Raw genomic sequence first — 57,671 nt, forward strand, 5'->3', positions numbered from 1 at the left:
CAATTTTGGCTCCGTAGAAAAAGCTTAAATAGATGTTCTTTAGTACCGGAGTATTTGCTCCCTGAAAGGTTTTGGTCAAACCAGACATGGAAAAAATCACTTTATTATCATCTGCCATAAGAATTGTTTTTATAGTTCATTACTCAAAAATGTCATTCCTGAAGCATTTTTCAGCTTGTTATTAGTAACGGACAAATATCATAAATTTCAAAATATTTGCAGCCTGATGTTTTAAATCTTTATGCTTGATGCAATTCTAAATGCCTTAGCACGATTAAGAGTTGCCCTGTATGATATGCCGTGTGCTCTATGGCCAGCATCATTTCCCTGAAAATAGTATGCTGTGGGTTTGATGGAACAGGTGCAAAAAGAGCATTTTCCGAACTCAGTATAAGATCAATTAACCTCTGCCTGTCCTGTAGGTAATGTTTTTTAAGATTTTCCCATTCCTCCTCATTTTCAGAAGTCCTTTTAACCGGCCAATAATCTGTTGGCCATTCTGGGGCATGGTACTCCCTTTTAGTACAGTAATTCAGGATATCATTTTGCGTAAACCAGATATGATAAAAAAGTTCATAAAATGAATACGGAAGATCCTGAGGTCGTTCCCCCAGCTTCTTATATTCTATTTTTTTAAGGGTTTCCTCTAGCGCCATAAAAGCTTCACCACCATTAAGATGCTTTACCAGCTGTTTCTTTATGTTTGCCGCTTCTTGCACTATACGCGTCCCTTTAAAGCATTAAATGCCCAGGAAATAGCAAAGAAGCCAATTCCCACGGTTGAAAAGCCTATCGCGTAATCTTCATATTTTAAAACTCCCAGCAGCACGAGCGCAGTCCCTATAAGAAACATTACAAAAGAAGCCCATGCACATACCGAATTTTTATTCATTCCCATAATTATCCTTTCCTCGATGCCTGCCTTAAAAAATCTTCGATAACAGCCATAATCAATTGCAAATATGGCATTTTTTAATGGTTTAATAAAGATAATTAATTGTCTGCTTTTTGTATTTTAGCAACTGTTCAAATCGCTGTTTCTGGCGTTTTTCCTCATTAAATGAAGGAATTTTTACCTGTAGATAAATCAAAAGATTAAGAGAACCAATGAATATTGAATTTAATAAGAACGAAGATCACAATAAGTTACTAGTTTCAGATTTAAGAAGCAGACTGAAAGAGATAAAACTGGGCGGTGGTGAGAAGCGTATTGAAAAACATCATCAAAAAGGCAAAATGACTGCCCGGGAAAGAATTGACTACCTATTAGACAATGCCGAAAATGCCATTGAAATAGGCGCTTTTGCCGGGGATGAAATGTATAAGGAACACGGCGGCTGCCCAAGTGGCGGAGTGGTCGTTAAGATTGGAAAAGTTTCGGGTAAGCAGTGTATTGTTGTTGCCAATGACGCCACGGTGAAAGCCGGCGCATGGTTCCCTATAACAGCCAAAAAAAATCTTCGGGCGCAGGAAGTTTCCATTGAAAACCGTTTACCCATCATCTATCTTGTAGATTCTGCAGGGGTTTATCTCCCAATGCAGGATGAAATCTTTCCGGATAAAGAACACTTCGGAAGAATTTTTAGAAATAATGCCGTCATGAGCAGCATGGGAATCACACAAATTTCCGCAGTCATGGGAAGCTGCGTTGCTGGTGGCGCTTACCTGCCAATTATGAGCGATGAAGCGCTTATTGTCGAAAAAACCGGCAGCATTTTCCTCGCCGGAAGTTATCTTGTAAAAGCAGCCATTGGAGAATCTATTGACAATGAAACCTTAGGCGGCGCCACTACACACAGCGAGATAAGCGGCGTGACAGATTATAAATCTAAAGATGATAAAGATGCTCTTGATACCATAAAAGATATTATGGACAAGATTGGCGACTATGATACTGCAGGATACAACCGTAAGCCCGCGGCAAAACCCGCTAAAGATCCTGAAGAAATTTTCGGTCTTCTCCCCAAACAGCGAAACGAGCAGTATGACATGCGGGAGATCATTGATCGTCTTGTAGATAATTCCGAATTTAAGGAGTACAAAGAAGGCTATGGTCAAACCATCATTACCGGTTATGCCCGCATTGACGGTTGGGCCGTTGGAATTGTGGCCAACCAGCGAAAAATTGTAAAGACCAAAAAGAAGGAGATGCAGTTTGGCGGAGTGATTTATTCAGACTCTGCCGATAAGGCCACCAGGTTTATAGCCAACTGTAACCAGAAAAAAATTCCTTTGGTTTTCCTTCAGGATGTTACAGGGTTTATGGTGGGTAGTAAAAGCGAACATGGTGGCATCATAAAAGATGGGGCAAAAATGGTAAATGCAGTGAGCAATTCTGTAGTGCCAAAATTTACCGTGGTAATAGGAAATTCCTACGGCGCCGGAAATTATGCCATGTGTGGAAAAGCCTATGACCCCCGACTCATTTTTGCCTGGCCCAGTGCAGAACTCGCTGTGATGGGAGGTACTCAGGCTGCGAAAGTTTTAGCGCAAATAGAAACTGCTTCCCTGGAGAAGAGAGGTGAAAAAGTGGATGAGAAAAAAGAAAAAGAAGTTTTTGACGGGATCAAAGCTCGCTATGATAAGCAAACTTCCCCTTATTATGCTGCTGCCCGACTTTGGACCGATGCTGTCATTAATCCCTTGGACACGCGGAAGTGGATTTCCACGGGAATTGAAGCGGCAAATCATGCCCCCATTACGAAAGATTTTAATCTTGGAATAATTCAGACGTAAGATCAGAAAACCATCCAAAAATAGCATTTTTCAAACCTTTATTTGAGAGAATATTTTAATCCAACGACCTGTATAGATATGCGCCACATTATTTTCTTCTGTTTGTTAATCACGATAGCTGTTTCTACTCAATCCTGTGCACAGGTTTTGAGTGATAAAACCGATTATACAGCAGCTGATACCCTGCGCGGATCGTTGAGGCCCGAAAGAAATTATGATGTTCTAAAATATCATCTCGACCTAAAAGTTGAACCGGAAAAAAAGTTCATTTCAGGATCAAACACCATTGTTTTTAAAGCCGAAGAAAACCTGCCCGTGATGCAGGTTGACCTTTTTGAAAATATGCAGGTAGATTCTATCATCTACAAAGACAGAAGCCTGGATTATAGGAGAAAATATAATGCGGTATTCATAAATTTTCCAAAAGCAATTGCTGAGAACAAGACAGATTCTATCCAATTCTACTACTCCGGAAATCCTATCATAGCCAAAAATGCGCCCTGGGACGGTGGATTTGTATTTGAAGAGGATAAAGAAGGAAACCCGTGGATTGGGGTTGCGGTACAGGGTACGGGCGCAAGCTTATGGTATCCAAATAAAGACCACCAGAGTGATGAACCTGAAGAGGTACGGCTGGACGTTGCCGTCCCCAACGGTTTAATGAACGTTTCCAACGGTAGATTCTTAGGAGAAAAAGATCTTGGAAACGGTTTCACGCGCTGGAGCTGGAAAGTGACAAGTCCCATCAACAATTACAACGTGATCCTCAACATTGGGAATTATGTGCATTTCAATGATAAGTTCAGGGATCTGGATTTGGATTACTACGTCTTGCCATACAACCTGGAAAAGGCAAAAAAGCAGTTTGAGGAGGTAAAATTAATGATGGACTGCTTCTACGAAAAGTTTGGAGAATATCCCTTTGTAGAGGACGGTTTTAAGCTGGTGGAAACTCCTTACCTCGGGATGGAGGACCAAAGTGCGGTTGCCTATGGGAATGAATATAAGATGGGCTACCTCGGAAACGATCTCAGCGGCACAGGAATAGGTTTAAAATGGGATTATATCATCATTCACGAAACAGGGCACGAATGGTATGGGAACAGCATTACCGCGGCAGATATTGCCGATATGTGGATACACGAAGGTTTTACCAGTTATTCCGAAGCAGTTTACGTGGAATGCCGCTGGGGAAAAGAGGAAGCGCTGGAGTATCTTGCAGGGCTGCGAAGAGGAATAAAGAACCAGTCACCCATTATTGGGGATTATGGTGTTAACAGCGAAGGCTCTGGCGACATGTATTCCAAAGGTGCCAACTTGCTAAATACCATCAGAAGTATTTATGATGACGATGAACTTTGGTGGAAAACATTAAAAGACTACACAGAAACTTATAAGCACCAAATAATTTCGACTCAAACCACAGAGGACTTTTTCAATGCGGCTACAGATGTTGATCTTGCTCCTGTTTTTGAGCAGTACCTGCGTTATGCTGCGATTCCTGAACTTCAGCTTAAAACTGAAGATGGAACGGTTTATTACCGTTGGAAGGCAGATGTAGAAGGTTTCAACATGCCGGTAGACGTGACGGTTAAAGGAGAAGAATTGCGATTGCAACCTACTTCCTCGTGGAAAAAATTTCCGGTAAAAAATGTCACTTCTGAAGATGTAGATCTAAAGACTGAGGAGTTTTATGTAGCCTTTCAGAAATTAAACTAGAAATCCCCTTTTAGGATATCCTGCTTTTTAAAGTATTTCCCCGGTGGATCTTTCCATTGGGGGTTTCTTCAAATTTCTCCACAAAATATATTTTCTTCGGAACTTCAAATTTATTCAGCTTCTTGAAATTCTTCACCTCACGCTCCAGGGAACGCAAGGCCTCTTCCGAAAATTCACTTTCTACCATAAGCACAAGCTTTTCACCCAATGCGTCATCTGGAAGAGAAGTTATGAAAAACCGATGTGCTATAATTTCTTCAAGTTTACATTCTATTTCTTCGGGATAGAGCTTGACGCCACCGGAATTGATCACATTGTCAAAACGCCCTTTCAGGAAAAACTTTTTCCTGGAGATCATTTCCACCACATCATTTGTCACCAAAGTGCCATCAGTAACCCTGGGCGCTTCTATGACCAAACAGTTGCGATCATCTGTCGAGATGCGCACATCTGGTAAAGTTTTAAAAGCGACCGGACTTTCTTTTTCCTTCGTGGAATTAATGCGACGTGCTGCAATATGAGTGACGGTTTCGGTCATACCGTAAGTTTCATAGATCTTGGTGTCAATTCCCTGAACGAGTCTCTTCAGGTTTGCCGACACTGCACCTCCACCTACGATCAACTTCCGAAGCAAATGAAGACGGCTAAGGGAATTATCCAGCTGAAAAGGAGTCATTGCAGCAAAATCATATATCTTAAAAACCTGGTCTAGCGCATTTGCTTTTGGCGCAACCATATCCAGGTCCCAACCAAGGATCATGGCCCTCACGAGCATCATTTTTCCAGCAATATAATCTGCAGGTAAGCAGTGCAGGGCGGTACTTTTTTCAGGAAGGTCAAAAAACTCTCCTGTTGCCAGCGCACTGTTGATCATAAATTCCTTCCTGATCCTGATTTTTTTCGGCTTCCCGGTAGAACCTGAAGTTTTCACTGCAATATATTCTTTATCGTTGAGCCAGTCCAAAAGAAAACTTCCAATTTGTCCCTGGTAGGCTTCCCCTTCTTTTATAAGATAATAAGCTGCGGCAGCAAGTTCTTTATTGTCGTAATGAACTTTATTTAACCTGAAACAGGAATGAGTTTGGGGTAAAGTAACTGATGTTTGCATGTGTACTTCCTCTATTATTTTGAAAATTCAGGAATAAAATAGGTAAAAATGCTATAATATCATATCTCTTCAGAATAATTAATTGTTTCGGGACGTTTAACTTTTCCGAAGAGCTTTTCTCCCCAGTTGGACCAGTTGTATTTTTTGGCCATGATAAAGAGAAAAAGTGGATAAATGATCAAGATAGGAAGTACCACATCCCAACCTGCAGAAGGGTCAGAAACATCTTTTAAAATAGAGTTCGTCTGGAAAGCAGTCCAATCTGCGGTTACGAGCATTGCTCCAATGAGATTGTTGCCAGCATGAAGACCCAAGGCAAGCTCCATTCCTTCGTCCATTAAAGTGATAATCCCAAACAGGAAACCAGTTCCAATATAATAGACCATGATTATATATCCCAGTTTTTCCACTTCGGGGTTAAGAATATGCATTCCTCCAAATACTACAGAAGTAATTATTAATGGAAACCAGCGGTTATGAGCCAGCGCACCAAGACCCTGCATGAGATAACCTCTAAAAAGATACTCCTCAAAGCTCGTTTGCAGTGGCACCATTACTACTGCTATTAGCACAAGAATAGTAAAAGGTACGGGATCAAAATTCCATAAATAATCATCAGGATTCATATTATAATCAATCAGGACGCCTACAATCGTAAATGTGGAAATGAGGCCGAATCCAAAGAAGAACCTTCCCCAATCAATTTTTTTCCTGCTGGTAGTGGCTTCCTTTATGCTTTGTTGATGTATAATTTTTATTACAAATAATAAAGCTCCCAGGCCCGCGACAAAAGATAAGAGCATTAGGAAGAAAGTTAGATTAGAATCGAGCACCTGCATCATTTCTGCCATAGTGAGCGATAGAAAATCTGGACCTGTCTCCAGGAAAATCGCTCCTAAAAGCGGAATTCCGCCAATCACCTGCCAAAACAGGAAAATTATGAAAATCCCTATCATATACCGCCACCAGTCGGTCTTTGCTTTATATATTTGTTTTATATACATTGGTTCCTATATATTAAAATTCCATTTTACTTGAGGCTCATAAAATAACTGCCCTTCTTCAACTTTTAGAGGGGATTCAAAATTGTTGGTGTATAAACCACCTGTACCAAGCCCCTGCAGCATGTCATTTTCCAGGGTATAGGTAAATTGTGAAATGGCATTTAATCCTACATTACTTTCCAGGGCACTGGTAACCCACCAGCCAATATTCTTCTTTTCTGCCAGTGTTCTCCATTCGAGTGTACCATTAAATCCTCCAATAAGGCTGGGCTTAAAAATGACATATTGCGGCTGGATTATTTGTAGCATTTCTGCCTTTTTTGTTACACTGGTTACGCCAATAAGATCCTCATCAAGCGCGATTGGTAAGGGAGTTTTTTCACAAAGCGCAGCCATTTCCTCATACTGGCCCGGTTTTATAGGTTGTTCAATGCTGTGAAGTGTAAAATCACTCAATCTTTTCAACTTTTCCAATGCTTCGGAAGGTGAGAAAGCGCCATTCGCGTCCACCCGAATTTCCATTTCTACTGAAGAAAATTCACTTCTTATAAACTTTAAAAGATCAAGTTCGGTTTCAAAATCTATTGCGCCTATTTTAAGTTTTATGCAGCTGAAGCCATCTTTTATCTTCTGAAGGATTTGATCTTTCATAAAAGCTTTTTCGCCCATCCAAACCAATCCGTTGATGGGAATGGCATCATTTCCGCGGGTAAATTCCGAAGGAAATAGCAGAAAAGGATCTTGTGCCGCCAGCGACTGGAAAGCCATCTCCACGCCAAACTGAATGCTGGGAAATTCTGATAATCGTTTCCACAATTCCTCTTTCCCCAGGTGAATGTTTTCGCAGGTCCATTTTAATTGCTGTTCATAATCTGGGCGATCGTCAATGCTAAGACCGCGAAGTAAGCCGCATTCGCCAATGCCGCGCTTGCCATCCTTTTCTATTAAGATAAACCAGGACTCTTTTTCAGTAAGAACGCCCCGGGAAGTTCCGCTGGGGCGTTTAAATTTTAAGATGTACTTTTGATAAGTTGCTTTCAATAGCTATATATTTTCGTGGTTAAAGTTCCAGACTTTCTCCATACTCCAGCAGCATAAGATCTTTGCCTTTTTCATAGAACTTCTTCTTTGCTTCTTCGTGGTCAATTTCAATATATCCAAAAGTGTCGTAGTGGCACCCTAATATTTTATCGCATTCCACAAAATCACTTGCTATAATTGCATCTTCTACACCCATAGTGAAGTTATCTCCAATAGGAAGGATCGCCAGATCTAAATTGGTGTGCAGCGGAATTAACTTCATATCCATAGTGAGTGCAGTATCTCCCGCTATGTAAATGTTTTTATGCTCTCCTTCAATTACAAAACCGCCCGGTTGTCCGCCATAACTTCCATCGGGAAATGAGCTGGTGTGTATAGCGTTTACATATTTTACATTTCCAAATTCAAAACTCCAGTTTCCGCCGTGGTTCATAGGATGCACTTCCAGACCTTTGTTCTCATAGTAAGTCGCAATCTCAAAATTACTTACAATCACTGCACCGGTATTCTTTGCAATCGCTTCAACATCAAGCGTGTGATCCTGGTGAGCATGCGTCACCAAGATATAATCTGCTTTAATATCCTGAATGTCTATCTTGTTTTCGATCTTTTCATTTCCGGTAATAAAAGGATCCACTAGAACGTAGATACCATTGATTTCAATACTGAAAGTGCTGTGTGCGTAATGAGTAATTTTCATAGTTGTTAGTTTTGACACAAAATACAAAAAAGATGGTAAAAGTAATTCTGAAGCAGCGAACGAATAACCCCCAGTAAATCCCTATATAATTTGCCCCAAACTAAAGAATACAGCCAGCGCAAACGTACTTAAAGCAAGTTTTTTTAATTCCGGGTCAAGAAGCTCGGGATTCCTGTTTTCCATCACTCTCTTTAAATGCATAAAAAGCGGAATAAACGCGATGACATATAAAAGGTCATCTATACCTTCAAAAGACAAAGCTGTATAAAGCAACAGGAAAAATACTGCGGAAATCAACAAAAAATAATGATAATTTTTAGCCTTTTTGGCACCTATCTTCACCACGAGTGTATTTTTCCCTGCCCGTTCATCTGCGGTGCGATCGCGCATATTATTCAAGTTTAGAACCCCCGCACTTAAAGCACCAATTGTAAAAGAAGGAAACAGCACTTTCCAGTCCCATTCTACGGTGTATAAAAAGTAGCAACCGTAGACGCCCACAATTCCGAAGAAGATAAAAACGAAAATATCTCCCAGGCCTCTGTAGCCGTATGCACTTTCTCCCACAGTATATTTTACCGCAGCAGATATTGCTGCAATGCCCAGCAGCAAAAATAACAGTGCATAAGAGAAGTTTTGCGTTCCAAAAGAGACATAAATTAGGGCGATGGCAAACAAAAATGTGAGGATTGCTGTAATTACCATTCCGTAAAACATCTCTTTTTGAGAGATGATTCCGCTTTGAAGCGCCCGTTGCGGTCCTACCCGTTCTTCATTATCGGTTCCTTTTACAAAATCTCCGTAATCATTAGCGAAGTTAGAGAGAATTTGCAGACCCAAAGTAGTGGCAAGCGCCAGACTTAAAATGACATAACTAAACTCATTTTCAGCTGCTGCAATCGCTGAACCCACCAAAATTCCGGAAACAGAAAGCGGAAGCGTTCTCAATCGCGCAGCACTCACCCATGTTTTTAATTTTGCCATTTATCGCATCACTTTTACCAGAAGTTCCTTAAGCAAATCGCCCTGTTGAATATTTGTCGCGCCCACACCTTTGCTTTTAACATCGGCTTCACGAAGTAAAGAAACCACCTGACTCACTTTTTTCATAGGGTAATTCCCTGCAGCACTGGAATAATCACTCACAAAATAGGGATTCACCTTAAGCACTTTTGCAACATTTCCTTTAGATTTATCTGCCAGAGAATGGTACTGCAGCAGCTGGGAAAAAAAACTAAACAAAAGAGAAACCGTCACCACCATTGGGTTATCTTTGGGGTTTTGTGCAAAATAATTGATGATACGGTGGGCTTTTAAAGAATCTTTCATCCCCACTGCTTTTCGCAATTCAAAATTATTGAAGTCCTTGCTTATCCCAATATTATCTTCAATTATTTCAGGTGAAATAGTAGTTCCCTGCGGACATATAAGCTGAAGTTTCTGAAGTTCATTATCTACTTTGCTTAGATCTGTTCCTAGAAATTCAACCAGCATTTGTGCCGCTTTTGGAGAAATTTGATAACCTCTTCCCTGCATTTCTGTACGAATCCAATCTCCTACCTGGTTGTCATAAAGCTTTTTACTGTCGAAGATCACTCCGTTTTTGGAAACCGCTTTATATAGTTTCTTACGCTTATCGATCTTTTTGTATTTATAGCAAACCACAAGAACTGTGGTAGGCTGCGGATTTTCAACATAATCAACCAGCTTTTCAATAGTTCTGGAAAGATCCTGTGCTTCCTTTACAATGATAACCTGGCGCTCGGCCATCATGGGGTACCTTTTGGCATTGCTTACAATATCTTCTACCGTAACGTCGCGGCCGTAAAGCACCATCTGGTTAAAGCCTTTTTCCTCCTCCTGCAGCACATTATCTTCAATAAAATCACCCAGTTTATCTATATAATAGGATTCTTCCCCCATTAAAAAATAGACGGGTTTAATATCCCCTTTCTTAATATTTGCTACGATCTTTTTAGCTTCGTCCATTCAAACATTTTTGTATTCGGCGCAGAAAATTCTTGAAAGTCATTTCCTGTTAATTTCTGAAAAAGCCGTTATTTTGAACATGCTTTCACTCAATTTTCCAAAATATTCCTTCCGGTTCAAAAATAGCGAAAATAAAGTAGCTGTTTTTGATGTGCTTCGGAAAAAATTTGTGCTTCTCACGCCCGAAGAATGGGTAAGGCAGCATGTGGTGCATTTTCTTCTGAAAGAAAAGAGCATTCCGCAAAGCCTTTTGAATGTTGAAAAACAACTAAAGGTGCACCAAATGGTAAAACGCTATGATGTGGTGGTTTTTAATACCGATGGAAGTATTTGGATGATCGTGGAATGTAAAGCTGCCTCGGTACCTATCACCCAGAGCACTTTTGACCAAATTGCCCGTTATAATCTCGCTTTAAAAGCCGAATATCTTATGGTCACCAATGGTCTGGAACATTATTTTTGTCAGTTGGATTACGAAAAGGAGAAATATCATTTCTTACAAGATATCCCGGCATGGTCCTGAAAATCTTTCTCTTGAATACCTTTCAAAAATGCCATTTTTGAAAGGTATTCTCAGTTCTCTCACTTAGTCATGAACATTCCTCAATTATTGTTTTAATTTGCAGCCGTGAAAATCGCAGTCGTCATATTAAATTGGAATGGAAAAGCCCTTTTGGAGCAATTTCTTCCTTCCGTAACAAAATTTTCTTCGGAAGCCACTGTATATGTTGCAGATAACGCTTCCACAGATGATTCTGTAGCTTTTGTGAAAAAAAACTATCCTGAAGTAAAAATTATCCAGAATAAAATAAACGGCGGATTTGCAAAAGGCTATAATGATGCGCTGGAGCACGTTTCTGAAGATATTTTCGTCCTCCTCAATAGTGATGTGGAAGTCACAGCCGGCTGGCTGATTCCATTTAAAGATGAGTTTCTTTCAAACCCTGAAACAGCTGCTCTACAGCCAAAAATCCTCGATTTCAGGAAAAAAGAGTATTTCGAGTATGCCGGTGCTGCCGGTGGATACGTAGATCTCTTTGGTTATCCCTACTGCAGGGGGCGCATTTTTGAGACCCTGGAAAAAGATGAGGGACAATATGATGAGCAATGTGAAATTTTTTGGGCCAGTGGTGCCTGCCTTGCGATTAGAAAAGAAGTCTTTTTTAAAGCCGGGAAGTTTGATGAAGACTTCTTTGCCCACCAGGAAGAAATAGATCTATGCTGGCGAATTTTTAATCTTGACCTCAAAGTGAAAATTGCTCCAGGTTCAACGGTCTACCATTTAGGCGGAGCCACTTTAGACAAAATGCACCCGCGAAAGACCTTTTTTAACTTCAGGAACAGCTTGTTCTGTTTATTGAAGAATGCCCCGGGGAATAAAGCCGGAGTGATTATTTTTTCTCGTTTGCTCCTGGATGCTGTGGCGGGTTTTAAGTTTTTGATCGAAGGAAAATGGAGACATTTTGCAGCAATTTTAAAAGCACATTTCAGCTTCTATGCTCACTTCAAAAAGATGCTCAAAAAGCGAAAAAGCTTTAAGAAGAAAATAAAATATTATGGAAAAACCTCCGTTGTTGCTTCATATTATATCTCAGGAAAAAGACGTTTTTCAGAATTTTAAAAAAAACCTGATTAATACTAGGAAAATAATTTCACCAAGACCGAACTTTTTGTACTTTTGAGACGTTTAACATAAAATAAAAAAATTAACAATTAAGATTATGAAGAAAATCATGCTTTTATCGGCTACAGCTGCCCTACTCCTTTCTTCTTGTGTTTCACAAAAGAAATATGCTGAGCTGGAAGCTCAACAAAGGGAAACTCAGGACCAGCTGAACACCGCTACCGTTAAACTTAATTCTTGTCTTGACGAAAAAGCAAGACTAAATCAGCAAATCAGCACCCTAAGTAACCAGAATACAGCCCTTTTAAATAATGTTGGTGATTTAGCGACCCTTTCAAAGAAAGAAGCCGAAAACCTTGAGCGTTCCCTTGAAAGCATTAAAGAAAAGGATATGAAAATCCAGCGTATGCAGGATGCCATTACCAAGAAAGATTCTGTAACCTTAGCTTTAGTGACCAGCCTGAAAGGAGTGCTTGGTAACATGAACGATGAGGATATCCAGATCAATGTTGAAAAAGGAGTTGTATATGTTTCAATTTCTGATAAATTACTGTTCCAAAGCGGAAAATACAATATTACTGAAAGAGCAAGAGAAGTACTTGGAAAAGTTGCTACTGTTGTGAAAAACAGACCAGATATTGAATTTATGGTAGAAGGTCATACAGATGATCAACCAATTAGAAACGCAGTATTGCAGGACAACTGGGATCTTTCTGTTAAAAGAGCTACTTCTGTAGTACGTGTATTACAAGAGGAATTTGGAGTTCAGCCACAAAGAATGACTGCTGCCGGAAGAAGTTACTACGTTCCTGTAGCATCAAACGAAACTGCTGAAGGAAGAGCTAAAAACAGAAGAACAAGAATCGTTATCCTTCCTAAATTAGATCAATTCTATAACCTGATCGAAGAAGGAATGGAAGACGCAAAATAATTTTCTCTTCATACCTCACATAAAACCCGGCAAATTGCCGGGTTTTTTATTTTAACATTTTAATTGTGAGCAAGTTCATTCTTCTTTAGATTATTTTATTAGTTTAGGCGCTGTTAATCAACAACTTATTTAAAAAACTTATTATGATTAAAAGAACTAGTAAAATTGCCCTTTTCTGTCTTGGTCTGGGCGTAATGACAGCATCCTGTGAGAAAGACACAGAAGTGGAAGAATTAATGGTAACAGACCAATCTACTCTGGAGACAAAACAACTTACAAAATCAGCTGAAATTAATGCTGATTTAGAATTAAACCCTGTGGATTATTCTGGACACAATTTAAGAAATGATCTTCTTAAAAAAGATGCTGTAGCGCCTACGGAATGTTCACCCACGGCATTCAACGAAGAAATAAACAAGGTGCTTCAACCATTCTTCTCCGATCCTTTAGCATTAAACTATTACTCCCTTTACCTGGATCTTAATTTTTACATGTCTTATTTTGATACATCTGAACAATATTTTGGTGCAGAAGGTGAATACACGAACTTCATGAAGAAAAGAGTGCGTGAACTTGAAAAATTTTGGGGAATGCCAAATGAAATTCGGGTAAATGCACAACACACTGCAAGTTTAAACGATCGTGAAAAACTAGCAGATCTTTATATGATTGTAGGTGCAAATGTGGAAACCCGGGAAGATGCATACGCAATTGCAGATCAACTTCTGGCAATCAATGAAGCTTCTCCCGTTCTTCCGGAGAATCCATATTTTGCTATGGACGGTTTCGCCACTGCCGGAAATCTTATAGTTATAGGTGACGGAATAACTTCTGTTCTTTCTAACACTGGAATCGATGAAGGAATTGTTTGGACCGGAATTCTTGCTCATGAGTGGGCGCACCAAATTCAATTCGACAATACTACCAACTGGTATCCAAATGGTGCTGCTCAAGATCCCGCAGCTTCAACCCGACACACTGAGTTGGAGGCAGATTATTTAGCTGCTTATTACATGACGCACAAAAGAGGGGCTACTTACAACTGGAAGAGAGTTGAGCAATTTTTTGAGCTATTTTTCAATATTGGAGATTGTAGTTTTGCCAGCAGTGGTCACCATGGAACTCCACAGCAGAGACTGCAAGCAGCCCGTTTAGGCTATGAACTTGCACAAAGTGCACAAAAGAAAGGACATATTCTTTCTCCGCAGGAAGTACACGAAGCTTTTATGACAGAAATGGAATCTATTTTTGAATAAACTGAAATCTTTTTCAATAAAAAACCCGGCCTTCGCCGGGTTTTTTATTATCAACAATATTATAATGTTATAGAATTTCAACACTCCCCTTTCCTTCCCTAATTACTTCTGGCTGTGGCGTCGTAAGGTCAATCACTGTAGACGGTACATTATTACCATAACCACCATCAATTACAATATCCACTATATTATCCCACTTTTCCAAAATAAGTTCAGGATCTGTAGTATATTCTATAACTTCATCATCATCTTTAATAGAAGTCGAAACTATGGGGTTGCCTAAACCTGCCACCAGAGCGCGACAAATGTTATTATCGGGTACCCTTATTCCTACTGTTTTCTTCTTTTTGAATACACTGGGAAGATTGCTATTTCCCGGCAGTACAAAAGTATACGGCCCGGGAAGACATCTTTTCAATATCTTGAAAGTCTGGTTATCAATTTGCCTCACATAGTCGGAGAGGTTACTCAGGTTCTCACAAATGAAGGAAAAATTGGCTTTCTCAAGTTTTACACCCCTTGCGTGTGCAATTTTCTCTAAAGCTGCAGTGTTTGTAATATCACATCCCAGGCCGTAGACCGTATCTGTGGGATATATTACCAGCCCTCCATCTTTGAGCGCTTCCACTACTCTTTTTACATCTTTTGGATTTGGATTTTCCTCGTAAATTCTAATTAGTTCTGCCATACTTTTATGATATTAAAAAAGAATCCAGAATTTACGAATTTTACACTGGTTCTAATAAAAATACGCGAAAAAATTAATCGATCCGTTCCACTTCACTTTCAAGTTTTAGAACCTCATTACCGTTTTCCTGTTGTATAAAAAGGGCTTTATTACTGGCATTTCCCTTTCTGGTCACCTTAGTACCTTTAATCGTAGTGGTCACCTCATGATCAAAAGTATCCTTTACTTTACCTTCTGCGACACCTTTTCCCCATTTCCATTTTACTTTGGTTCCTTCTCTTATCATTTTTGTTTAAAAAATACAACAACAGGAAGTTACCTTCCAAAAGAATAACAGAATCTTAGTAAAAGATCTTCAGGAAAAATTATGACAGTACCTTTAATTTGGCAAACTTCAGCAGCAATTTTTTGATGCCCCCATTCTCAAAATTGATCTCCGCTTTTTTATCCTGTCCAATTCCATCAATCTTTAGAACCTTGCCTTTTCCAAAACGCATATGCTCTACCTCATTGCCTTCCACCAATTTCACTACCTCTGCAGTGTCACTGTTATTCGAAGAAGAGTCGGCGGCAGGTCTGAGTTTCCTCAGCTTCCTTAACTGCTCATCTGTGGGTTTATGAGAAGGCGGCGGAGTGCCATTTTTAGGTTTCGTTTGCCGGAATTTGCTCTTATCTACTTCCCCAAAAATATCTGTGTCTACCAGCGGCTTGTATTTATAGTCATCTTGCGGAATCATATAATCTTTGAACTTGTCGTCAATCTCTTCTATGAACCGGCTGGGTTCTGCATCTACAAGTTTTCCCCAGCGGTAACGCGACTGGGTGTAAGTGAGATAGGCTTTTTTCTCGGCACGGGTAAGAGCCACGTAAAACAGGCGACGTTCTTCTTCAAGTTCAGAGCGGGTATTCATACTCATTGCTGAAGGAAAAAGGTCTTCCTCCATTCCAACAATGTAAACAAATGGAAATTCCAATCCTTTTGCCAGGTGAATGGTCATCAAGGCAACACGATCTTCGTCGCCGCTATCTTTGTCCATATCTGTTGCCAGGGCCACATCTTCAAGAAATTCGGTAAGTGAACCTGTTGCATCTGCAAGTTCTTTCTGCCCTTCCACAAAATCCCTGATCCCGTTCAACAGCTCTTCAATATTTTCAATCTTAGCAATACCTTCGGGAGTACCATCTTTTTTAAGCTCCTGAAGCAGACCTGTTTTTTTCGCAATGCTTTCTGCAACCATAAAAGCATCGGCAGATTCATTCATGATCTGGAAATGCTTGATCATGTTTGCAAAATTGGTAAGCTTGTTCTTGGTGCCGGAATTGATCTTCAGGTCAATGCGGTCAATATTTTCTATGACCTCAAAAATGGATCTTCCGTAGTGATTTGCAGCAATAGTTAATTTATCAATAGTAGTTGAGCCAATACCACGTGCAGGATAGTTGATCACCCTCTTAAGGGCTTCCTCATCCTTTGGATTGATCACCAAACGTAAATAAGCCAACACATCCTTAATTTCCTTTCGTTGATAAAATGAAAGTCCGCCAAAAATACGATATGGAATGTCCTTTTTCCGAAGTGCATCTTCCATCGCCCTACTTTGAGCGTTGGTACGGTACAAAATGGCGAAATCTCCATTCTTCATTTGATGCTCCATGCGGTTCTCAAAAATAGAACCTGCCACAAAACGTCCTTCTTCCCCATCGGTAAGCAGCCTGTTCACCACGATCTTAGGGCCTTCGTCATTTGCCGTCCATACTACTTTTTCGAGTTTGGTTTTGTTCTTATCAATAATGGAATTAGCGGCTTCCACGATGTTTTTGGTAGAACGGTAATTCTGTTCCAGTCGGTACATCTGGACATTGTCATAATCTTTCTGGAAATTCAGAATGTTATTGATGTTTGCACCCCTAAAAGCATAAATACTTTGTGCATCATCTCCAACCACACATATATTCTGAAACTTATCTGATAATGCCTTTACTATCAAGTACTGGGAATGGTTGGTATCCTGGTACTCATCTACCAGAATATACCTGAAGCGATTTTGGTACTTCTGAAGCACTTCGGGAAACCTGTTAAGAAGTTCGTTGGTCTTCAGCAGTAAATCATCAAAATCCATGGCTCCTGCCTTGAAACAACGATCTACATAATTTTTATAAATTTCTCCTAAACGGGGTTTTTTAGACATGGCATCGGCTTCCATCAACTCCGGATTCTGAAAATAGGCTTTTACCGTGATCAGGCTGTTTTTATAGGACGAGATCCTTGAATAGACCTGCTTGTATTTATAAACATCTTTGTCCAGACCCATTTCCTTAATTATTGCAGAAATAAGCCTTTGGGAATCCTGCGTATCATAAATGGTAAAGTTGGAAGGATAGCCAAGTTTATCGGCTTCAAACCGCAGCATTTTTGCAAAAATAGAATGAAAAGTTCCCATCCACAGGTTTTTCGCCTCACTGTTCCCCACAATCTGCGCGATCCTCTTTTTCATCTCACGCGCCGCTTTATTGGTAAAAGTAAGGGAGAGAATGTTAAAAGCATCTACTCCCTGGCTCATAAGATACGCGATCCTGTAGGTGAGTACGCGCGTTTTTCCAGATCCTGCACCTGCAATTACAATCATAGCACCGTCTTTTTGCAGTACCGGCGCCCTTTGAGCATCATTTAATTCAGCTAAATAAGATTCCAAATTTCTCCTTCTTTTAAAGCCGTGAAATTAACCAAAAACAGCTTAATATAAAATCGTGAAGCCGCTTACTTTTTGAAACATTTAGGAGGTGAGATTATGAGAAGCCTTAATTTTTAAATACCTTGGGATAATAAATCCTTTGGCAGTACTGCCTTCCTACAAAAACAGCTAATGAAAAACCTTTTTTTAAGTATTTTCTGTTTATTTGGCTTCCTGCTGAATGCACAGGAAGCCGACCCCGAAATAGCTTCTGCAGCACAAGAAATCGAAGAACAGGTAATCACCTGGCGCAGGGATTTTCATCAACATCCCGAACTCTCTAACCGCGAATTTGAGACTGCCGAGAAAATTGCCAACCATCTTAAAAGCCTTGGAATGGAAGTTCAAACCGGAGTGGCCAAAACTGGGGTGGTGGGAATTTTAAGAGGAAATAATTCTGATAAAGTGGTTGCTTTAAGAGCAGATATTGATGCACTACCGGTTACTGAACGTAATGATCTTCCATTCAAGTCTGAAGTAACTTCTGAATTTCTCGGTTCTAAAACCGGAGTCATGCATGCCTGCGGTCATGATACTCATATCGCAATCCTTATGGGAGTGGCGGAAATTCTTTCGGAACATAAAGACAAATTGAATGGGACGGTAAAGTTCATCTTTCAGCCAGCTGAAGAAGGTCCGCCGCCGGGAGAAGAAGGTGGCGCTGCCTTGATGATCAAAGAAGGAGTTCTCAAAAATCCTGATGTAGATGCCATTTTTGGATTGCATATTAACTCAGCAACTCCCGTGGGAACTATTCGCTATAAACCTGAAGGAACCATGGCAGCGGTAGAGCGATTTGTTATTAATGTTCAGGGAAAACAAACGCATGGTTCTGCACCCTGGAGCGGTGTGGACCCTATCCTTATTTCAGCAAAAATTATTGATGGTTTACAGACGATCATTAGCAGGGAATCCAGACTGGTTGATGCAGCAGCGGTTATTTCCGTCGGAAAAATCACCAGCGGAGTACGCTTCAATATTATTCCGGAAAGTGCCGAAATGATAGGCACCATTAGGACACTCGATCCCGCTATGAAAGAATTGATCTTAAAAAGAATGCACGAAATGGTTCCTGCAATTGCCGAAGCCTACGGCGGCACCGCTACGGTAGAAATTCAGAATAATACTGCTATCACTTATAATGACCCGGAATTAACCGCCAGGATGTTGCCAACACTTCAAAAAGTAGCCGGCACAGAAAAGGTGGAACTTGTAAAAGCCACGACCGGCGGGGAAGATTTTTCCTTTTTTCAGGAGGAAGTGCCCGGCTTTTATTTCTTTCTGGGTGGCCAACCGCTGGGAATGACAGAACCGGCACCTCATCACACTCCAGATTTTTTCATTGATGACAGTGGATTGATCCTGGGTGTGGAAGTAATGTCACAATTAGCAATAGATTATTTAAACCAATAAAATGGAACAAATACTCGATTTTCTAGGGGAAATATCATGGTGGATGTGGATCTTGATCATACTTGCCCTCATCGCATTAAGAGATATCTTCTTCAACAAAAAACACATCATTTTACACAATTTCCCGGTTGTAGGCCATCTGCGCTATCTTTTGGAAAGCATTGGCCCCGAATTAAGACAATACATCGTCGCCGGAAACAGGGAAGAACTTCCCTTTAACCGTACAGAGCGAAGCTGGGTGTATGCATCCTCCAAAAATGTCAATAATTATGAAGGTTTTGGAACAGATCAAGATATATATGAGGTCAATTATATCTTCATCAACAATGCGGTCATTCCATATAAGGTGCCGGAAAAACATCATTACAACAAAGATCCCTATTTTCTTGCCTGTGCCAAAGTAATGGGCGAATATAATAAAAGGAGAAGGCCCTATAGGCCGGCATCTGTGATAAATGTTTCTGCGATGAGTTTTGGGTCTCTTTCTGCCCGCGCCATTGCCTCGCTTAATGAAGGTTGTAAAAAAGCTTATGCATATCATAATACCGGCGAAGGTGGTCTTTCCCCTTATCATCAAAAAGGTGCCGATGTGGTTTTTCAAATAGGTACGGGTTACTTCGGAATAAGAAATGAAGACGGTTCCTTCTCCATGGAAAAACTGGTAAAACTCACGCAGGGTTTTCCGCAGATAAGAGCGCTGGAAATAAAATTATCCCAGGGAGCAAAACCCGGAAAAGGGGGCGTGCTTCCGGCTTCCAAAATCACCAAAGAAATTTCAGAAATCAGGCATGTGCCAATGGGTAAAGATGTGCTTTCACCTCCAAATCACAGCGCATTTGGCAACATTGAAGAAATGGTGGATTTTATCGAAGCCCTGGCCGAAAAAACCGGATTACCTGTGGGAATAAAAGCCGCGATTGGTAAACTTGATGAATGGCATGAGCTCGCAGATATTATGAAAGAAACCAATAGAGGCCCAGATTTTATTAATATTGATGGTGGAGAAGGTGGAACGGGAGCTGCGCCTCCCAGCTTTGCAGATCATGTCGCCCTACCCTGGATCTATGGTTTCACAGATGTGTATAAGATATTTCAGGAGCGCATGATTACCGACAGAATTGTTTTTATTGGTAGTGGGAAACTCGGATTTCCGGCAAAAGCAGCGATGGCATTTGCCATGGGAGCCGATATTATTAACGTAGCCCGTGAAGCCATGTTGAGCATTGGCTGCATACAGGCACAATCCTGTCATACCAATACCTGCCCTACTGGAGTTGCCACCCAAAACCGTTGGCTACAGGCAGGAATTAATATAAAAGACAAAGCAGACAGAGTAAATTATTATTTCACCAATTTCAGAAAGGAACTTCTGGAAATCACCCATGCCTGTGGGTACGAACATCCTTGCCAGTTCACCATGGATGATGTGGAAATAAATCTTGGGGACCGCTTTATAGCAAAATCTCTGGCAAAAACTTTTGTGTATCACAAAACAAAAGTTCCGTTTGAATCTACCCATACTTTGCTGGGATGTCCTAACTTAGGCGGCTCTTATAGAAAAGGACAGGAAACCGAAGTCAAGGAGGTTGAAACCGAAGACACCTCTGTTGAAGACAATACAAAAGTATGATAGAGAATAACATTTTTGAGTTGTTGTTGTATTTGTTGCCCGCTGTAATTGTAGCGGCAATTGCATATTATTTTTTTAGTATGCATACCAGGAATGAGGAGCAAAGAAGAAGATTCTTACTTCACCAAGAGAACCAGAAACATGCATTTCCCGTGCGGTTACAGGCATATGAGCGTATGGCTTTGTTCCTGGAAAGGATCTCTCCAGGCAATTTGCTCATCAGGACGAAACCGTACAATGAAAATAAGGATGATTATGCTTCCCTTCTTATTAAAACCATAGAGCAGGAATTTGAACATAACCTGGCACAACAAATCTATGTTTCCCAGGAATGCTGGAATGTGATTAAAGCTTCAAAAAATGCTACTATTACAAATCTTCGAAAGACTACAAATCGTGAAGATCTAACGAACGCAGCAGAATTCCGTCAGCATATATTAACAAGTTTAATGGAACAGGAACCGCCAAGCGAAACCGGACTGGCTTTTGTAAAAAAAGAAGTTTCTCAACTTTTGGGGCGGTAAATTATTTTAGCTCCCGTTCCAAAAATGCCGTTTCCTGCGGAGCCAATTCCTCTTTTAAGGAATTAAGGCGCTGCCTGTATTCTTCAGAAGCCAGTAATTGCCTTAGAATTTCCCTGCTTGAATCACGAAATCTTCCTACGCGATGCACACCTGCTTCCAGAAGATCTTTCAGGTTTTCATCTGAAAATGAATTGAGCTGAAAAAGATAATTAAAAGCGTTTTGTCTTACCTGGTATGGAAAGTAAGGCGAAGTATAACCTGAAAGTCTTTTGTAAACCTCCTTTTTCGCACCCTGGCCGTAATTACTTGTCGCGAGGTTAAGCGCCAGCCAGAGCGTTTCAATATTTTTATCATTAAAACCTTCCACTCCTTTCAATTGATCCAGATACATGCTTCTTTCCTCCGGAAAATTGAACCAAAGATTGTACAGCGCCATTTCTTTGGTCAGGTAAGATTCATCGCGAAGTAAACTTTCATATTCAGATTTTACTTGCTGCGGAATTTGTCGCAGCGAACCTGCAATCGCCTGCCTCACGTAAAGATTGTTGGTCTCAAATGCCTTTTTATAAAGATCAATCACGGTAGAAGGATCTTCAAGAGCAAGCTGATGCACCACCTCCTGGCCTATATATTGATTCACCGGAAAATTCAGCGCTGCACTTAACAATTCCCTTTTGCTTTCCAACGAAAGTTCCTTTAATGCTGCAACGTTGAGATAATCTTTAATAAATGCCGATCCTTTCAGTGAGTTAAGCGCGTCAATTGCAGGAAAAGCAGACTGCTGGAGCCACCTGCCTTCAAAAGCAGAAAGATCCTTTCCGCTGGCATTTTCCACTTCTGTTATAAAATCTGAAGTTGTTACATTCTTAAAACTGTGCTTCGTAAGATAATTTTTCACTGCAAGGTCAAAGGCCTCTTCTCCTACTTTCTCTTTGAGAATGTGCAAAGCCCAGGCTCCTTTTTGATAAAAAGTGAGAGAACTGGCTTTTGGATTTAACAAAGATTCGCCTTTACCGGTGTCGCTTAGTTCCTTCAGTTCTTCTGCACTTTCAAATAATTTCCAGTAAAAATAATCTTCTCCAAAAATCTCCTTTTCGGCCAGTAATGCGTAGTAAGTTGCAAAACCTTCCTGAAGCCAGTGATGCTCGCCAGATACCGCTGTAACCAAATCCCCAAACCACTGGTGCGCCATTTCATGCGCATTTACATTCACATAATTTCGGTCTGTAAAAGCAGTGGAATCAATCAAAAAAATATCTGAAAAGATAGTGGTGCCCGTATTTTCCATTCCGGCGTAAAGAAAATTGCGAACCGGGATCTGTTTATAGTTTTGCCAGGGATATTTCACTCTTGTTTTCTTTTCTAAAAATTCCAAAATTTTTACGCTATGCCTATAAGTAGATTCCCACTTTTCAGCATCTTTTGGATAGAAATAAAATTTCAGCGGAGTCCCTCCAGGAGATATAATTTCTTTATACTCATATTTGCCCGCCGCCAAAGCCACGAGATAGCTGCTCATAGGCTTCTTCATATCGTATTCCCAGCGCATTAAAGAATCATTCACTAAAACGGCATTTTTTAGTACCCCGTTTGCCACAACTTCAAAATCTTTCGGAAAGTCAATATTTAGATCAAATTCCAGCTTTTCGTTGGTATCATCAAAACTGGGCAGCCAGTGCGACGTATATCTCCCCTGCCCCTGCGTCCACACCTGCGGTGAATATTCTTCATTAGCAGCTTCCTTTTCTTCTTCTGAAACATTCCAGTTATCAAAATACATCGCTTGTGCAGGATTTGCAGAATAGCTTATTTCCAGCACATTTCCTGAAGATGTTTTGAAGTCAGATATTAGCCACAGCTTGCTCCCGTCGTTATGATATTCAATTTCCTGATCGTTCAAAAAAACCTTCTGAAACTTCATTTTTTGAGCATCTATAAAAATAGAATCGGTTGCCTGAAGCACATCAAATGTAAAAGTTAGTTCACCTGAAACTTTTTCTTCGGAAGGAAGAATAGCTAACCGGGCATTGAGTTTTTTAAAATCAACAATTGAAGTCTGCTGTGCGTAATTTCCGAAGAAGATCAGCAAGAAAAGAGTGCAAAAAATACTATTTTTCATAAACCAAATATAAGTTTCTTCAAACAAACAATTCCTAAAAAGAGCAAAAACGAAGCTTCTTCAGCAGATATATGAAGCGCTTTTGCCATTTTTCCTATCTTCGTTTTATGAATGAGAACAAGCTCCAGACTCCCATTGATTACCTGAAAGGAGTAGGCCCAAACCGTGCTGGTTTGCTGCGCACAGAGCTTAGTATTCACACTTACCAGGACCTTTTAAATTTCTTCCCGAACCGCTACCTCGACAAGACCAGGTTCTATAAGATAAAGGAGTTGCAGCGGAATAATTCTGAAGTGCAGATAGTAGGAAAAATCGTCCACCTGAAAACGGTAGACCAAAAACGTGGAAAACGCCTGGTAGCAGATTTTGTTGATGAAACCGGGAAAATGGAGCTTGTTTGGTTTCGCGGCCACAAATGGATTCGGGAGAATCTAAAATTAAACACGCCTTACGTGATCTTCGGAAAAACCAACTGGTTCAACGGACTTTTCAGCATGCCGCATCCCGAAATGGAAACGACGGAGGATTTCAAAAAGAACCTGAGAACGGCCATGCAGCCCGTCTATCCCTCCACAGAAAAACTTACAAAATCTGGCGTTACTAACCGGGCGGTCAATAAAATGATACAGCAGCTTTTCCTTGAAACCGGTGCAAAATTTTATGATACGCTCCCAGAGATTATAAAAGAAGAGCTTAGTTTACTGCCAAAGTCAGAGGCGATGTTTAATGTACATTTTCCAAAGAGCCAGGAAATTCTCGCGAAGGCGCAGTTTAGATTAAAGTTCGAGGAACTGTTTTACATTCAGCTGCAATTGCTGATGAAGAACATGCTTCGGAAGAAAAAGATCAAGGGTTTTCCTTTTGATCAGGTAGGAGAATATTTTCAGGAATTCTATGAAAATCATTTGCCTTTTGACCTCACAAATGCCCAAAAAAGAGTGATTAAGGAAATCCGGCAGGATTTAGGAAGCAGTGCACAAATGAACAGGTTGTTGCAGGGAGACGTGGGTTCAGGAAAAACCATTGTGGCTTTGATGACTGCCCTGCTGGCCTTTGACAATGAGTTCCAGGCATGTTTAATGGCTCCAACAGAAATACTTGCAATTCAGCACTATAATGGAATCAAGGAATTAACTGCAACTCTTGATATCAACATCCGGCTATTGACGGGTTCTACCAAAACTTCGGAAAGGCGGGAAATTCATGCCGCTTTAGAAAGTGGAGAACTGCACCTTATTATTGGAACCCATGCCTTGCTAGAGGACAAAGTAAAATTTAAAAATTTAGGACTGGCTATTATCGATGAACAACACAGGTTTGGAGTCGCACAACGTGCAAAATTGTGGCGAAAGAATACCATTCCTCCGCATATCCTGGTAATGACCGCTACTCCAATTCCGCGGACACTCGCAATGAGCCTTTACGGTGATTTAGATATATCGGTCATTGATGAACTCCCGCCAGGACGAAAAAGTATTAAAACCGTGCACCGCTATGACAGCAATCGGTTAAAAGTTTTCAAGTTTATAAAAGATGAAGTGAAAAAGGGACGGCAGGTTTATGTGGTTTATCCTTTAATCCAGGAGTCTGAAAAAATGGATTATAAAGACCTGATGGATGGCTACGAAAGCATTGTGCGGGAATTCCCGATGCCCGATTTTCAGATTAGTATTGTTCACGGACAAATGAAACCGGCCGATAAGGATTACGAAATGAACCGTTTTGTACAAGGCGAAACCCAAATCATGGTAGCGACCACGGTAATCGAAGTGGGAGTGAATGTGCCGAACGCCAGCGTCATGATCATTGAAAGCGCCGAAAGATTCGGACTTTCTCAGCTGCACCAGCTTCGCGGCCGGGTGGGACGTGGCGCCGAACAAAGTTATTGCATCCTCATGACCGGACACAAACTTTCTGCAGACAGTAAAACGAGATTGGAAACAATGGTACGCACCAACGACGGATTTGAAATTGCTGAAGTTGACCTCAAATTGCGTGGGCCGGGAGACATAATGGGAACCCAGCAAAGTGGAGTGCTGAACCTAAAAATAGCAGATATTGTCAAAGACAATGATATTCTAAAGCTTGCCCGTTCTTATGCCCTTCGGGTTTTAAAAGAGGATCCCAATCTAGCGCTGGAAAAGAATAAAGTAATTCGCTATACTTATGCACAGCTGGCAAAACATAAAAACATCTGGAATTACATTAGTTAATTATGATGAATTTTGTCCTGATTGCTCTTTGCCTCCTTGCCGGATTTTTCGTCAAAAAATATAAGGGCCTCCCGGAAGACAGCTATAAATCTGTAAATGCATGGGTGATAAATGTTGCACTTCCTGCGGTGGCATTAAAATACATTCCTGAAATACAGTGGAATTTTTCACTCATTTTACCATTTTTGATGCCCCTGCTTGTATGGACCGGAAGTTACCTCTTTTTCAATTTTCTCAACAGGTATATTTCCATGTCCCCGGGCACCCGAGCTGCATTGTTTTTAACGGCAGGTCTTGGAAACACATCTTTCCTCGGGTTTCCTTTAACCGAAGCTTACTATGGAAGTGAAGGGCTTCAAATTGCAATTTTATGCGACCAGGCGACATTTATAGTAATGGCTACACTGGGAATAATTACTGCTACCAAGGCTTCCAATGGCGGTATTTTTCTAATGAAACAAATTCTAAAGAAAATTCTCACTTTCCCGCCTTTTATAGCCTTTGCACTTGCTTTTATACTTCCTCTCTTTATTACATTAGATCCTATTATTCCTTTGCTAAATGGGCTTGCCCTCACTTTAATTCCGCTGGCTTTATTTTCTGTCGGTATGCAACTAAGAATTAGAACCTGGCGAACAGACGCGCGGCTAATAAGCTTCGCGTTACTATATAAATTAATTCTGGCTCCACTCTTTATCCTTCTTCTGGGGATAATTTTTAATCTCTCCGGAATCACGGTAAAAACTACCATTTTTGAAGCTGCTATGGCACCCATGGTCACCGGAGCAATCATTGCTACAGATTACAATCTCAACCCAAAGCTTGCGAATATCATCTTAAGTGTGGGGATTCCGTTATCTTTAGTTACTACATTTTTGTGGTCTGTGATCATAGAACTTTTCGTGATTTAATTAAAGCCATGGTTAAGGAAAATCAGTTGAGACGATTAATAGCAGCAGAACCTGTCTCCTCTATTGCTTGATAGATTTAAAATTAGATTCTGAGATTATGCTAAAATCATTCGTAATGCTATCTTTGCGGCTTATAAATTCAGAGAAAAATGAGGATTTCTTACAATTGGTTACAACAATTCATTCATTTAAAACAGGATGCCGAGAAAACCGGAGAACTGCTAACCGATCTTGGACTTGAAGTAGAAGGAATTGATTCCTTCAGCAGTGTAAAAGGTGGACTTGAAGGAGTGGTTGTGGGCCATGTGCTTTCATGTGTACCACATGAAAATGCCGATAGGCTGAAGCTTACCAAAGTGGATATTGGAAATGGAAATCCTGTTCAGATCGTTTGCGGCGCTCCCAATGTTGCAGAAGGGCAAAAGGTCCCTGTCGCTACAGTGGGCACTACCTTATATGATGACAAAGGTGAGGGCTGGGAAATAAAGAAAAGCAAAATCCGTGGAGAAAGCAGCCATGGAATGATTTGCGCCGAAGATGAATTAGGGTTAGGAAAAAGTCATGATGGTATTATGGTTCTGGATGATGACCTCAAGCCCGGTACCCTGGCTTCGGAAATTTTTGAAGTAGAGAATGACCTGGTTTATGAAATTGGACTCACCCCTAACCGCGCTGATGCAATGAGCCACTGGGGAGTTGCAAGAGATCTCAAAGCAGGATTACAGCAACAAGGAACTTCTCTGGAATTGATAACACCTTCGGTAAGTAGTTTTCATGTAGATAGCAGGAATTTAAGAATTCCTGTAAATATTGAAAATTCTGAACTCGTTCCACGGTATTGTGGAGTCACTATTTCAGATATTTCTATTGGTGAATCTCCAAAGTGGCTTAAAAACAGACTTAAAGCCATTGGTTTAACTCCCAAGAACAACGTGGTAGATGTCACCAACTATGTCATGCATGAATTGGGGCAACCTCTCCATGCTTTTGATGCAGCAAAGATCATTGGAAATGAAATCAATGTCAAAACTCTTGCGGCAGGAACAAAGTTCACCACACTTGACGAAGTGGAGCGTGAGCTTCACGAGGAAGACCTCATGATATGTGATGCTGAAAAACCCCTGGCCATTGCCGGTGTTTTTGGTGGATTGAGCAGCGGAGTCACCAATGAAACCACCTCTATTTTCATAGAAAGTGCCTACTTTAATCCCGTTACTGTTAGAAAAACCGCCAAACGTCACGGTTTGAATACAGACGCCTCTTTTCGTTATGAAAGAGGAATTGATCCTAATATAACCGACTACGCTCTTAAACGTGCAGTCCTTTTAATTCAGGAACTGGCCGGTGGAAGCGTCACCAGCGATATAGATGATTATTACTCAAATAAGATTGAAGATTTCCCGGTTTTTCTAACCTTTGAAAAGATCAACACTTTAATAGGTCAAAATCTATCGCAGGAAACCATTAAATCCATTCTTGCTTCACTTGAAATACGTGTGAATAACGTTACCGAAACAGGAATGGGATTGACTATCCCTCCATATAGGGTTGACGTAAAAAGAGAAGCCGATGTTATTGAAGAAATTTTACGGGTTTACGGGTATAACAACATCGAATTTGGAGAAAAACTGAATGCTTCGGTTTCAAATTCTTCAAAATTTGAAGATTACAAACTACAGAATATTATTGCTACGCAATTGACAGGACAGGGATTTTTTGAAACCATGGCCAATTCTCTTACCACACCTGCGTACACTAAATTAAGTGAGCAAATAAAAGAGGAACATGATGTGGCTATGCTGAATCCGCTGAGCCAGGATCTTTCGGTGCTAAGGCAGTCTTTACTATTTTCGGGGCTGGAATCTGTAAGCTACAATATAAACCGAAAACGCAGCGATCTTAAGCTTTTTGAATTCGGAAAAACTTACCATAACTACGAAAATGGGCGAACAGAGAACAAGCACCTTACTCTTTTTGTTTCAGGGAACCGGGCCGAGGAACATTGGGCGAATCCGCTGCAAAAAGGTGATTTTTTCTTTCTGAAGGGAGTAGTATCTACAGTTCTTGAAAGATTAGGGATATCTAATATAAAATCGGGAACTGTCAAAAATGATGTTTTTTCAGAAGGTTTATCTTTTAGCTTCGGAAAAGCAAAACTGGTAGAATTTGGTGTGGTGAAAAAGAAAATCCTGAAAGAATTTGGGATCAATCAGGAGGTTTTATTTGCTGATTTTAATTGGGACCAGGTACTGGATACAGCAAAAAATCAAAAAATGCGATTTTCTGCAATCTCCAAATTCCAGGCCGTAAGACGTGATTTTGCCCTGCTTTTGGATTCCGCTGTAAAATTTGAAGATATCTATAATATTGCGAGACAGACAGAGAAGAAACTTCTCAAGGAAATCTCACTTTTCGATGTTTATGAAGGTAAAAACCTTCCGGAAGGCAAAAAAAGCTATGCGGTAAGTTTTATCCTTCAGGATGAAAACAAAACTCTTACCGATAAACAAATTGATAAGATCATGAACAAACTTCAGCAGAATTTCGAAAAGCAGCTGGGCGCTCAACTTCGATAAACCTGTTTTAAAATATCTTTGAATAAAAAATAGCCATTCTCAATGAATGGCTATTTTGTTTGCGTTAAGTGCCAACTTCTATCCCGGATATTCTTCAAAAATGGCATTTATGTAGTCTCTTATTTCCTGGTCAAGATTCCCCGCCTGTACCACATCATTAGCACGACCTCTCCAAACAATTTCATTGGTGCGACGGTCAATAAGGTCAACTACAATAGTACCTTCTTTATACGGCACCTGCTCAATGCCCGTCCCCGCAATTCTTGGAATAGTAAAGTAGTTATTGTACAAATAATTCCTGTAGTATGGTCCCACATAATATCCAGGTCGATAATAGCTGTAATTTGTATAAACTGGTGAGGCATTCACCGCCATTTCTTCATCAAACATAATATGATAATAAACCAGAAGATCTGGCTGACTGCGTTCCAATCGCAGATTTTGTTCTTTCATGTTCTGGTTAATGCCATCAATGACAATTTCATTGATATAGTCATTATCATAATTGCTATTTAGGATGGTATCCTGATTGGGCAAGAAAGAGTAGCTGGAATAATTACTTAAATCCCTACTCGTTTTCTTATCGGTATTTACTTTGGGCCCACACCCTACGATAAACAAAGTGAGAATAAAACTGACTCCAAAAAAATAATTCTTAAGCTTCATTGTCTTCTTATTTTAATTATACATTTTTAATTTAATTATTTCATCAGGATTATTCCCAATTGCACTGCCGGGTTTAAACAGACTTTAACCATAATAACTGGAAATTAACCTTTCGTTTCATTTATTACCTTTTGCATCTTAGTGTCCATTTACCTATTTTTAGAAGGTTAAAGTGAAAGAAGATGTTGATAGAAAAAGTAGATTTACGGCAAAAGCTGAAAGCGTTTAGGGAGCGGGAGATTTCTGAAGCAGCAATTCTCGAACAGGTAAAATCTTTGCTCAAGAAGGATTCCGAAGAAAAAAACAGCGAGCTACTGCAAAGAATTAGGAATGAAGCCTCAGCAGATGAAAATCCATTTAATCTTGATCTTTTAACTTCCGGAAGAATTTTTCATATTTCCCATATAAAATACATTTGTATAACTTATAGATTGCGTTTCCTTGAAACCAGGTATTTTAAAGCTCCTATTCCCGAAGAAGCCTGCAATGAAATAAGAGAAATTGAACGCATTCACGATCTCACTTTAAAAGGTTTTAAAATCGTAGCTCCTTCAAAAAGTTTTCAATTGGAAAACGCAGATGACCCGATTCTTTTTGCCCCGATTGGAAACGGCTACTATTACCTTATCCACAAATGGGGAAATGACCTTACTCCTTTCCGGAAATTAATGGTTTGGCCGCTGAAGAACATGGAAAATCTTATGATATTCACTTTAATCTTTAGTCTTGCAACTACCTTCGTATTGAGAGCCCTCTTTTTCTCTCAGTACCAGGAAAGTGCCCAATTTATTATGCTATTTCTTTTTACATTCAAATCAATGGTAGCGTTGCTTGTTTTTTCCGGAGTTGCACTTGGTAAGAATTTCAACACAGGGATTTGGAACAGCAAATACTACAATGCTTAAGAATTTTGTTAAACTCTGTTTAAAGGAAAAGGAAAATTTCGTTGCTATTCTTAACTTCATAAATCAAAATAACAGACATGGACATTGAAGAAGATTTTAAGCACATTTACACAGGATCTGAAGTTAACGTGCAATACCTGCAGGAGTTACTTGAAAAAGACGGAATCGCATCGCGTATGAGAAACGACTTTGATTCTGGATTAAGAGCTGGTTTTGGAGGTGGCCTTCCGGGGCAGGTTCTTTTATTTGCAGAAACCGAGCATCTTGAAAAAGCTCGAAAGATCGTTACAAATACCTTTCCTGAAGAAGAAGCAGAAAATGAAGAAAATTAGTCCGTTGTTTCTTATGAGCGACCAAACTTCCCCCAAGAAACGGAATTATTTACACCTGGTTATAGGGCTGGCTTTTTTAAGCTACGGTTCCTATCGCATGTTTTCATTCTTTAATGGAGAGGAATATTCTAATTTCAGGTTAATTGTTGTCATAGGGTTTATCGTGCTTGGTGTATTTGATTTGTATAAATTCTTCCAACCCGGAAAATAAAAAAAGTTGTCAAAAATGGCATTTTTCATACCTTTTTCGACAACTTTTTATCAAATCTAAAAACCTGAAGACGGGTTACATCACCTTCCCTGCATACATTTTTTCCCGCTGCTCTCTTATCTTCTTATCACTCATATATTCATCAAAGCTCAGGTAGCGGTCAATTGCTCCACCCGGGGTAAGTTCAATGATACGATTTGCAACTGTTTGCGCAAATTCGTGATCATGGGTAGTAAAAAGGATGGTTCCCTTGAAGTTTTTCAGCGAATTATTAAAAGCTGTAATAGATTCGAGGTCCAGGTGGTTGGTTGGTTCATCCAGCATCAAGACATTTGCTCTCATCATCATCATTCTGCTTAACATACAACGCACCTTTTCACCTCCAGAAAGAACATTCGATGTTTTAAGAGCTTCTTCCCCGCTAAAGATCATTTTTCCGAGGAACCCGCGGATGTAAACTTCTTCTCTTTCCTCTTCTGTTTTTGCCCACTGCCTTAACCAATCCACTAACGTAAGGTCATTGTCAAAATATTCTGAATTATCCAGAGGAAGGTAAGATTGGTTAGTGGTGACCCCCCAGCTGTATTTTCCTGAAAGGGCCTTTTGCTTTCCATTGATGATCTCATAAAAGGCTGTAGTGGCCCTGGAATCTTTGGAATAAACCACCACTTTATCACCTTTTGCAAGGTTAATGTTCACATTTTCAAATAAAGTTTCACCTTCAATTGAAGCTGAGAGACCTTCAACATTTAAAATTTGATCACCGGCTTCCCTTTCTCTTTCAAAAATAATTGCAGGATACCTTCGGCTCGATGGCTTGATGTCCTCAATATTTAGTTTATCAATCATTTTCTTACGCGAAGTAGCTTGTTTAGATTTTGCTACGTTGGCGCTAAATCGCATTATGAATTCCTGTAGCTCCTTCTTCTTCTCTTCAGCTTTTTTGTTCTGTTGGGAACGTTGCCTGGCTGCTAATTGGGAGGATTCATACCAGAAGGTATAGTTACCGCTGTAATGGTTAATTTTTCCGAAGTCAATATCAGAAATATGAGTACATACAGAATCCAGGAAGTGACGGTCGTGGGAAACCACGATTACTGTATTTTCATAGTTGGCCAGAAAGTTCTCTAACCACGAGATGGTTTCATAATCCAGGTCGTTTGTAGGCTCATCCATAATTAGCACATCTGGGTTTCCAAACAAAGCCTGGGCGAGTAGAACCCTTACCTTCAATTTATTATCAAGATCTCCCATAAGGGTGTAATGATTGTCTTCTTTTATCCCAAGGTTTGAAAGCATGGCTGCAGCTTCACTGTCGGCATTCCAGCCGTTCATCTCCTCGAATTCCACCTGTAACACTCCTACCCTTTCTCCATCTGCATCATTGAAATCTTCTTTTGCATAGATTTCATCCATTTCCTTTTTAATATTGTAAAGAGGCTTATTTCCCATAATAACGGTTTCCAGTACAGGATATTCATCATAAAGGTTATGATCCTGTTCAAGAACCGACATGCGCTTGCCGGGTTCCAGGTGAACGTGTCCTGAAGTAGGTTCAGATTTCCCACTTAGAATTTTAAGAAAAGTGGATTTTCCAGCGCCATTAGCACCTATGACCCCATAGATATTTCCCTGTGTGAAAGTAGTGTTTACCTCATCAAACAATACTCTTTTTCCAAACTGAACCGAAAGATTTGAAACTGATAGCATATAAAGAATCTAATTTTTTGCAAAAGTAGCCAATTAACCCAAAATCATGAAAGATTAACTTTTATAAATTCCTTTTTAACTCATGGTTAACAATCAACATGATAGTACACGCGTATTTTTGCCCCTGCATTAAAATTTTTGACCTCCCAATTTGATTTTTTGTGTACAAATTTAAATTTTACGCGGCTTTGCTATTCATTGGCACTTGTGCTATGGGTTGTGCTGATTCAGCCGAAAAGCCTTCTAGAGATGCCTACATAGGAGGTCAAATAATCAACCCAACTTCAAAGTATGTTATCTTTTTGAAGGATAACTTAGAAATTGATACAGTTTATCTCGATCAAAAAAACCGTTTTCAGTTAAAGATCAGGGACGTGGAGCAGGGACTTTACAGCTTTAAACATCTGCCCGAAACTCAATTTTTTTACCTGCTGCCTGGGGATAGTTTATTAATGAGGGTGAACTCCATTGAATTTGATGAATCACTGCACTTCAGTGGAACTGGAAGTGAAAGAAATAATTATCTTCTGGAGTCTTTTCTTCTAAATGAAAGCTATACAAACCTCCTGCTCTCCTACCATGAGAGCTCTCCTGAAGCTTTTGCTAAAAAGACAGATTCTTTAGAAAACAAGCAACTAGCGAGGCTGAAAGAATTGGACAAAAAGCATAATTTCTCGAAAGAATTTATGAGTTATGCGCAAAAATCTGCTTCTTACGATGCCATGGATCTACGGGAGCGATATACCTACCTGATCAATAAGTATTACAAAAAGTTTTCAGATCAACTTACCGACGAGTTTTACTGCTACAGAAAAGATATTGATTTCAATGACCCCATATTGCAAACCAGTCCAAGTTATTTAAGGTTTGTTGACAGCTATCTCATTAATAAAGCCATGGATACATGTGCCAAGGCAAACTTAGATCACGACGATTGTTATGATTTATACGATCACGGAAATATTACTACCAGAATAAAGCTCCTCGATTCTCTTACTACACTTCCACTGGTAAAGCAGCATTTTTTTCGAAAATTGGGTGCATTGGGAATCGTTATGGCGAAGAACAGGGAGGAAATTGTTTCGATCCTGGACCTGGTTGAAGAAAAAGGATATCCTGAGAATGAACTTCAAAAGTTATATAGTGTTGGAAATATTCAACTCGCTTACCTTCCAGGGATGAACGTGAGCCAGGTAGAACTCGCAGATATTTCCGGCAATAAAAAACCTTTTAAAGATATTACAGGCAGCAAGCCTGTAGTGGTATTTCTATGGTCAATTTTCTCAACCGATAATCACCGGAAAAACCACAAAATAATAAGAGATCTTCGAAGCAAATATCCCGAAGTACAATTTATTGGGATCAATATTGATGCTCAAAACAACTTTAACTGGAAAAGAACAGTGAGAAAATTTGGTTACGATCAGGAAAACGAATTCCAATTGATTACCACACGAATTGGACCGGATGCTTTCCAATATTACCTCAACAAATCTCTTTTTATAGATCCTAAGGCGGAAGTTGTAATAGGGAATGCCTACATTAATTCACCGCAGTTCGAGAGTGAAATTCTTGAATTTCTGAATCGCTAAAAACAAAAAAACCCGGAACAGTTTCCGGGTTTTCATATTTTATTTTGATCTGCACTACTAGTTACCCTTCTTGTGATCTGCAAGAAATTTTTCCAGACCAATATCTGTCAAAGGATGATTTAACAATCCTGTAATTGAAGAAAGAGGACCGGTCATAACATCTGCACCAATTTTAGCACAATCAATAACGTGCATGGTATGTCTAATAGAAGCGGCAAGAATTTCGGTCTCAAATCCGTAGTTATCATAGATAAGCCTTATATCTGCAATAAGATTTAATCCATCTGTAGAGATATCATCGAGTCTGCCAAGAAATGGAGAGACATAAGTAGCTCCGGCTTTAGCAGCCAGTAACGCCTGCCCTGCAGAAAACACAAGTGTGCAATTGGTTTTTATATCATTATCACTAAAATATTTTATTGCTTTAATTCCTTCTTTAATCATAGGAACCTTCACAATAATTTGATCATGCAGTTCAGCAAGCTCCTCCCCTTCACGAACAATCTCATCAAAAGTAGTAGCAATAACCTCGGCACTTACATCACCTGTCACAATATCACAAATCTTCCTGTAATGTTTAAGGATGTTGTCTTTTCCTGTAATTCCTTCTTTAGCCATTAAAGATGGATTCGTAGTTACCCCATCCAAAACGCCTAAATCCTGTGCTTCTTTAATTTGATCAAGGTTGGCAGTATCAATAAAAAATTTCATGTTTAATTGGTTTTTATGTTTTTAAGAATGACTTGAACATCCTTTTGCAAATTTACAATTTATAATGCTTTAGGAGTAAACTCTCATATAATTTATCGGGTAAGATCCTTTTGAGAACAATAGAGAATTTTTGCATCCTATCACCTACTTTGTAATGTACTTTTGGGTTTTTAGTTTTAATAATTTTGTGTACATATTCAGCCATTATCTTAGGGTTTCCTCCTTCATCCACATGTTGGTTCATTATATTCAGGGTGCTCCCATAGGGCTCTCTGTAAGGACTCTCTTCCAGGACCGGGGAATGATATCTTCCCGCGGCTATATTTGTCGCAAAATCTCCCGGAGCTACATTTGTCATCTGGATATTAAAGTCTTTCAATTCCATTCTAAAAGCTTCGGTTGTAAGCTCCAGGGCACCTTTTGAAGCCGAATAAATGCCACGGTATGGCAATCCCATATAACCCGCGATAGATGTGATGTTAATGATGAGTCCGCCGTTATTTTTCCGCATCTCCGGCAAAACGGCCTTGATGACATTTAAAGGACCAAAATAATTGGTGTCAAATGCCTTTTTGATCTCTTCATCGGGAGTTTCTTCAATGGGACCGGTGATTCCCACACCTGCATTATTAATAAGAATATCAATTTTTCCAGCTTCGGAAATAACTTCGGAAACTGCCGATTTGATCGTTTCTTTTTTGGTAACATCCAGCGTTACCAAAGGAAAATTTAATGAAGTTCCTTTTGACGGATTTCTACTGGTTCCAAAAACCTTATAATTTTTTGAGAGAAGGTGTTCTGCGATTGCTTTTCCAATACCGGAAGAAGCGCCTGTGATAAGTACTACTTTTGAAGCAGTTTGTTTTTCCATATCCTGCAAAGATGCGATAATATTTAGATACCGGAAACAAAAAATGGCAAGCTCCCCACATCACACCGCTACGACCGCTTACCCTTGCTGCGTTCCCGCCCTGGGGGATTCAGCAGGAGCTGGTTGTGTGGGACTTGCCGGTGCAAATATACAACCTTTCATACTTTTTGCAAGCATTTTTTAAACTGAATTAAATAAATTATCTTGCTTATAAATGGAATATTGAAATGAAATTATACAACTACCTGGTGCTGTTAATTTTAGCATCATTCATGATTTCCTGTGGTGAAAAGGCAGGAGAAAAAAATTCTGATTTTAATCTTAATTTTTCCGGTGGAGACGGCGAATTTCAGCTAGGGGAATCTTTGAAAGTAAACCTTCAGAACAAGAAAAATCGGGAAATAGATTCGGTCGTTTATTTTTTTCAGGACGAAAGAATCGGAAAGACATCCAAAAATGACATTTTTGAGTATAATTTCAGAAATATAAAGTTGGGAAAATGGGAGCTTAGCGCCAAAATTTTTTCCGAAGGAGAACAGGAGGAGATCAGCCAACCTGTGACTGTATATAACGATGCACCACCTGTAACCTACACTTATAAGATCATCAATACCTATCCTCACTCCCCCGACGCCTACACGCAGGGGCTTGAATTTCATAATGACACTTTGTTTGAGAGCACCGGACAGTATGGGGAATCTTCTCTTAGAAAGGTGGAACTTGAAACAGGAAATGTATATGAATCTATAGAGCTTGATGACAATTATTTCGCTGAAGGCCTTACCGTTTTAAACAATAAAGTTTACCAGCTCACCTGGAAAGCCGAGGAAGGATTTATCTATGATGCTAGTACTCTTGAAAAAACAGGAAATTTCGCCTACAGCCAAAGTAAAGAAGGCTGGGGATTGGCGAATGACGGGGAACGGCTATACAAAAGCGACGGTACAGAAAAGATCTGGATCCTGCACCCGGAAACTCTGGCCGAAGAAAATTATATCCAAACCGTCACCCACAGAACAATTTCCACACAGCTAAATGAACTGGAATGGGTAAACGGAAGAATTTACGCAAACACGTACCAACGGGATGGCGTCGCAATTATAAATCCGGAGAACGGTGCGATTGAAGGACTTATCAATTTTAAAGGACTTCGTGAGAAATTGGATAATACGGAAGATCTTGATCCATTGAATGATGTTTTAAATGGAATTGCCTATAACCCCACCACCCAAAAATTATACGTTACAGGCAAAAACTGGGATAAGTTATTTGAAGTAGAAATTGTAAAAAAATGAAAAACATACCAGCAGAAACATATTCCCATAAAAGAACAGTCTTAAAGGAAGACCTGGACGAATTGCAACATGTGAACAACGTGCGTTATGTACAGTGGATCCAGGATATTGCAAAAGAACACTGGGATGTACGGGCAACAGAAAAGTTAAAAAGAGACTTCTTTTGGGTGGTAATACGCCATGAAATAGATTATAAAAAGCAGGCTTTCCTGGATGATGAGCTACTCATCGAAACATACGTGGGCGACACCACTTTTGTGACTTCAGAAAGATTTGTAAATATTAAAAAAGCAGATACAGGAGAAATGCTTGTCGCTGCAAAATCGAACTGGTGCCTGCTCGATACCGGCACGAAGAAACCGACAAAAATTACAGACGACCTGCGCTACGTTTTTCACAAGCAGAAATGATCTCAAAAATGTCATTTTTCGAACATTTTCTATAAACAGAAAAAAGCTCCCGAAAAGGGAGCTTTTTGTATGTTATTGCCAAGTTAACCTACACCTGGAACAATGGTTTCCCTTTCATCATGGCAATCACTTCTTTCTTCACTGCTTCCAGTTCTTCCTCATTTTCAAAGTTGGCGATCACACGATCTACAAGGTCCACGACCTTAGCCATATCCGCTTCTTTTAATCCGCGGGTGGTGATGGCCGGCGTACCAATTCTCACTCCGGAAGTTACAAACGGAGATTTGTCATCAAAAGGAACCATATTCTTGTTAACCGTAATGTCGGCCTTCCCTAGTGCTTCTTCAGCTTGTTTTCCGGAGATATTTTTATTTCGAAGATCGATCAACATCATATGATTGTCTGTTCCACCAGAAATAACGTGGTACTCTTTTTCAAGAAATGCTTCTGCCATGGCTTTCGCATTTTTCTTCACCTGTACCGTATAGTGCAGAAATTCTTCTGAAAGTGCTTCCCCAAATGCCACCGCTTTAGCTGCGATGATATGCTCTAAGGGGCCGCCCTGGTTTCCGGGGAAAACTCCGCTATCTAGCAAAGAAGACATTTTTTTCAGATTTCCGTTCTTTAATTTCTGACCGAAAGGATTTTCAAAATCTTTTCCCATTAAAATCAATCCGCCGCGTGGACCACGTAGGGTTTTATGAGTAGTTGTGGTAACCACGTGACAATGCGGAATAGGATCTCCTAATAACCCTTTAGCGATCAAACCTGCAGGATGAGAAATATCTGCCATTAAAATAGCTCCAACTTTATCGGCTATTTCCCGCATCCTTTTATAATCAAATTCTTTTGAATAAGCAGAAGCACCTGCAATGATCATTTTTGGCTTCTCCTCTATGGCTACTTTTTCCATAGCATCATAATCAATAAGACCGGTTTCCTTATCCACGCCGTAAAATACAGGATCGTATAATTTTCCTGAGAAATTCACAGGAGAACCATGTGTTAAATGTCCTCCATGAGAAAGATCAAAACCCAGAATTTTATCACCGGGTTTTAAACAGGCATGATAAACAGCAGTATTTGCCTGTGATCCAGAATGCGGCTGTACGTTTGCATATTCGGCTCCAAAAAGTTCCTTTGCACGATCAATGGCCAGCTGTTCCACTTCATCTACCACACTGCAACCTCCATAATAACGTTTCCCGGGATAACCTTCGGCATACTTATTTGTGAGGACAGAACCTGCTGCTTCCAGTACCTGGTCACTTACAAAATTTTCACTCGCAATGAGCTCTAAACCATTTAGTTGCCTCTCCTTTTCGGCTTCAATTAGATCGAATATTTGCTGGTCTCTTTGCATAAGAATTTTTTACGTTAAATATTCCTCAAAAATAACAAATACATTCGGTTCTTACAGGGAAAATAATATATTTGGTTTGAAATAATTTTAACAAATTACCAACAAATCAATTATGCCCATTACAGCTAATAATCCAGAGAGAAAAACCTGGCTTGAAGTTTCTGAAAATTCAGATTTTCCTATTCAAAATATCCCCTTTGGAGTGTTTCTTACAAGAGATGACATCATTACCATTGGGACACGAATAGGAGATACTGCAATTGACCTTGGAGCTTTGCACCAGCTGGGTTATTTTGAAGGAATTCCGCTAACCGATGATATTTTTTTACAGGATACGCTAAACGATTTTATTTCTGACGGTAAAAAAACCTGGCGTCTTGTAAGAAACAGGATTGCGGATATATTTGACGCTGAAAATTCACAATTAAGAGATAATGACGAGCACCGAAATGTAGTACTTTTTGCACTTGATGAAATTGAGATGCAAATGCCGGTGCAGGTTGGAGATTATACAGATTTTTATTCGAGTAAAGAACACGCTACTAATGTAGGAACCATGTTCCGCGATCCAGACAATGCCTTGTTACCAAACTGGCTTCACATACCTGTGGGTTACCATGGAAGAAGTTCTTCCATTATTCCCAGCGGAATTCCAGTTCACAGGCCGAAAGGGCAAACGAAACCAAAAGATTCAGATGAACCGGTTTTCGGGCCTTCACAGCGGGTTGATTTCGAACTGGAAATGGCTTTTATAACTACAGATGCAAATCATCTGGGAGAACCAATTCCCATAGAAGAAGCTGAAGATTATATTTTTGGACTGGTACTTTTCAATGACTGGAGTGCCCGGGACATTCAAACCTGGGAATATGTGCCACTTGGACCATTTTTAGCGAAGAACTTTGCGTCCTCAATCTCTCCCTGGATCGTGACGCTGGATGCCTTAGATCCATACAGAACAGAGAGCCCTAAACCGGAACAGGAACCTCTTCCCTATTTAAGATCTAAAGGAAAGAAAAGCTTTGATATTAATTTAGAAGTAGCTTTGGAGCCTGAAGGTGCTGAAGAAACTGTTATCTCGCGCTCAAACTTCAAATACATGTACTGGAACATGAGCCAACAGCTGGCGCACCATACAGTGAACGGTTGCCCGGTACTTTCTGGAGATATGATGGGATCTGGAACTATTTCAGGACCCACGCCAGATTCTTACGGAAGTATGCTGGAGCTTTCCTGGAAAGGCGAAAAACCGGTGAAATTAAAAGACGGTAGGGAACGAAAATTTATTGAGGACAATGATACGGTAATTATGCGCGGATATTGTCAAAATAACACTCCTTACCGCATAGGATTTGGAGAAGTAAAAACAAAATTACTTCCTGTTTTCGAACCGAAGAAGAAATAATTCCTTTAAAAGGAGAACCAAAAAAGCCACTGAAAAGTGGCTTTTTTTATACTCGTTTTTTTTAAAAATAGGCCAAAAAAAAAGGACCTGAGTCCTTTTTTATTCATTTTCCTTTTCCAGGCGTTTTTTCTCTTTTCTCTCATCAAGCATTTCCTTGACGCTGCCTCCTATCCAGTAAGGAACGATGGCTGTTAGGAAAAGCATAAGCCAAAATCCAATAAGAACAATGATGGCAAACGCTAGAAAACCCAGATACTGATCAAATTCAAACATGATTTCCTTGGTTTTTGAATCTTCGTCAAAGATAACAACTCTGCACAGGTTATCACAATTATAATTCAAAATATTTCCGCGGATTCTCAAAGAGCATAAATTTTTTCATTCAGAACATAGAAACTCCTAATTTTGGGGAAACTTTAGCGGTCATCGTTAAACGAAATCTTAATTTTACATCTCAATTTATCAGCATTATGGAATACAGAATAGAAAAGGATACCATGGGGGACGTAAAGGTCCCGGCAGAAAAACTTTGGGGCGCACAAACAGAACGTTCCAGAAATAATTTCAAAATAGGTGCTCCTGCCAGCATGCCTCTGGAAATCATCTATGGCTTTGCCTATCTCAAAAAAGCTGCCGCTTACACCAACTGTGAAGCAGGGGTTCTTCCTGTTGACAAAAGAGATTTAATTGCCCAGGTGTGCGATGAAATTCTGCAAGGAAAGCATGACGATCAATTTCCATTGGTGATTTGGCAAACCGGAAGTGGTACCCAAAGTAATATGAACGTAAATGAAGTTATTGCTAACCGGGCTCACCAACTAGCAGGAAAAACCATTGGAGAAGGTGAAAAAACACTAACTCCAAATGATGACGTCAATAAATCTCAAAGCTCCAATGATACGTTCCCTACCGGAATGTACATTGCTACCTATAAAAAACTGATTGAAACCACCATCCCAGGAATAAAGAAACTTCGGAATTCGTTTAAAAAGAAATCTGAAGAATTTAAAGATGTGGTGAAAATAGGTCGTACACATTTTATGGATGCTACTCCCCTTACACTTGGCCAGGAATTTAGCGGGTACGTGTCTCAACTCGACCACGGTCTTACTGCTCTTGAAAATACACTACCCCACCTGTCAGAACTTGCTCTTGGAGGAACCGCTGTGGGAACCGGACTTAATACACCAAAAGGATATTCCAAACGCGTAGCAGAATATATCGCCAAATTCACAGAACTTCCTTTTGTTTCGGCACCAAATAAATTTGAAGCGCTTGCTGCTCATGATGCTTTTGTGGAAACTCATGGAGCATTGAAAACTCTCGCTGTTTCATTGAATAAAATTGCCAATGATGTAAGAATGCTAGCTTCAGGACCACGAAGCGGAATTGGGGAAATCAACATTCCTGCGAACGAACCAGGATCTTCCATTATGCCTGGAAAAGTAAATCCTACTCAGGTGGAAGCCATAACTATGGTTTGTGCACAGGTGATGGGAAATGATGTTGCTATCAATGTCGGTGGAATGCAGGGGCAATTCGAATTAAATGTTTTTAAACCTGTAATGGCCGCTAATATACTTCAAAGCGCACAATTGTTGGGCGATGCCTGTACTTCTTTCGAAGAACATTGCGTGTCGGGAATTGAACCTAATCATCCTCGTATCCAGGAATTATTAAATAATTCCCTCATGCTGGTCACTGCATTAAATACTAAAATAGGTTACTACAAAGCGGCAGAAATTGCTAATACTGCTCACAAAAATGGAACAACCCTTAAAGAAGAAGCTGTAAACCTGGGGTATGTCACCAAAGAAGAATTTGATGAATGGGTAAACCCAAAAGATATGGTGGGTGGTTTAAAATAGATCTTGCCTTAAGTTTCAAATTTTAAAGTGCTTCAAAAATGTCATTTTTGAAGCACTTATTTTATTACAACAGTTGATCAAACTTTCGCTAGAAATCTCAAAATATAATTGTTAAAAATAATTACCGGCTTCGCAGCAATTGTAGTACTTTTATCCCAAATTATTCCCTACACGATAAATGATAAAAATACATGAGCTTGAATTTGGTACTATCAGAATTCAGGATAAGCTATTAATTTCAGAATTAAAGGAAGGAATTCTTTTTGATGTTGAAAGTAATCGCCAGTTACTAAAACTTGGGGAAGAAGAATTCCAGGGCCAGCCATACGGTTATATTTCCAACAGGATCTTTTCCTATGCCGTAGATCCTCTGGTTTATCGGGAATCTGCTGCACATCTTCCATTAAAAGCGATCGCTGTCGTCACTAACACTGAACTTGGTTGGAAAAGCGCAGAATTGGAAAAAAGTTTTTATAGTAACAGCAACAGGTTTGAAATTTTCAGGTCTTGCGAAGAAGCAGTCCGTTGGATGGATGAAATTCTACACGCCACAGCTAATCAAAGACGTACTTTTCCCTAACATCCCAGTTTTCCATGAATTCCTTTGACTTTTGAATTAAAGGAGACATCACCACATCTTCCTTTACCAGCGGCACCTCTTTTCTGTAAGACTTAATCACATTTTCAAGGAATTCTGAAGTTTTATGTGGTTGGCGATAAGATAAAGCCTGGGAGGCATTAAAAAGTTCAATTGCAAGAATGGTTGCTGTATTTTCAACCACTTTTATCATCTTAGTGGCAGCGTTGGCACCCATGCTTACATGGTCTTCCTGCCCATTTGAAGAAACAATCGAATCCACACTGGCAGGTGTACACAATTGTTTGTTCTGACTCACAATGCTGGCGGCAGTGTACTGCGGAATCATAAATCCGCTGTTAAGTCCGGGCGCATCAACTAGAAATGCAGGCCCTCTTAGCCCTGAAACTAATTGATAAATCCTTCTTTCAGAAATATTCCCCAGCTCTGCCATGGCAATTGCAAGGTAATCAAGCGTGAGAGCCAGCGGTTGCCCGTGGAAATTTCCTCCAGAGATGATTTTATCTGCATCCACGAAAATATTTGGGTTATCGGTCACCGAATTTATTTCGGTCTTAAAACATTTGTGAACAAAAGACAAGGTATCTTTTGTGGCTCCATGCACCTGAGGAATACACCTGAAGGAGTATGGATCCTGAACATTCTTCTTGTGTTGTTGTGAAATTTCGCTTCCTTCAAGGAACCTCCTGATTCTTTCGGCTGTTTTGATTTGTCCCCTGTGCGGCCTCACCAAATGCACAAGCTCATCAAAAGGGGAAGTATTACAATCATAGGCATCTACAGAAATTGCCCCAATGAGATCTGCCCAATAAGAGAGTCTGTAGCTTTCCAGCAATGCATAAATGCCGTGAGCACTCATGAACTGGGTACCATTAAGCAAGGCAAGACCTTCTTTGGATTGCAGTCGTACCGGTTCCCACTCAAACTTTTTCAAAATAACTTCTGAAGGAAAGATTTCACCTTCATAATACACTTCTCCTTCCCCAATAAGCGGAAGTGACAAATGTGCCAGAGGTGCAAGATCTCCCGAAGCACCCAAAGAACCTTGGGAATAAATCACCGGAAGAATATCATTGTTATAAAAATCTATCAACCTGTTCACCGTTTCCAGCGAAACTCCCGAATGACCATAGCTGAGCGACTGAATCTTCAGCAGCAACATCAACCTGATGATTGGTTTTGAAATTTTCTCACCCGTACCACAGGCATGAGATTTTACCAAGTTCTCCTGCAGTTGCGTTAGATTTTCTGAAGAGATCCTTACATTGCACAAAGAGCCGAAACCGGTGTTTATTCCATAGACAGGTGTCTTATTCTTTTTAATCTTTTCATCCAGATAATCCCGGGCTTTTTCAATATTTCTACGTGCTTCATCGCTTAAAGCCAGCTGTTTCTCTTGTGAAATGATTTGGTGAATTTCTTCCAGGTCTAAAACAGAAGTGGAAATATAATGGTGGTCACTCATGGTATGCTTGATTCTTAAATTTTTATTGCAGATTGCAGTAGAGCTCATGGCATCTTTTCAAGGTCTAAAAAAGCTGCGCCCAAATACTTCGCAATATCTCCGGCTAAAAGTGATGGTTCACTCATCTCTTTTGCAGCAAGGTCTCCCGAACTGCCGTGCAAATATACTCCAAAAACTGCGGCTGTTAAAGGATCGTAGCCTTGAGAAACTAATCCTGTTATAACTCCGGTTAAAACGTCCCCACTCCCGGCGGTTGCCATACCGGCGTTACCTGTACTGTTAATGTAATAATTATCTTTGGTCACAGTGATAGTACGGGAACCTTTTATGAGGAGCACAACATCATATTCCTTTACAAATTCCCTTGCTTTTTCAAGTTTTTCAAAGTCGTCATCCCAACCTCCCATCAAGCGCTCCAACTCTTTAGGATGAGGCGTCAAAATGCTATTTTTGGGTAGTTTTTTCAGTAGTTCTTTATTGGCAGCTAAAAGGTTCAGCCCGTCCGCATCTATAACCATAGGTTTCTCGGTTCTTTCCAAAAGGGCCCCAAAAGCCTGCAAGGTTTCATCCTTCTTCCCTACTCCTACGCCAAACCCAATGACCGCAGGTTTCAGGTCAAATGCAATTTCTGAAATAAAATCCTCTGCTTTATCTGTTATAACCATGGCTTCGGGAAGTAAGGTTTGAATGATCTCGTATCCGCACTTCGGCACAAAAACAGTAGCCATACCGGCTCCGGATTTCATCGCGGCAGTAGCCGTAAGGCTTATACTTCCCATTTTTCCGTAGCTTCCACCAATTAACAAAGCGTGCCCGTAAGTTCCCTTATGAGTAAAATTCTCCCTGGGCTTGTAAAAAAGTCGGGCTTCATTTTTTCTTATCAAATGAGTTTCAGTTTCGGTATTTTGCAGAAATTCTTTATCCAGCCCGATATCAAGTACTTCAAACTGTCCTGCCATTCTTCCAGTTTCGGGAAGAAAAAATGCCATTTTTGGCGATTGGAAGGTAAATGTAAAATCTGCCGCTATAACAGCATTTTTATCTCTTGTAGGTTCATCGCAAAACATACCTGAGGGTACATCTACCGAAATCACGAAAGATTGAGACTTATTGATATGAAGGACCAGATTTTTCACCCACTCATCAAGTTCACGATTCAACCCCACTCCAAAAAGGGCATCTATTACCACATCTTCTTCAGCAAGTTCAGGAAGGTCATCATCGCTCCTTAGAAGAACAGGCCATTCCTTTGTGACATCTTTTATGCGGTCATAATTCTTCAGAAAATCACTAGACCTGTTATCACTATAATTTACAATGTATACCTTCACATCATATAGATGCTGAATGAGATGTCGCGCAATAACCAGCCCGTCTCCCCCATTATTCCCAATTCCACAGAAAACCTTTACGGGTCTTTTGTTTTTTTCCATTCGGGCATGGATCTCCTCAAAAATAAGCTTACCGGCCCGCTCCATTAATTCCACTGAAGAAATATTCTGTTTCTTCATCGTTTCTTTATCGGCTGCTTTTAATTGTTCTGCTGAAAAAATTTTCATAAAGGCTGCTTTTATGGTGCTTTACAAATATAGAATTTCATAACCTCCTGAAATCAGGTTTTAGATTTTCTTCTGAAATTTTAGTCTTTTTCGGTATCATCCTTGTACAAATTGAATAAATTTGCGCAAAATTCAAGTAAACATGAAAAACACAGCCCTCACTTCTACTCATATCGCACTCAATGCCAAAATGGTTCCTTTTGCCGGTTACAACATGCCGGTTTCATATGAAGGAGTGAATATTGAGCATGAAACGGTACGAAAAGCAGTGGGAGTTTTTGATGTTTCCCACATGGGGGAGTTTCTTATTACTGGAGAAAATGCATTGGAGCTCATTCAAAAGATAAGTTCTAACGATGCTTCCAAACTTGTAGATGGAAAGGCACAGTACAGCTGCATGCCCAATAATTCCGGCGGAATTGTAGATGACCTTATTATTTACAGGTTCAATGAGGAGAAATATTTGCTTGTCGTGAACGCTTCCAATATTGAAAAGGACTGGGACTGGATTTGCCAGCACAACACCATGGATGCTACCATGCGTGATCTTTCAGACGATTATTCATTGCTTGCCATCCAGGGACCAAAAGCTGCGGAAGCAATGCAGTCATTAACTGAAGTTGATCTTAAAAATATTAAATTCTATACTTTTGAAGTAGCAGCATTTGCAGGAGCAGAAAATGTGATCATTTCGGCAACAGGCTATACCGGAAGTGGCGGATTCGAGATTTACGTAAGAAATGAAGATGCAGAAAAAGTATGGGAAAATGTATTCAAAGCAGGAGCCGATTTTGGTATAAAACCTATTGGCCTTGCTGCCCGTGATACGTTACGACTGGAAATGGGCTTCTGCCTATATGGAAATGACATTGATGATACTACTTCCCCAATTGAGGCCAAACTGGGCTGGATCACAAAATTCACCAAGGATTTCATTAATTCCAAAGCGCTTAAAAAGCAAAAGGAAGAGGGGCCTAAAAGAAAACTCGTTGGTTTTGAACTAAATGAGCGCGGAATCCCAAGACAGGGCTACGATATTGTAGATGACAATGGCAAGGTTATTGGCAATGTTACTTCAGGAACCATGTCTCCTTCCCTTGAAAAAGGTATAGGAATGGGATACGTTCCTGCCGAACTGGCCACCCCCGGAAGCAAAATAAACATCCAGGTTCGTAAGAAAAGTCTTCCTGCAACAGTGGTCAAAATGCCATTTTATAAAGGATAATTTTATTGAAGAAAATATTAATTTTAGGAGCAAGCGGCTTTATTGGCAATGCCTTATATAGAGAACTGTATCCTTATTTTGATACACACGGTACCTATTTTTCTGATAATGCCCACTTCGCCAAAAATCAAAAATTCCACCAGTTCGACCTGGCGCAGGAGAACATTCGCATTCTTTTAGAAAACCTGAAGCCTACGGTAATTGTTTCTGCAGTAAGAGGAAATTTTGATGCACAGGTGGCGATGCATTTTGAGATCATTAATTACATTCTGCAGAATAACTGCAAGTTGATCTTTCTCTCTTCGGCAAATGTTTTTGATGCTTTCACCAACTATCCTTCTTATGAATATGACAAAACCCTTTCCCAAAGCATCTACGGAAGATTTAAAATAAAGATCGAAAATGCCCTTTTACGATTACCAAACCACAAGTATGCCATCGCACGGGTTCCTATGGTCTACGGTGCTAATTCACCGAGGGTACTGGAGCTAAAAAGGCAGCTTAAAGATAATGAAGCCATAGAAGTTTTTTCAAATGTGGTGGTAAACGCGAATACCGAATCAAAGCTTACTCAGCAAATTCATTATATCATTAATCAAGATCGGCAGGGAGTTTTCCATTTGGGTAGCAATGATCTGATTCATCACAACGACCTGATAGCCGAAATATGCGAATTCCTGGGAGAAAAAAAGCCACTTCTTAAGAACGTTTATGACTCTAATTTTGATCGCTTTCTTGCTGTATTGCCCAAAGACAACCTTCTTCCTAAAAATTACCAGCTCTCTGTACAGGATGTTATCCAGAGCACCCTCGTTAACTGAGTTAATCTTTTCCTAAAGGCTTCGCCTGCTTTCGTTTTCCGAAGCTGAACTTCTTACATTTAATAGAATTCAAAACACATAATTATGAGTAAAATGACCGAGAAGCAAATAGATGAAAACCTCGATAAGCTGGAGGGTTGGGAATATAAAGACGATGCCATTCACACCTCATTCGAGTTTGAAAATTTTAAAGAAGCGTTTTCTGTGATGACCCGCATCGCTTTTGAGGCCGAGGCTCAGCAACACCACCCCGAATGGCGCAACGTGTACAACGAACTTACCATCTCCCTTTCCACGCATGATGCGGGTGGGGTTACTCATAAAGATTTTAAACTGGCCCATGCCATTGAAGAAATCGTAGATGCGGGATAAATTATCTTTTCCCTGCTTCTTCTTTAATAGAACGTTTTTTCTATTTTTGTGCAGCATTTAAGATTTAACATGGGAAGAGCATTTGAATTTAGAAAAGCGCGTAAAATGAAGCGTTGGTCGGCAATGGCCAAAGCCTTTACTCGCATTGGAAAAGATATTGTCATGGCAGTTAAGGAAGGTGGTCCAGATCCCGACACCAACTCCAGGCTACGGGCGGTGATCCAGAACGCCAAGAGCGTCAATATGCCCAAAGATAACATTGAACGCGCCATCAAACGTGCTTCAGATAAAAGCCAAGGAGACTACAAAATAGTACTTTTTGAAGGTTATGCGCCGCATGGAATTGCCGTTCTCGTGGAAACCGCGACAGATAATAACAATCGTACCGTGGCAAATATCCGCTCGTATTTCAATAAGTGCGACGGAAACCTGGGAACTTCAGGATCTGTTGAATTCATGTTTGACCACACCTGTAACTTCAGGATACCTTCTGAAGGGATTGATGCGGAAGAACTGGAACTTGAACTAATAGATTTTGGTGCCGAGGAGGTTTTTGAAGACGAAGACGGAATTTTGATTTACGCTCCTTTCGAAAATTTTGGAGCCATCCAGAAAGAACTTGAAAACAGGGAAATTGAGATCCTTTCTTCAGGATTTGAACGTATCCCGCAGGTTACAAAAAAGCTTTCGGAAGAAGACGCGGCAGATGTTGAAAAACTGCTGGAAAAACTTGAAGAAGACGATGATGTGCAGCATGTTTATCACACCATGGAGGAATCTACGGAAGATTAATGCTACTGTGCATTCAAAAATGACATTTTGAGCTGACTTTTTCAGCCATAAAATAATTCAACTGAAAAAGATTTGGGAACACCCGAATCTTTTTTATTTTAATCTCATCCCGAAAAGATCTTTCATGCAAACCGAAGCGACCAAAAAAGCAATAAAAGCTTCTTATTTCAGCATTTTTGGAAATGCGTTGCTCGCTATTATTAAAGCAATTACTGGAATTTTCGGAAATTCGTATGCTTTGATCGCCGATGCCATAGAGTCTACCACAGATGTGTTCGCTTCGGTCCTGGTTCTGTTCGGGTTAAGGTATTCTGCACGCCCCGCAGATGAAAATCATCCCTACGGTCATGGAAAAGCCGAACCTTTGATCACTTTTGCTGTGGTGGGGTTCCTGGTAGTTTCGGCGACCGTCATTGCGTATGAAAGTATTGAGCACATTCGCACTCCTCATAAAGTACCAAAACCTTATACACTCATCGTTCTGGGCGCAATTGTTATTCTAAAAGAGGTTTTTTACCGCTTTATTTCAAAAAAAAGTGATGAAACGAAAAGCAGCTCTTTAAAAGCAGATGCCTGGCACCATCGCAGCGACGCCATCACCTCGCTTATGGCATTTATTGGAATTTCCATCGCTCTTTTCATGGGAAAAGGCTACGAAACTGCAGATGACTGGGCAGCGCTTTTCGCTTCAGGATTTATTCTTTACAACGCCTATTTAATCCTGAGGCCGGCTCTGGGAGAAGTCATGGACGAGCATTTGTATGATGACATGGTAGAGGAAATTAGAGTACTTTCACAGGAGGAAACCGGTGTTATTGAAACTGAAAAATGTTTTATCAGGAAAAACGGCATGACCTTTCATGTAGACCTTCACATTGTTGTAGATGGTGAAATGAGCGTAAAAGATGGGCATGAGATTGCCCATAATCTAAAGGACCGGCTTTTGGACGCAATGCCACAAATCGCAGATATCCTCATTCATGTGGAACCAGATGATACCGAGCATTCTACCTTCCCGCGGTAAATCTCCTCCAAAAATGCCCTTTTTGCCTGCTTTTCTGAAAAATTCTTAATTTAACTTTAGCTTTTGTGTTCCCGGCTTCAGAAGTTATTTGAGTATCTTTAAACTTAAATTTAAAATAATTAATGGACGTAAGATTAGCAGTTCTCATAGATGGAGATAATATTCCTTCAGCATATGTTAAGGAAATGATGGAAGAAATCGCCAAATATGGAAATCCAACCATAAAAAGAATTTACGGCGACTGGACCAAGCCTCACCTGGCCAAATGGAAAAATGTACTTCTTGAAAATGCGGTCACTCCCATTCAGCAGTACGGGTACACACAGGGAAAAAATGCGACAGACTCCGCTATGATCATTGATGCAATGGATATTTTATATTCAGAAAAAGTCGACGGATTTTGCCTTGTTTCAAGTGATAGCGATTTTACCCGCCTGGCCACCAGGCTTCGGGAAGCCGGAATGAACGTGATTGGAATTGGGGAAAAGAAAACGCCCGATCCTTTTATTGTTGCCTGTGACCGATTTATTTATATAGAAATCCTGAAAGACCAGGGGAAAGATCAAACCAGTAAAACGAAGGAGACCAAGAAAAGTGATGTAGATAAGATCACTAGCAAAGTGGTGAGATTGATCTCTTCCACAATTTCTGACGTTGCAGATGACGATGGCTGGGCTTTTCTTGGAGATGTAGGAAGTTTGCTTCAGAAAAAACAGCCCAATTTCGACTCCCGGAATTACGGTTTTCAAAAGCTTACGCCAATGATCAATTCTATTGATAAATTTGAGATCGAATCACGAGAAAATCAGCGGGGAAAATACAAACTTATTTACGTTAGGAACAAAGAATAGGGCTATGGCCAATATCTACCACCAGGTTTTAATTGATGCCTCTAATGAAGAAATCTACGCGGCAGTGACCACCTGCCCGGGCCTTTCTCAATGGTTCATCAAGAATTGTGATGCAAAACCTGAAGTGGGATATGTCAACAGCTTTAGACGACCTAACGGAGTTACCAACCTAATGAAGGTGACAGAACTCAACAAAAATGAGTTTGTACAATGGAATTGCCAAAACGAAGCCGATGGCTGGAGCGGCACTACCCTTAGCTTCGAAATTTCGCGAAAAGGCGAACTTGGTTGTCTGGACTTCAGGCACAACGATTATAAGGACACCAATCAGTTCTATGCCATTTGTAATTATCAATGGGCGCGGCATTTAACCATGCTGAAGAACTTTTGTGAGTCGGGTAAAAACCAGCTGACGGAGGAACGAGAAAAGCTAGAAGAAGAATATGTGCGCAGGGCACATAACCCCGGAAAAAGCAGATTATAAACTATAACAAAACCTTTATTTTGAGAACAGTAAAAAGAACTTATAAAGCAGAATACCGGCCAATTGCTGATTTGATCACTTATTCTCCCATGCCCACTAGATCTTTGGAGATGATAGACCCTTTTTTGTTTTTAAATCATCACGGACCTCAAAAGTACCAGCCGCACAACAATGGTCTTCCTTTTGGTCCTCACCCGCACCGAGGAATGGAAACGGTTACTTTCATCCTGGATGGAGATATCGCCCATAAAGATTCCGGAGGAAATAAAAGTGTGATTGAAAGCGGTGGCGTGCAATGGATGACAGCGGGCAGCGGACTCATACATGCCGAGGTTTCTTCAGACAAGTTTAAGGAAGAAGGCGGTGATCTGGAAATCCTTCAGCTTTGGGTGAATTTACCGGCAGATAAAAAAATGACCCCTCCGGCCTACAAAGGTCTTCAAAAAGATAAAATTCCCATGCATTCTATGGATGATGGGAAAGTGGCTGCACAGGTAGTTTCCGGAAATCTCAATGGTACCGAAGGAGCTTTTGAAACAATGACGAATATTAACCTGAGTACAATTTTCTTTGAAGAAGGTGGTGTGTTCAGAACAGAAATTCCGAAGGAAAACAATATTTTGTGCTATGTCATCAAAGGAGAAATAAAGATTAACGGCGAAATAATTGGACCATTAAATCTGGTGGAATTCAACAATGACGGAGATGAGCTTCATATCGAATCCCTGTCTGACGCCACTTTGCTTTTTGGACATGCAACACCTTTCAACGAACCTGTAGTTGCAAGAGGACCTTTTGTAATGAATTCTATGGAAGAAATAGAACAGGCCTACGAGGATTACCAGAATGGGAAGCTGGGAAGTTGGTAAGAGCCTGTAGACTGTAAACAACCTTAAGAAAGTCCGGGAGCAGCATTTTAATAGGAACTTTCAAGCAAAAAGGGCAGAAAATTGAATTTTTCTGCCCTTTATGTTTTTAAAAACATCTCTTTAAAATGTCATTTTTGACACCCTATTCTTCCATCCTTTTCCTGTTTCCCTTTGCGTAATACTTCTGAAACCTGAAGTAAGAAACTGCACCCAGCACTGCCACGGCAGCAACCGTGTAGTATACAAAATTAGGTGTAATCACCTGGTCTCCGCTCGCATAGGAATGTAAACCTGAGAGATAGAAATTCACTCCAAAGTAGGTCATCATGATACTTGCAAAAGCGACAACCGCCATAAGGTTGAACAACCAGCGGCTACGCAGCCCCGGCACAATTCTCATGTGAATTACAAAAGCATAGACCATAATGCTCACCAGCGCCCAGGTTTCTTTAGGATCCCATCCCCAGTAACGACCCCAGCTTTCATTGGCCCATTGCCCTCCCAAAAAGTTACCTATGGTCAACATTACAAGCCCTATAGTGAGTGCCATTTCGGTAATAATGGTAATTTCTTTAATATTCAGGTCCATTTTTGCTTTATTGCTTTCGGTCGTAAAGATCATAAGTAGCAATGCCACGGCACCTAAAATCATTCCCAACGTAAATGGACCGTAACTACCAACAATAACAGATACATGTATCATTAGCCAGTAAGAATCCAGTACGGGAACTAAGTTTGCAATCGCAGGATCCATCCAGTTCCAGTGCGCAATCATAAGGATCATCGAAGTAACAAATGCTGTGGAAGCAATCGTAAGATCACTTTTTCTTCCAAAGAGCAAACCAAACAGCATAGTGGCCCAGGCTACATAGATCATAGATTCATACGCATCACTCCAGGGCGCATGGCCAGAAATATACCAACGAGCTATTAAACCTGCCGTATGCAAAGCAAACAAAATAATGATCGTAATTTTACTTACCATAATAACACCACGCATAAACTTATTGTCTTTGAAAATCTGAGCGATGACAAAAACCAGCATTAGAATACCCGCGAGCATATACATCCAGAAAAGATTTCTGAAGATGTCATATTTATTATATAGAATCTCCGTGTCTATCTTCTTTTTTGAGGGCATTACCTCACTTCCGAATTTTTTCTGAAAGCTTTTAATGCTTCCCAAAAGCTCATTGGCCTGAGAGTAGTCTCCAGACTGTTTCGCCTTTTGTAAGGCGCTCATGTACATTGGCAGGATTTGCTGCGTATACAAGGAATCCATTCCTTTAAATCCTGCTTCCATGGCTTCAGGATAGGAAACCCATTTGTTATTTTCATCACCGGGAATTGGAAAAATCCTTAAAATTTTTCCCTGTAAAGCATTGTACAAAAGGTTTACCCTACGATCTGTCTCTATAAAATCCTTCTGAAATTGATTTGGAACAGCCGCCTGGTAAGCACTTTCCAGGTAAGGACTCAATTTGTAATTCCCCTGTTGATCAAAGAAATGCGTAAGCGCAAGAAATTCTTCATCTTCTTCAACCCCGGCAATATGCCGAATACTATCATTATATTTTTTTACATAAATCAATGGTACATTGTACCAAACCGTAGGATTCTCGGTCATGGAGATCAGAATCTGGTCTGAGGTCATGCCTTCGTATTCTGCACTTTTGCTCAGCTTCCGCAGTAATTCTGAGGAATAGGTATTTACAGGCTTCATTCTTCCGCCGGCATCCTGCACAACCAGTCTTCCAAAGCTTGATGCATGCTCTGGTGAGACAACATTTGCTTTTATGACAGAATCTATTCTTGTTTTGGGAATTAGGATACTGCTATTTTGATGTTCATGAGTATCTTCCTGAGCGAATCCTGAAATACTCATGGAGAACAACGCCAGAATTGTGGTTAATTTTGCCTTTTTTGACTTCACTTTATCCAGCATTCTTTTTAATTGTCCAAATCTGGAACCGGAATCAAAAAGTATCCACATAAGACCAATGTACAAAAGTGTATATCCAATGTATGTGATCCAGGTTCCCCAGAAATCGTGGTTTACAGAAAGTACTGTCCCCTTCTCATCGGGATCAAACGAGGCCTGAAAAAAGCGGTAGCCTTTATGATCCAGCACGTGATTCATATAGATCTCATAAGGCCATGATTCCCCGTCGTCAACAACTTCTACTTTACTTTTAAATGATGAATAACTTTTCTCTGTACCAGGATATTTTTCTGCAATAAAATCGTTCAATTTTATGGCAAATGGCAATTCATATTCTATTGACCCAAAGCGAACATAAAATTCAAGTCCACCCAGGTTAAGCTTTTTTGGATCATTTATAATTCCTTTTCCTCCTAGCATGGAAACCGTTTCAGATTCACCATAACTGGAAACCCTCAGCCTGACAGCATCCTGCTGGCCCTGAGACTTCTCTTCTGTAGGTACGATATCATAAACGCCTTTCACAACAGGATCTGGCAATACAAACTGCATTCCCGCCATATTGTAAAGAGATCTTAATTGCAGGGTTTGAATACTATCTGCAGATACATCGCCCTTATGTTGATCGGCCATTCGCATGTAAGTACCTTCAAATGGAGAGGATATTTTATATTCGCCATTCTCCAGGCTGATGTTTATTGCTCCTTCCCTGGGATTGTTGAAGGTGAAAATGATGTTGTGTATATTGGAAGCTTCGCCTTCCTTCAAATAATGATCATGCCGGTTCCCACCACCTGCTTCGACTATTTTCAAATAATTTTCTCCCGCAGGATCTTCCACCAGGCCTTCTTCGGCTCCATGAATAAATTCGAGAACTTCAATTTGAACCGGCTGGCCGTTATAATCTGTATGAAAAAAGAAGTCATTTGCGGCTCCCGGAGCCAGTAAAACTTCTTCCTGAACTACTCTTCTTCTCGGTTGCCCGTCAATTTCCCCATCAATAAAAGTGGTTATATAGGTTTTTTCTGAAAGAAATGTGTTTTCTGTTGCACCTTCACGAATGGGCATTACGCCTTCATAACTTATATAGCGGGTAACAAATGCTCCCACCAAAATAAATATGAAAGACAGGTGAAGTAATAAGGTAGACCATTTTTCTCTTTTGTGAAGCCGGTAACGCACAATGTTTCCGGCAAAATTGATCACAAAAAATACCATGATCATTTCAAACCAAAGAGCGTTATATATCCAGACTTTAGCTGTTGCTGTATTGTAAAAGTTTTCAATGAAAGTTCCCACGCCCAGCGCAATAGCAAAAACGACAAACAGAACAGCCATCAAGCGGGTCGAGAATAGAATAGAAGCGAGTTTTTTCTGCATTTGGGAGTACTTTTAAATCGGTGCGAAATTAACGATTTTTAACTGTTTAACCGTCCAATTTCTAGCAGTATTTATGCCAGAAGTACATTAATTTTTAAAAGCTTATTTTTTTGGTATTTTAGCCGAATGATTAAGGTTGTACTTTTAGGCACCGGAAATGTGGCTACACACCTCTTCAGGGCATTTTTAGCCACTGAAGAAGTGCGTGTTGAGCAGGTTTACAACCGTTCTCCGGAAAGTCTTTCAAGGTTCAAAAATGACACTTTCGTCACCACTTCCCTGGAAGAATTAAAACCGGCAGACATTTACGTGATCGCTTTAAAAGATGATGCCATTGTAGCAGTAGCCGAAAAACTTCAGCAGCAGCAAGGCTTGATCGTTCATACCTCAGGCGCTGTTCCGCTGGATGCTTTAAATGGCTGTCGCAGAAGCGGGGTCTTTTATCCGCTGCAAACCTTTTCAAAAGTCCAGCCGCTGGATTATTCTGAAATTCCGTTTTGCCTAGAAGCAAAAGACGAAAAAGACCTGGAAATATTAAAAAGCCTGGCTGAATGGATATCAGGAAAGGCATACGAAGTTTCTTCAGAACAGCGAAAAAAGCTACATTTAGCCGCTGTTTTTGTCTGCAATTTTGTGAATCATCTATATACAATTGGGGAGGAAATTTGCACAGAGAATAAGCTTCCTTTTAATATTCTGCAGCCTTTAATTTCGGAAACAGCACAAAAAATTACTCGCTCTTCTCCTGCAGATGTGCAGACAGGACCGGCAAAAAGAAATGACCTATCTACAATAGAAACACACCTGGAACAGTTGTCGTCCCAGGAAAATAAAGAAATATACCAGGTTTTAACCCGGGCAATTCAAACTTCACATGGAAAAAAGCTATAAAGAATTCCTTTCCCAAATCACCACATTTATATTTGACGTTGATGGCGTTTTAACTGATGGTTCCATCCAGATAAGCACAAATGGCGAGCTCTTACGAACCATGAATATCAAAGACGGTTTTGCAATGAAACATGCCCGGGAACAGGGATATACCATTTGTATCATTTCTGGCGGAAAAAATGAAGGCGTAAGACATCGCTTGAAAGGATTGGGTATAACAGATATTTACCTTGGCTGTCCCGACAAAGTGGAACAAATGGAAGAATTTTTCGATATTTATGAAATCGCCCCGGAAAATGTACTTTATATGGGAGACGACCTCCCAGACCTTTATTCCATGAAACTGATTGGCCTGCCATGCTGCCCGCAAGATGCCGCTTCAGAAATAAAGGAAATTTCAAATTATGTTTCTCATAAAAAAGGGGGAAAAGGTTGTGTACGCGACGTGATCGAACAGGTGATGAAAGTGCAGGGAAAATGGATTGAAAACGAATCATGAACTGGCTTTTACTCGTCATAGCAGGTTTATTTGAAGTCGGTTTTGCCACATGTTTGGGCAAAGCCCGGGAAACCGCTGGCAATACTGCTCTTTTTTGGATGTTGGGCTTCTTTTTATGCCTTTCGATAAGCATGACGCTGCTGTACAAAGCCACGCAGACTCTTCCCATAGGTACTGCTTATGCCGTCTGGACAGGAATTGGAGCTTTGGGAACCGTCCTGGTCGGGATTTTTGTTTTTAAAGAACCCGCGGGATTCTGGCGGTTGTTCTTCCTTTTCACATTGATAGTTTCTTTAGTAGGATTAAAATTTGTCTCAAATTAAATCTATGCTGATAATGCCATTTTTGAGACTTATAAGGTGGCCCAATCTGCTTATGATCCTGCTTACCATGATGCTGGTCAAATACATGCTGTTTGCACCTTTTGATCTTGCTGTTACCCTAAACTGGTTTGAATTTGCATTACTTGTGATCTCAATGATCTCTCTGGCGGCAGCAGGGAATATCATTAATGACATTCATGATGTAAGGACAGACGCTATTAATAAACCTGAGAAATTAATAATTGGAAAACAGATTTCTGAAGCAAGCGCTTATAACTGGTTCATTGGACTGAACATTTTAGGGGTTGGAATTGGTTTTTATT

55 protein-coding genes and 1 other RNA gene (2 of these 56 only partly in view) are annotated in these 57,671 nt (G+C 40.2%); 33 read left to right on the forward strand and 23 right to left on the reverse strand.

Annotation, left to right across the window (positions count from 1 at the left end; genetic code table 11):
• From ettA to ACOV1Q_RS08425, 3 genes are all read right to left on the reverse strand, one after another.
• Positions 1-118: the 5' portion of an energy-dependent translational throttle protein EttA gene (ettA, locus tag ACOV1Q_RS08415; RefSeq protein ID WP_424493956.1), read on the reverse strand. The gene continues 1,574 nt to the left of window position 1, outside the view; 118 of the gene's 1,692 nt are visible here — the first part of the coding sequence; the start codon lies at positions 116-118; its stop codon lies off the left edge, out of view.
• Positions 119-239: 121 nt separating this feature from the next.
• A complete protein-coding gene (locus ACOV1Q_RS08420; RefSeq protein WP_424493957.1) occupies positions 240-719 on the reverse strand; it encodes a DinB family protein in 480 nt (159 codons plus the stop codon).
• Positions 719-898, reverse strand: a complete 180-nt coding sequence (locus tag ACOV1Q_RS08425; RefSeq protein WP_424493958.1) for a CAL67264 family membrane protein — start codon at positions 896-898, stop codon at positions 719-721. Before ACOV1Q_RS08425 ends, ACOV1Q_RS08420 begins: the two co-directional genes overlap by 1 nt.
• A 209-nt stretch (positions 899-1,107) precedes the next feature.
• On the opposite strand from ACOV1Q_RS08425, the gene ACOV1Q_RS08430 reads away from it, so the two are divergent.
• Both ACOV1Q_RS08430 and ACOV1Q_RS08435 read left to right on the forward strand, forming a co-directional pair.
• Entirely contained in the window at positions 1,108-2,736 is a 1,629-nt protein-coding gene (locus tag ACOV1Q_RS08430) for an acyl-CoA carboxylase subunit beta (RefSeq protein ID WP_424493959.1), read from the forward strand.
• A gap of 78 nt (positions 2,737-2,814) precedes the next feature.
• A complete protein-coding gene (locus tag ACOV1Q_RS08435) occupies positions 2,815-4,455 on the forward strand; it encodes a M1 family metallopeptidase (protein ID WP_424494313.1) in 1,641 nt (546 codons plus the stop codon).
• Between the two features lie 10 nt (positions 4,456-4,465).
• On the opposite strand, the gene ACOV1Q_RS08440 is transcribed toward ACOV1Q_RS08435, so the two are convergent.
• From ACOV1Q_RS08440 to holA, 6 genes are all read right to left on the reverse strand, one after another.
• The gene (locus ACOV1Q_RS08440; protein ID WP_424493960.1) at positions 4,466-5,563 is read right to left on the reverse strand and encodes an AMP-binding protein; all 1,098 of its coding nucleotides are present in this window, start codon (positions 5,561-5,563) and stop codon (positions 4,466-4,468) included.
• A gap of 59 nt (positions 5,564-5,622) precedes the next feature.
• Complete coding sequence (locus tag ACOV1Q_RS08445) at positions 5,623-6,567, reverse strand: CPBP family intramembrane glutamic endopeptidase (protein WP_424493961.1); 945 nt, start codon at positions 6,565-6,567, stop codon at positions 5,623-5,625.
• 6 nt (positions 6,568-6,573) lie between these two features.
• Positions 6,574-7,608, reverse strand: a complete 1,035-nt coding sequence (locus tag ACOV1Q_RS08450; RefSeq protein WP_424493962.1) for an o-succinylbenzoate synthase — start codon at positions 7,606-7,608, stop codon at positions 6,574-6,576.
• Between the two features lie 19 nt (positions 7,609-7,627).
• Positions 7,628-8,308 carry a metal-dependent hydrolase gene (locus tag ACOV1Q_RS08455; RefSeq protein ID WP_424493963.1) on the reverse strand — a complete coding sequence of 227 codons (681 nt, stop codon included), beginning with the start codon at positions 8,306-8,308 and terminating at the stop codon, positions 7,628-7,630.
• Between the two features lie 81 nt (positions 8,309-8,389).
• Positions 8,390-9,292 (reverse strand): 1,4-dihydroxy-2-naphthoate octaprenyltransferase, encoded by a 903-nt coding sequence (gene menA, locus ACOV1Q_RS08460; RefSeq protein WP_424493964.1) that lies wholly within the window; start codon positions 9,290-9,292, stop codon positions 8,390-8,392.
• Entirely contained in the window at positions 9,293-10,297 is a 1,005-nt protein-coding gene (holA, locus tag ACOV1Q_RS08465; RefSeq protein ID WP_424493965.1) for a DNA polymerase III subunit delta, read from the reverse strand.
• 79 nt (positions 10,298-10,376) lie between these two features.
• Here holA and ACOV1Q_RS08470 point away from each other — a divergent pair, with 79 nt between their 5' ends.
• From ACOV1Q_RS08470 to ACOV1Q_RS08485, 4 genes are all read left to right on the forward strand, one after another.
• A complete protein-coding gene (locus ACOV1Q_RS08470) occupies positions 10,377-10,820 on the forward strand; it encodes a type I restriction enzyme HsdR N-terminal domain-containing protein (protein ID WP_424493966.1) in 444 nt (147 codons plus the stop codon).
• 105 nt (positions 10,821-10,925) lie between these two features.
• Entirely contained in the window at positions 10,926-11,918 is a 993-nt protein-coding gene (locus ACOV1Q_RS08475; RefSeq protein ID WP_424493967.1) for a glycosyltransferase family 2 protein, read from the forward strand.
• A gap of 100 nt (positions 11,919-12,018) precedes the next feature.
• Positions 12,019-12,852: an OmpA/MotB family protein gene (locus ACOV1Q_RS08480; protein WP_424493968.1), complete on the forward strand. Its 834-nt coding sequence runs from the start codon at positions 12,019-12,021 to the stop codon at positions 12,850-12,852.
• Between the two features lie 143 nt (positions 12,853-12,995).
• Positions 12,996-14,108 carry a hypothetical protein gene (locus tag ACOV1Q_RS08485; RefSeq protein WP_424493969.1) on the forward strand — a complete coding sequence of 371 codons (1,113 nt, stop codon included), beginning with the start codon at positions 12,996-12,998 and terminating at the stop codon, positions 14,106-14,108.
• Between the two features lie 67 nt (positions 14,109-14,175).
• Here ACOV1Q_RS08485 and ACOV1Q_RS08490 read toward each other — a convergent pair whose 3' ends face one another.
• The 3 genes from ACOV1Q_RS08490 to ACOV1Q_RS08500 form a co-directional block, all read right to left on the reverse strand.
• On the reverse strand, positions 14,176-14,796 hold the full coding sequence (locus tag ACOV1Q_RS08490) for an L-threonylcarbamoyladenylate synthase (RefSeq protein WP_424493970.1): 621 nt from the start codon (positions 14,794-14,796) through the stop codon (positions 14,176-14,178).
• A 73-nt stretch (positions 14,797-14,869) separates the two neighbouring features.
• Complete coding sequence (locus ACOV1Q_RS08495; protein WP_424493971.1) at positions 14,870-15,082, reverse strand: hypervirulence associated TUDOR domain-containing protein; 213 nt, start codon at positions 15,080-15,082, stop codon at positions 14,870-14,872.
• Positions 15,083-15,161: 79 nt separating this feature from the next.
• Positions 15,162-17,489 (reverse strand): ATP-dependent helicase, encoded by a 2,328-nt coding sequence (locus ACOV1Q_RS08500; protein WP_424493972.1) that lies wholly within the window; start codon positions 17,487-17,489, stop codon positions 15,162-15,164.
• A gap of 171 nt (positions 17,490-17,660) precedes the next feature.
• Between ACOV1Q_RS08500 and ACOV1Q_RS08505 the strand changes: the two genes are divergently transcribed.
• From ACOV1Q_RS08505 to ACOV1Q_RS08515, 3 genes are read left to right on the forward strand one after another with little or no spacing between them, the layout of a single operon-like run.
• Positions 17,661-18,941 carry an amidohydrolase gene (locus ACOV1Q_RS08505; RefSeq protein ID WP_424493973.1) on the forward strand — a complete coding sequence of 427 codons (1,281 nt, stop codon included), beginning with the start codon at positions 17,661-17,663 and terminating at the stop codon, positions 18,939-18,941.
• A 1-nt stretch (position 18,942) separates the two neighbouring features.
• Complete coding sequence (locus ACOV1Q_RS08510; RefSeq protein WP_424493974.1) at positions 18,943-20,571, forward strand: FMN-binding glutamate synthase family protein; 1,629 nt, start codon at positions 18,943-18,945, stop codon at positions 20,569-20,571.
• Entirely contained in the window at positions 20,568-21,095 is a 528-nt protein-coding gene (locus ACOV1Q_RS08515; RefSeq protein ID WP_424493975.1) for a DUF7935 family protein, read from the forward strand. Before ACOV1Q_RS08510 ends, ACOV1Q_RS08515 begins: the two co-directional genes overlap by 4 nt.
• 1 nt (position 21,096) lies before the next feature.
• Here the strand turns inward: ACOV1Q_RS08515 and ACOV1Q_RS08520 are convergent, their stop codons facing one another.
• Complete coding sequence (locus tag ACOV1Q_RS08520) at positions 21,097-23,214, reverse strand: M1 family metallopeptidase (protein ID WP_424493976.1); 2,118 nt, start codon at positions 23,212-23,214, stop codon at positions 21,097-21,099.
• A gap of 107 nt (positions 23,215-23,321) precedes the next feature.
• Here ACOV1Q_RS08520 and recG point away from each other — a divergent pair, with 107 nt between their 5' ends.
• From recG to pheT, 3 genes are all read left to right on the forward strand, one after another.
• A complete protein-coding gene (recG, locus tag ACOV1Q_RS08525; protein ID WP_424493977.1) occupies positions 23,322-25,427 on the forward strand; it encodes an ATP-dependent DNA helicase RecG in 2,106 nt (701 codons plus the stop codon).
• Positions 25,428-25,429: 2 nt separating this feature from the next.
• The gene (locus tag ACOV1Q_RS08530; RefSeq protein ID WP_424493978.1) at positions 25,430-26,338 is read left to right on the forward strand and encodes an AEC family transporter; all 909 of its coding nucleotides are present in this window, start codon (positions 25,430-25,432) and stop codon (positions 26,336-26,338) included.
• Between the two features lie 149 nt (positions 26,339-26,487).
• Positions 26,488-28,914 carry a phenylalanine--tRNA ligase subunit beta gene (pheT, locus tag ACOV1Q_RS08535; protein WP_424493979.1) on the forward strand — a complete coding sequence of 809 codons (2,427 nt, stop codon included), beginning with the start codon at positions 26,488-26,490 and terminating at the stop codon, positions 28,912-28,914.
• 78 nt (positions 28,915-28,992) lie between these two features.
• Here pheT and ACOV1Q_RS08540 read toward each other — a convergent pair whose 3' ends face one another.
• Entirely contained in the window at positions 28,993-29,580 is a 588-nt protein-coding gene (locus tag ACOV1Q_RS08540) for a DUF4136 domain-containing protein (RefSeq protein WP_424493980.1), read from the reverse strand.
• 182 nt (positions 29,581-29,762) lie between these two features.
• Here ACOV1Q_RS08540 and ACOV1Q_RS08545 point away from each other — a divergent pair, with 182 nt between their 5' ends.
• From ACOV1Q_RS08545 to ACOV1Q_RS08555, 3 genes are all read left to right on the forward strand, one after another.
• Complete coding sequence (locus ACOV1Q_RS08545; protein WP_424493981.1) at positions 29,763-30,485, forward strand: hypothetical protein; 723 nt, start codon at positions 29,763-29,765, stop codon at positions 30,483-30,485.
• A gap of 77 nt (positions 30,486-30,562) precedes the next feature.
• A complete protein-coding gene (locus ACOV1Q_RS08550) occupies positions 30,563-30,817 on the forward strand; it encodes a putative signal transducing protein (protein ID WP_424493982.1) in 255 nt (84 codons plus the stop codon).
• A complete protein-coding gene (locus ACOV1Q_RS08555; protein ID WP_424493983.1) occupies positions 30,804-31,028 on the forward strand; it encodes a hypothetical protein in 225 nt (74 codons plus the stop codon). Before ACOV1Q_RS08550 ends, ACOV1Q_RS08555 begins: the two co-directional genes overlap by 14 nt.
• A gap of 75 nt (positions 31,029-31,103) precedes the next feature.
• Here the strand turns inward: ACOV1Q_RS08555 and ACOV1Q_RS08560 are convergent, their stop codons facing one another.
• Positions 31,104-32,738 carry an ABC-F family ATP-binding cassette domain-containing protein gene (locus tag ACOV1Q_RS08560; RefSeq protein ID WP_424493984.1) on the reverse strand — a complete coding sequence of 545 codons (1,635 nt, stop codon included), beginning with the start codon at positions 32,736-32,738 and terminating at the stop codon, positions 31,104-31,106.
• A 161-nt stretch (positions 32,739-32,899) separates the two neighbouring features.
• On the opposite strand from ACOV1Q_RS08560, the gene ACOV1Q_RS08565 reads away from it, so the two are divergent.
• Complete coding sequence (locus ACOV1Q_RS08565) at positions 32,900-34,330, forward strand: TlpA family protein disulfide reductase (protein WP_424493985.1); 1,431 nt, start codon at positions 32,900-32,902, stop codon at positions 34,328-34,330.
• Between the two features lie 57 nt (positions 34,331-34,387).
• On the opposite strand, the gene fsa is transcribed toward ACOV1Q_RS08565, so the two are convergent.
• From fsa to ffs, 3 genes are all read right to left on the reverse strand, one after another.
• Positions 34,388-35,041: a fructose-6-phosphate aldolase gene (gene fsa, locus ACOV1Q_RS08570; protein WP_424493986.1), complete on the reverse strand. Its 654-nt coding sequence runs from the start codon at positions 35,039-35,041 to the stop codon at positions 34,388-34,390.
• A 52-nt stretch (positions 35,042-35,093) separates the two neighbouring features.
• A complete protein-coding gene (locus ACOV1Q_RS08575) occupies positions 35,094-35,912 on the reverse strand; it encodes an SDR family oxidoreductase (RefSeq protein WP_424493987.1) in 819 nt (272 codons plus the stop codon).
• A 41-nt stretch (positions 35,913-35,953) separates the two neighbouring features.
• Positions 35,954-36,052, reverse strand: an RNA gene (gene ffs / locus ACOV1Q_RS08580) — signal recognition particle sRNA small type.
• Between the two features lie 87 nt (positions 36,053-36,139).
• Between ffs and ACOV1Q_RS08585 the strand changes: the two genes are divergently transcribed.
• Together ACOV1Q_RS08585 and ACOV1Q_RS08590 are read left to right on the forward strand one after the other, a co-directional pair.
• On the forward strand, positions 36,140-37,207 hold the full coding sequence (locus ACOV1Q_RS08585) for a glutaminyl-peptide cyclotransferase (RefSeq protein WP_424493988.1): 1,068 nt from the start codon (positions 36,140-36,142) through the stop codon (positions 37,205-37,207).
• A complete protein-coding gene (locus ACOV1Q_RS08590; protein ID WP_424493989.1) occupies positions 37,204-37,617 on the forward strand; it encodes an acyl-CoA thioesterase in 414 nt (137 codons plus the stop codon). The genes ACOV1Q_RS08585 and ACOV1Q_RS08590 overlap by 4 nt, the downstream gene beginning before the upstream one ends.
• Before the next feature lie 88 nt (positions 37,618-37,705).
• On the opposite strand, the gene glyA is transcribed toward ACOV1Q_RS08590, so the two are convergent.
• Complete coding sequence (glyA, locus tag ACOV1Q_RS08595) at positions 37,706-38,980, reverse strand: serine hydroxymethyltransferase (protein WP_424493990.1); 1,275 nt, start codon at positions 38,978-38,980, stop codon at positions 37,706-37,708.
• A 112-nt stretch (positions 38,981-39,092) separates the two neighbouring features.
• On the opposite strand from glyA, the gene fahA reads away from it, so the two are divergent.
• Positions 39,093-40,385, forward strand: coding sequence for a fumarylacetoacetase (fahA, locus tag ACOV1Q_RS08600; RefSeq protein ID WP_424493991.1), 1,293 nt, complete (start codon positions 39,093-39,095; stop codon positions 40,383-40,385).
• A gap of 99 nt (positions 40,386-40,484) precedes the next feature.
• Here the strand turns inward: fahA and ACOV1Q_RS08605 are convergent, their stop codons facing one another.
• Positions 40,485-40,748, reverse strand: coding sequence for a hypothetical protein (locus tag ACOV1Q_RS08605; protein WP_424494323.1), 264 nt, complete (start codon positions 40,746-40,748; stop codon positions 40,485-40,487).
• A gap of 107 nt (positions 40,749-40,855) precedes the next feature.
• On the opposite strand from ACOV1Q_RS08605, the gene fumC reads away from it, so the two are divergent.
• Positions 40,856-42,253, forward strand: coding sequence for a class II fumarate hydratase (gene fumC / locus ACOV1Q_RS08610; protein WP_424493992.1), 1,398 nt, complete (start codon positions 40,856-40,858; stop codon positions 42,251-42,253).
• A gap of 178 nt (positions 42,254-42,431) precedes the next feature.
• Positions 42,432-42,833 (forward strand): hypothetical protein, encoded by a 402-nt coding sequence (locus ACOV1Q_RS08615; RefSeq protein ID WP_424493993.1) that lies wholly within the window; start codon positions 42,432-42,434, stop codon positions 42,831-42,833.
• On the opposite strand, the gene hutH is transcribed toward ACOV1Q_RS08615, so the two are convergent.
• Together hutH and ACOV1Q_RS08625 are read right to left on the reverse strand one after the other, a co-directional pair.
• A complete protein-coding gene (hutH, locus tag ACOV1Q_RS08620; RefSeq protein WP_424494314.1) occupies positions 42,808-44,316 on the reverse strand; it encodes a histidine ammonia-lyase in 1,509 nt (502 codons plus the stop codon). The genes ACOV1Q_RS08615 and hutH overlap by 26 nt on opposite strands.
• 44 nt (positions 44,317-44,360) lie before the next feature.
• Positions 44,361-45,875, reverse strand: coding sequence for an NAD(P)H-hydrate dehydratase (locus tag ACOV1Q_RS08625; RefSeq protein WP_424493994.1), 1,515 nt, complete (start codon positions 45,873-45,875; stop codon positions 44,361-44,363).
• A gap of 142 nt (positions 45,876-46,017) precedes the next feature.
• Between ACOV1Q_RS08625 and gcvT the strand changes: the two genes are divergently transcribed.
• The 8 genes from gcvT (at position 46,018) to ACOV1Q_RS08665 (ending at position 52,313) form a co-directional block, all read left to right on the forward strand.
• Entirely contained in the window at positions 46,018-47,100 is a 1,083-nt protein-coding gene (gcvT, locus tag ACOV1Q_RS08630; RefSeq protein WP_424493995.1) for a glycine cleavage system aminomethyltransferase GcvT, read from the forward strand.
• Positions 47,101-47,105: 5 nt separating this feature from the next.
• Complete coding sequence (locus ACOV1Q_RS08635) at positions 47,106-47,921, forward strand: sugar nucleotide-binding protein (protein ID WP_424493996.1); 816 nt, start codon at positions 47,106-47,108, stop codon at positions 47,919-47,921.
• A gap of 84 nt (positions 47,922-48,005) precedes the next feature.
• Positions 48,006-48,293, forward strand: coding sequence for a 4a-hydroxytetrahydrobiopterin dehydratase (locus ACOV1Q_RS08640; RefSeq protein ID WP_424493997.1), 288 nt, complete (start codon positions 48,006-48,008; stop codon positions 48,291-48,293).
• A 69-nt stretch (positions 48,294-48,362) separates the two neighbouring features.
• On the forward strand, positions 48,363-49,085 hold the full coding sequence (locus ACOV1Q_RS08645; RefSeq protein ID WP_424493998.1) for a YebC/PmpR family DNA-binding transcriptional regulator: 723 nt from the start codon (positions 48,363-48,365) through the stop codon (positions 49,083-49,085).
• Between the two features lie 124 nt (positions 49,086-49,209).
• Positions 49,210-50,109 carry a cation diffusion facilitator family transporter gene (locus tag ACOV1Q_RS08650; RefSeq protein ID WP_424493999.1) on the forward strand — a complete coding sequence of 300 codons (900 nt, stop codon included), beginning with the start codon at positions 49,210-49,212 and terminating at the stop codon, positions 50,107-50,109.
• A 122-nt stretch (positions 50,110-50,231) separates the two neighbouring features.
• Entirely contained in the window at positions 50,232-50,960 is a 729-nt protein-coding gene (locus tag ACOV1Q_RS08655; protein ID WP_424494000.1) for an NYN domain-containing protein, read from the forward strand.
• A 4-nt stretch (positions 50,961-50,964) separates the two neighbouring features.
• On the forward strand, positions 50,965-51,444 hold the full coding sequence (locus ACOV1Q_RS08660; RefSeq protein WP_424494001.1) for an SRPBCC family protein: 480 nt from the start codon (positions 50,965-50,967) through the stop codon (positions 51,442-51,444).
• 20 nt (positions 51,445-51,464) lie between these two features.
• On the forward strand, positions 51,465-52,313 hold the full coding sequence (locus ACOV1Q_RS08665) for a pirin family protein (protein ID WP_424494002.1): 849 nt from the start codon (positions 51,465-51,467) through the stop codon (positions 52,311-52,313).
• Positions 52,314-52,455: 142 nt separating this feature from the next.
• On the opposite strand, the gene ACOV1Q_RS08670 is transcribed toward ACOV1Q_RS08665, so the two are convergent.
• On the reverse strand, positions 52,456-55,635 hold the full coding sequence (locus tag ACOV1Q_RS08670; RefSeq protein WP_424494003.1) for a cytochrome c biogenesis protein: 3,180 nt from the start codon (positions 55,633-55,635) through the stop codon (positions 52,456-52,458).
• Positions 55,636-55,761: 126 nt separating this feature from the next.
• On the opposite strand from ACOV1Q_RS08670, the gene ACOV1Q_RS08675 reads away from it, so the two are divergent.
• The 4 genes in view from ACOV1Q_RS08675 to ACOV1Q_RS08690 are tightly spaced (at most 13 nt apart) and all read left to right on the forward strand, a layout consistent with a single transcriptional unit that may run on beyond the window.
• Positions 55,762-56,526: a Rossmann-like and DUF2520 domain-containing protein gene (locus ACOV1Q_RS08675; protein WP_424494004.1), complete on the forward strand. Its 765-nt coding sequence runs from the start codon at positions 55,762-55,764 to the stop codon at positions 56,524-56,526.
• Entirely contained in the window at positions 56,510-57,025 is a 516-nt protein-coding gene (locus tag ACOV1Q_RS08680; RefSeq protein WP_424494005.1) for a KdsC family phosphatase, read from the forward strand. The genes ACOV1Q_RS08675 and ACOV1Q_RS08680 overlap by 17 nt, the downstream gene beginning before the upstream one ends.
• Positions 57,022-57,348 (forward strand): DMT family transporter, encoded by a 327-nt coding sequence (locus tag ACOV1Q_RS08685; RefSeq protein WP_424494006.1) that lies wholly within the window; start codon positions 57,022-57,024, stop codon positions 57,346-57,348. Before ACOV1Q_RS08680 ends, ACOV1Q_RS08685 begins: the two co-directional genes overlap by 4 nt.
• A 13-nt stretch (positions 57,349-57,361) precedes the next feature.
• A protein-coding gene (locus ACOV1Q_RS08690; RefSeq protein ID WP_424494007.1) for a geranylgeranylglycerol-phosphate geranylgeranyltransferase crosses the window boundary here: on the forward strand, positions 57,362-57,671 show its 5' portion. It continues 602 nt past the right edge of the window; the window shows 310 of its 912 coding nt (coding positions 1-310); the start codon lies at positions 57,362-57,364; its stop codon lies beyond the right edge, outside the window.

Source organism: Salinimicrobium maris (genome assembly GCF_049680855.1).
Taxonomy (GTDB): domain Bacteria; phylum Bacteroidota; class Bacteroidia; order Flavobacteriales; family Flavobacteriaceae; genus Salinimicrobium.

Bases quoted from the DNA above. Each gene is read 5' to 3' on its own strand.
- holA (WP_424493965.1), bottom strand. From the start codon at position 10,297: ATGGACGAAGCTAAAAAGATCGTAGCAAATATTAAGAAAGGGGATATT.
- ACOV1Q_RS08505 (WP_424493973.1), top strand. From the start codon at position 17,661: ATGAAAAACCTTTTTTTAAGTATTTTCTGTTTATTTGGCTTCCTGCTG.
- menA (WP_424493964.1), bottom strand. From the start codon at position 9,292: ATGGCAAAATTAAAAACATGGGTGAGTGCTGCGCGATTGAGAACGCTT.
- ACOV1Q_RS08530 (WP_424493978.1), top strand. From the start codon at position 25,430: ATGATGAATTTTGTCCTGATTGCTCTTTGCCTCCTTGCCGGATTTTTC.
- ACOV1Q_RS08540 (WP_424493980.1), bottom strand. From the start codon at position 29,580: ATGAAGCTTAAGAATTATTTTTTTGGAGTCAGTTTTATTCTCACTTTG.
- hutH (WP_424494314.1), bottom strand. From the start codon at position 44,316: ATGAGTGACCACCATTATATTTCCACTTCTGTTTTAGACCTGGAAGAA.
- ACOV1Q_RS08670 (WP_424494003.1), bottom strand. From the start codon at position 55,635: ATGCAGAAAAAACTCGCTTCTATTCTATTCTCGACCCGCTTGATGGCT.
- ACOV1Q_RS08435 (WP_424494313.1), top strand. From the start codon at position 2,815: ATGCGCCACATTATTTTCTTCTGTTTGTTAATCACGATAGCTGTTTCT.
- ACOV1Q_RS08430 (WP_424493959.1), top strand. From the start codon at position 1,108: ATGAATATTGAATTTAATAAGAACGAAGATCACAATAAGTTACTAGTT.
- ACOV1Q_RS08510 (WP_424493974.1), top strand. From the start codon at position 18,943: ATGGAACAAATACTCGATTTTCTAGGGGAAATATCATGGTGGATGTGG.
- ACOV1Q_RS08660 (WP_424494001.1), top strand. From the start codon at position 50,965: ATGGCCAATATCTACCACCAGGTTTTAATTGATGCCTCTAATGAAGAA.
- ACOV1Q_RS08485 (WP_424493969.1), top strand. From the start codon at position 12,996: ATGATTAAAAGAACTAGTAAAATTGCCCTTTTCTGTCTTGGTCTGGGC.
- ACOV1Q_RS08575 (WP_424493987.1), bottom strand. From the start codon at position 35,912: ATGGAAAAACAAACTGCTTCAAAAGTAGTACTTATCACAGGCGCTTCT.
- ACOV1Q_RS08685 (WP_424494006.1), top strand. From the start codon at position 57,022: ATGAACTGGCTTTTACTCGTCATAGCAGGTTTATTTGAAGTCGGTTTT.
- ACOV1Q_RS08440 (WP_424493960.1), bottom strand. From the start codon at position 5,563: ATGCAAACATCAGTTACTTTACCCCAAACTCATTCCTGTTTCAGGTTA.
- ACOV1Q_RS08520 (WP_424493976.1), bottom strand. From the start codon at position 23,214: ATGAAAAATAGTATTTTTTGCACTCTTTTCTTGCTGATCTTCTTCGGA.
- ACOV1Q_RS08495 (WP_424493971.1), bottom strand. From the start codon at position 15,082: ATGATAAGAGAAGGAACCAAAGTAAAATGGAAATGGGGAAAAGGTGTC.
- ACOV1Q_RS08640 (WP_424493997.1), top strand. From the start codon at position 48,006: ATGAGTAAAATGACCGAGAAGCAAATAGATGAAAACCTCGATAAGCTG.
- fsa (WP_424493986.1), bottom strand. From the start codon at position 35,041: ATGAAATTTTTTATTGATACTGCCAACCTTGATCAAATTAAAGAAGCA.
- ACOV1Q_RS08680 (WP_424494005.1), top strand. From the start codon at position 56,510: ATGGAAAAAAGCTATAAAGAATTCCTTTCCCAAATCACCACATTTATA.
- ACOV1Q_RS08480 (WP_424493968.1), top strand. From the start codon at position 12,019: ATGAAGAAAATCATGCTTTTATCGGCTACAGCTGCCCTACTCCTTTCT.
- ACOV1Q_RS08585 (WP_424493988.1), top strand. From the start codon at position 36,140: ATGAAATTATACAACTACCTGGTGCTGTTAATTTTAGCATCATTCATG.
- ACOV1Q_RS08590 (WP_424493989.1), top strand. From the start codon at position 37,204: ATGAAAAACATACCAGCAGAAACATATTCCCATAAAAGAACAGTCTTA.
- ACOV1Q_RS08470 (WP_424493966.1), top strand. From the start codon at position 10,377: ATGCTTTCACTCAATTTTCCAAAATATTCCTTCCGGTTCAAAAATAGC.
- ACOV1Q_RS08425 (WP_424493958.1), bottom strand. From the start codon at position 898: ATGGGAATGAATAAAAATTCGGTATGTGCATGGGCTTCTTTTGTAATG.
- ACOV1Q_RS08545 (WP_424493981.1), top strand. From the start codon at position 29,763: ATGTTGATAGAAAAAGTAGATTTACGGCAAAAGCTGAAAGCGTTTAGG.
- ACOV1Q_RS08650 (WP_424493999.1), top strand. From the start codon at position 49,210: ATGCAAACCGAAGCGACCAAAAAAGCAATAAAAGCTTCTTATTTCAGC.
- ACOV1Q_RS08645 (WP_424493998.1), top strand. From the start codon at position 48,363: ATGGGAAGAGCATTTGAATTTAGAAAAGCGCGTAAAATGAAGCGTTGG.
- fumC (WP_424493992.1), top strand. From the start codon at position 40,856: ATGGAATACAGAATAGAAAAGGATACCATGGGGGACGTAAAGGTCCCG.
- glyA (WP_424493990.1), bottom strand. From the start codon at position 38,980: ATGCAAAGAGACCAGCAAATATTCGATCTAATTGAAGCCGAAAAGGAG.
- ACOV1Q_RS08675 (WP_424494004.1), top strand. From the start codon at position 55,762: ATGATTAAGGTTGTACTTTTAGGCACCGGAAATGTGGCTACACACCTC.
- fahA (WP_424493991.1), top strand. From the start codon at position 39,093: ATGCCCATTACAGCTAATAATCCAGAGAGAAAAACCTGGCTTGAAGTT.
- ACOV1Q_RS08560 (WP_424493984.1), bottom strand. From the start codon at position 32,738: ATGCTATCAGTTTCAAATCTTTCGGTTCAGTTTGGAAAAAGAGTATTG.
- ACOV1Q_RS08515 (WP_424493975.1), top strand. From the start codon at position 20,568: ATGATAGAGAATAACATTTTTGAGTTGTTGTTGTATTTGTTGCCCGCT.
- ACOV1Q_RS08555 (WP_424493983.1), top strand. From the start codon at position 30,804: ATGAAGAAAATTAGTCCGTTGTTTCTTATGAGCGACCAAACTTCCCCC.
- ACOV1Q_RS08615 (WP_424493993.1), top strand. From the start codon at position 42,432: ATGATAAAAATACATGAGCTTGAATTTGGTACTATCAGAATTCAGGAT.
- ACOV1Q_RS08490 (WP_424493970.1), bottom strand. From the start codon at position 14,796: ATGGCAGAACTAATTAGAATTTACGAGGAAAATCCAAATCCAAAAGAT.
- ACOV1Q_RS08455 (WP_424493963.1), bottom strand. From the start codon at position 8,308: ATGAAAATTACTCATTACGCACACAGCACTTTCAGTATTGAAATCAAT.
- recG (WP_424493977.1), top strand. From the start codon at position 23,322: ATGAATGAGAACAAGCTCCAGACTCCCATTGATTACCTGAAAGGAGTA.
- ACOV1Q_RS08655 (WP_424494000.1), top strand. From the start codon at position 50,232: ATGGACGTAAGATTAGCAGTTCTCATAGATGGAGATAATATTCCTTCA.
- ACOV1Q_RS08625 (WP_424493994.1), bottom strand. From the start codon at position 45,875: ATGAAAATTTTTTCAGCAGAACAATTAAAAGCAGCCGATAAAGAAACG.
- ACOV1Q_RS08550 (WP_424493982.1), top strand. From the start codon at position 30,563: ATGGACATTGAAGAAGATTTTAAGCACATTTACACAGGATCTGAAGTT.
- pheT (WP_424493979.1), top strand. From the start codon at position 26,488: ATGAGGATTTCTTACAATTGGTTACAACAATTCATTCATTTAAAACAG.
- ACOV1Q_RS08445 (WP_424493961.1), bottom strand. From the start codon at position 6,567: ATGTATATAAAACAAATATATAAAGCAAAGACCGACTGGTGGCGGTAT.
- gcvT (WP_424493995.1), top strand. From the start codon at position 46,018: ATGAAAAACACAGCCCTCACTTCTACTCATATCGCACTCAATGCCAAA.